Here is a 55528-nt window from a genome sequence, read left to right as displayed (position 1 = left end):
ACTTTCACAACGAAATTATCCATGTTTCAGATTAAGCGCTAATGATAGTGCATTCTGACAGAGTGAATCATGGGGGAAGATCACATCAGGTTGTAATTCATGCAGCGAAATGCCGTTGATCGCCTGAATTTTGGTCGGACGGGCAAACACCGTTACGCCGCGCATGATGAGGGAATCGCTCACCCGGTTGTGTTCATCCAGCGCAACGGCAACCACCACCCGCGGCTTAAAGCGCCCCCCGGAACGCCCGACGCCGACGCGTCCCTTCTGACACAACGCATCAAAGGCGCGGTTAAACTGGTAGATCTGCCAGCCGCCAAACGCCATCTGGCAGATCCAGGCGAGGGCGGCGACGGTGATGAGTGCGGTTACCATATCGGCTCCTTGTTATATTCCCTCTCCCGGTGGGAGAGGGAGAGGGTGAGGGCATCACCCTGCTCGATCAGAACATCACCTGCCCACCGGTGACGTTAATCGACTGTCCGGTGCAGTACGAGGCTTTCGGGCTGGCGTAAAACAGCAGCATGTTCAGCACGTCCTGATAGTCGCACCCGCGCTTGAGCGGCACTTTGTCGATGTAGTACTGTTCCACTTCTTCAGCTTTGATGCCAAGTTTGGCGGCGTACTGCGGCAGCAGGGACTGGAACATCGGGGATTTCAGCAGGTTACCCAGCATCAGCGCGTGAACGGTAATGCCGTATTCGGCCAGATCCAGCGCCAGAGACTGCGTCAGCCCGACGCCGCCAAACTTCGCCGCGCTGTAGCCGGAGTTGTGCTTGCTGCCCACTTTCCCCGATTTTGAGTTGATCTGAATGATGCGACCCTGAATACCGTCGCGGATCATCAGACGGGAAAATTCGCGGGCGCAGAGGAAATAGCCCACCAGATTCACCTGCAACGAGCGGTCAAAATCCCCCAGCTCGAAATCGCTGATAAACGCCGCTTTCGCAATCCCCGCGCTGTAGACCAGCAGGTCGATACGCCCAAATATCTCGTCCACGCCGCGGGCCAGCGCCATCACGCTCTGCTCGCTGGTGGCGTCGGCACCAAATCCGTACGCCATCCCTTCGCCAAACTCGGTGTTGATGGCGTCCGCTACGCGGGCGGCTTTCTCACTCTGAATATCCACGACCGCCACGCGGTAGCCCTCTGCGGCAAGCCCATGGCAGAGGAACTCGCCTAAGGTTTGTCCCCCACCAATGACAACGGCAACCTGACTCATGTGTCTCTCCTTTATTACGAAATAAATTTTAACGTGCAGCCTGGGGTGACAGCCTGCGGAACCGGGCCCACTACGTGAACCGTACCGGGATACTCCGCCTGCGGCTGGCCGTCGAAACGTAGGGTGATATGCCCCAGCTCGCGCAGGTTTTGCTCGGCGACGTCGCCGACGGCGGTCACGGCATAGCGCGCCTCGCCCAGCTGTAGCTGGCTCCCTGCCTTTAGCTCGCCGTTCAGCTCGCCGTGGCAGTGGATAAAGCAAAACTCTTCGATATCTGCCGGGGCGCCTTCGCGGAAGGTGATCAGCATCTGGTCGCTCAGCGCATCCGCCGCGCTCTGGCCGATGCGGGTAATGGTTGTCTGGTAAATCACAGTCATGGCAGGCACCTCTTATTGATAAATAAAGCCGGAAACAAACCAGGCAATCAGCACCGTCGGCGCGCCCGTCAGGAAGCGGCTGACCAGCACGGACGGCACGCCCACGCGCACGGTCTCCTGGCGTGCTTCCGCCAGCGACAGCCCCACGGGGATAAAGTCGCACGCTGCCTGGGCGTTAATGGCAAACAGGGCGGGCAGGGCGAGGTGCGGAGGAATATTCCCCAGACCAATCTGCACGCCAATCAGCACGCCGATAACCTGAGCAATCACCGCGCCCGGGCCGAGGAACGGCGACAGCAGCGGGAAGGAGCAGATCAGCGCCAGCGTCACCAGGCCGAGCGGGTGGCTGGCAAGCGGGGCGAGGCCGTGGGCAATCCAGTCGCCCAGGCCTGAGGCCATGATGATGCCGATCAGCGCCGAGACGAATGCCATAAACGGCAGAATGGTCTTCAGCACCGTGTCGATGGTGTCGCGCCCGGACTGGAACAGCACCGCCACGGCGGACCCCATCCCCATCCCGACCTTCGCCAGCAGGCCATCGCTCTGCTCGGTGATTTTTTTGCTGGTGTCGTACTCGCGCGGGGCCGCTTTTTGCGGCGCAGATGTGCCATTCACCAGCGTGATGTTGTCTTCCTTCACGCCTGACACATAAATATCTTCAACGATGTACTGCGCCAGCGGGCCGGATTTCCCGGTGGAGTGAATATTTACCGTCGGAATGCGGCGCTTCGGATAGATGCCGCAGCGCAGCGTGCCGCCGCAGTCGATCACCACCACGCCGATTTCCGCTTCCGGCGGTTCGCCTTCCTTGAAGCCGTCGACCGCTTCCCAGCCGGTCAGCTCGCGCAACTTGTCGACGATCGCCGGGCGCGTGCCCGCGGTGATGTACACAATCTTTTTGCCTTCGGTGGCGTCGAACTCCAGCGGGCCGCCCCAGCCGCCCGTGCCTTTCTCAATGCGGATCCGGTTCATGCTGTGGCTCCTGAAAGATGGACTTTCTGTTCAAGCTGGATGCCCATTTTTTTCTCGAAAATGGCGGTGGTGAGGTCAGTCACCCAGCCGCGGAAGAAGTTGGTCACCAGACCGACCAGCAGGTAGCTCACCGCCAGCGGGCCGAGCGGCAGGCCAAGCGTGGTCAGGCCGCTGGCGATCCCGAGATAGACAAACAGTTCGCCGGGGTTGATGTGCGGGAACAGGCCGTTCATGGAATGGCAGCTGTAGGAGGCGGCGGCGTAATAGCTCGGCTTGTACTTCTCTGGCATAAAGCGGCCGAGGCTTAAGGTCATCGGATTGCAGAACACAAAGGTGCCGATGAAGGGCAGTATCAGGTAGCGGGACAGCGGGTTTCCGGCGCAGCGCTGGGCGAAGCGCTCAATGCGCTGCTGGCCGATAAAGTTAATCAGCGCGTTCATGATCACCAGCAGGCTGATCAGCAGGGGCAGGATCCCGGTCACCATGCCAGTAAACACTTCTCCGCCTTTCTGAAACAGCCCGATGAACCACTCGGCGCCATGGGTGATGGTTTCTATCATTCTTCTCTCCTGTAGGGCGTTTGTTTTTGTCTATCTGCGGCTAATAATAATCACTTTGAAAGGTTTTAAAGTGTTAATTAGATCTCACAATGAAAGAAAAATGTATTATTTTGAAAGTTTATTGGTGAGGTGAATAATTTTTGGTGGAAAAAGGCACGGATTTGCGTTGGGGAGGTGCGTACCGCTTCCTTGAGGAGTTGGGGATGCTTTACCATACTGGGTTCTTACCGAACTCGTTAAATGGATGCCACATGTTCAAGCGTCGTTATGCAGCGCTGTTGCCTGCGCTTATTCTCCTGTCCGCCTGTAGTAGCAAACCCAAGACCGAAGCCGTTCAGCCAACGGCGGGCGCGCCTTCCGGAGGATTCCTGCTGGAGCCGCAGCACAATATGATGCAGATGGGCGGCGACTTCGCGAATAACCCTGCGGCCGAACAGTTCATCGATAAAATGGTGAGCAAGCACGGTTTTGATCGCCAGCAGCTTCATGCCATTTTGTCTCAGGCGAAGCGTCTGGACTACGTGCTGCGCCTGATGGACAGGCAGGCGCCGACGGCCCAGGTGCCGACCGGGCCAAACGGGGCGTGGCTGCGTTATCGCAAACAGTTTATTACCCCGGACAACGTGCAAAATGGCGTGGTGTTCTGGAATCAGTATGAAGACGCCCTGAACCGCGCGTGGCAGGTCTATGGCGTGCCGCCGGAGATCATCGTCGGTATTATTGGGGTTGAGACCCGCTGGGGACGCATTATGGGTAAAACCCGCATCCTCGATGCGCTGGCGACGCTCTCCTTCAACTACCCGCGTCGCGCGGAGTATTTCTCTTCCGAGCTGGAAACCTTCCTGCTGATGGCGCGAGACGAACAGGACGATCCGTTAGATCTGAAAGGGTCGTTCGCCGGTGCGATGGGCTACGGCCAGTTTATGCCGTCCTCCTATAAGCAGTACGCGGTAGATTTTAACGGGGATGGTCACATCAACCTGTGGGATCCCGAAGACGCTATTGGCAGCGTGGCCAACTACTTCAAAGCGCATGGCTGGACGCCGGGCGGCCAGGTGGCGGTACAGGCGAACGGCGAAGCGTTTGGTCTGGAAAACGGATTTAAAACCAAATACAGCGTGGCGCAGCTGGCTGCGGCAGGCTTAACGCCGTCTCAGCCGCTGGGCAATGTTGACCAGGTGAGCCTGCTGCGCCTGGATGTCGGAACCGGTTATCAGTACTGGTTCGGGCTGCCGAACTTCTACACCATTACCCGCTACAACCACAGCACGCACTATGCGATGGCGGTGTGGCAGCTGGGGCTGGCGGTGTCTCAGGCGCGTGTGCCAGCAGCGTCACCGTTTAGCCAGTAAGTCCCCTTATGCCTCCCTCTCCCTGTGGGAGAGGGCTGGGGTGAGGGCACCCGCCCGCACCTGTTTCCCGCAGAAACATTTCGCCACACTCCCATTTTACTCCCGCCGTTTACATCTCAATCGCCTTTCATTATTGTTATGTTATAACATTATTGAATTGAGATATCCATGTCCCTGTTTTCTCTCTCATCCTCGCTTCGGCTGCTGCTGGCGCTGGTGCTCATTCTGTTTCTCGGCCTGGCCGTGCGCTGGGCGGTGGCGTTGCCATGATCGTGATGAACGACCTGGTGGCGGGTTACGATCGCCAGCCCGTTACGCGCGCGCTGTCCGGCGTGATTGAACGCGGGAGCATGACCGCCATCGTCGGGGCCAACGGCTGCGGCAAATCCACGCTGCTGAAAACGCTCGCTGGCTTTATTCCGCCCGTCAGCGGTACGTTTCGCTGGCAGGGGAGACGTCCGGTGGTGGGCTGGCTGGCGCAGCGTCACGCGCTGGAGGCGCAATTTCCTCTGACCGTGCAGGACGTGGTGAGCATGGGCTGCTGGCCAGCAATCTCTCTGTTTGCCGGTTTTCGTCGGGATGCCCGCATGCGCATTGCCGGCGCGCTGGAGCGCGTGGGGCTGGAGTCCATGGCGTTCTCCACTATTGATGAACTTTCCGGCGGGCAATTCCAGCGCATGCTGTTTGCCCGCGTTTTAGTGCAGCAGGCACCGCTGGTGATGCTGGACGAACCCTTCACTGGCGTCGATGAAGCGACCTGCAACGTGCTGATGGATCTGATGCTGGAGATGTATATGCAGGGGCAGACTCTGCTGGCGGTACTGCACGACAGCGAACGCGTCTCGCGCCACTTCCCACAAACGTTGCGGCTGGACGCTGATACGCCGCACTGGAAAACCGAGCGGGTGAGGGTGGCATGATCTGGCATCTCTTCTTCCAGCCGTTTATTGAGTACGGCTTTATGCGGCGCGCGCTGGTGGTTTGCCTGGCGCTCTCCGTCAGCACCACTGCGCTGGGTGTATTCCTTCAGCTGCGTCGGATGAGCCTGATGGGGGACGCCCTTTCTCACGCCATTTTGCCGGGTGTCGCGGTGGGCTATCTGCTCAGCGGAATGTCGCTGCTGGCAATGACTGTCGGCGGGTTTATTGCCGGTATCGCCGTTGCGCTGGTGGCCGGGCTGGTCAGCCGCCGTACACCTCTTAAAGAAGATGCCAGCTTCGCGGGGTTTTACCTGGGTTCCCTGGCGCTGGGCGTCACGCTGGTGTCGCTGCGCGGTTCAAATGTCGATCTGCTTCATCTTCTGTTTGGCTCCATTCTCGCCGTGGATAGCGTGTCAGCCCTGTTCGTGACGGGGGTCTGCATGTTCACGCTCCTCACGCTGGCGATTTTTTATCGTGGGCTGGTCAGTGAAGCGTTCGATACTGCGTGGTTGCAGGTGAACGCGCGCTGGCTGCCCGGGATGTTACACGGTCTGTTTCTGGCGCTGCTGGTTCTCAACCTGGTGGCCGGTTTTCAGGTACTCGGCACGTTGATGGCCGTCGGGCTGATGATGTTACCCGCCGTGGCGGCACGCTGCTGGGTGCGCACACTGCCAGGGTTACTTTTGATGGCGGGTATCAGCGGTATTTTTTGCGCGTGGCTGGGCTTAAGTCTTTCCTGGGCAGTGAGTCTGCCCGCCGGGCCCTCCATTGTGCTGACCGCCAGCGCATTGTTCTTTATTTCAGTTTTATTTGGCACGCGCAGCAGGCTGGCGGATAGCCTGCGGGCGCTTTTTTAACGCAAGGGGAAACGATGAAACGTACAGGGTTAGCCGTGGCGCTCGCGCTCGGCATGATGACGCACGACGTAATGGCGAAATCGCTTAATGTGGTGACCAGCTTTTCCATCCTGGGAGACATTACGCAGCAGGTTGGCGGCGATCGTGTGAAGGTGACGACGCTGGTGGGGCCAGACGGTGATCCCCATACTTTCGAACCCTCGCCCAAAGACAGCGCGGCGCTGAGTAAAGCTGACGTGGTGGTGGTCAATGGGCTGGGGCTGGAGGGTTGGCTCGACCGTCTGGTGAAAGCCTCCGGATTCAAAGGCCAGCTGGTGGTTGCTTCGGACGGCGTGAAAACGCACACGCTGGAAGAGGACGGTAAAACCGTGACCGATCCGCACGCGTGGAACAGCGCGGCGAACGGCGCGCTGTATGCGCAAAATATTCTCTCAGGGCTGGTGAAGGCCGATTCTGAAGATACGGCGGCGCTTGAAGCTACCGGTAAACCCTATATTGCGCAGCTCTCTCAGCTGGACGGTTGGGCTAAAAAGCGTTTCAGCGACATTCCACAGGCGAAGCGCAAAGTGCTGACCAGCCACGACGCCTTCGGCTATTTCAGCCGCGCCTACGGCGTGATGTTTATGGCGCCGCAGGGGCTGTCGTCTGAGAGTGAAGCCAGCGCGGCGCAGGTAGCGGAGATCATCAACCAGATTAAAGCTGACGGCGTGAAAACCTGGTTCATGGAAAACCAGCTTGACCCGCGCCTGGTGAAGCAGATTGCGACCGCCACGGGCGCCCAGCCGGGCGGTGAACTTTACCCGGAAGCGCTGTCCGCGAAGGGCGGCGTGGCGGACACCTACGTCAAGGCGTTTCGCCACAATGTGGACACCCTCGCTAACAGCATGAAATAAGCGTCTCTCTGGCCGGTGCGCCCGCATCGGCTTTTTTCTGAAGCCCCCTCGTAAAACCCGACGCGCATCCCCATATTTGATGAGAAAGTGCTATCTTGTGCTGCATGTTTTTCTAAGGCCTGGAGCGAGAATGACTGACCATGAATTGATGCAGCTAAGCGAAGTGGTGGGGCTGGCGCTGAAACAGCGCGGCGCGACTCTCACGACCGCAGAATCCTGCACCGGCGGCTGGGTGGCGAAAGCAATTACCGATATTGCTGGCAGTTCCGCCTGGTTTGAACGCGGCTTTGTGACCTACAGTAACGAGGCTAAAGCGCAGATGATTGGCGTGCGTGAAGCCACGCTTGAGCAGCATGGCGCGGTCAGCGAACCGGTGGTGATCGAGATGGCGATTGGCGCGCTGAAAGAGGCGCGCGCAGATTACGCTATCTCCATCAGCGGTATCGCGGGGCCGGACGGCGGCAGCGACGTGAAGCCTGTCGGCACCGTCTGGTTTGGCTTTGCCACCTCAAAAGGTGAAGGGATCACCCGCCGGGAATGCTTCAGCGGCGATCGCGAAAGCGTGCGTCGTCAGGCAACGGAATACGCGTTAAAAACGCTCTGGCAACAATTTCTACAAAACACTTGATACTGTATGACTATACAGTATAATTGCCTCAACAGAACAGAAGTCCATGGTGAAGCGCAGTTGCTTCTCCCGGCATGACAGGAGTAATAATGGCTATCGACGAAAACAAACAGAAAGCGTTGGCGGCAGCACTGGGCCAGATCGAAAAGCAATTCGGTAAAGGCTCCATCATGCGCCTGGGTGAAGACCGTTCCATGGATGTGGAAACTATCTCCACTGGTTCGCTTTCTCTTGATATCGCACTGGGCGCTGGCGGTTTGCCGATGGGCCGTATCGTAGAAATCTACGGTCCGGAATCCTCGGGTAAAACCACCCTGACGTTGCAGGTTGTTGCGGCGGCACAGCGCGAAGGTAAAACCTGTGCGTTTATCGATGCCGAGCACGCGCTGGACCCGGTCTATGCCCGTAAACTGGGCGTTGATATCGACAACCTGCTGTGCTCCCAGCCGGACACCGGCGAGCAGGCACTGGAAATTTGTGACGCGCTGGCGCGCTCAGGTGCGGTTGATGTGATCATCGTCGACTCCGTTGCGGCGCTGACGCCAAAAGCGGAAATTGAAGGTGAAATCGGTGACTCTCACATGGGCCTCGCGGCACGTATGATGAGCCAGGCGATGCGTAAGCTGGCGGGTAACCTGAAGCAGTCCAATACGCTGCTGATCTTCATCAACCAGATCCGTATGAAAATTGGTGTAATGTTCGGTAACCCGGAAACTACCACCGGCGGTAACGCTCTGAAATTCTACGCTTCTGTCCGTCTGGATATCCGCCGTATCGGCGCGGTGAAAGAGGGGGATAACGTAGTCGGTAGCGAAACCCGCGTGAAGGTTGTGAAGAACAAAATCGCAGCACCGTTCAAACAGGCTGAGTTCCAGATCCTCTACGGCGAAGGTATCAACTTCCTCGGCGAGCTGGTTGACCTGGGCGTGAAAGAGAAGCTGATTGAAAAAGCGGGCGCATGGTACAGCTACAACGGTGACAAGATTGGTCAGGGTAAAGCGAATGCTATCTCCTGGCTGAAAGAGAACCCGGCGGCGGCGAAAGAGATTGAGAAGAAGGTGCGTGAACTCCTGCTGAACAACCAGGACTCTAAACCTGATTTCGTGGTCGACGGCGCGGATGCTGAAGAAACCAACGAAGACTTTTAATCCTCTCGGATAAAAATGAAGGGCTGCTGATGCGGCCCTTTTTGCATTTCTGAATCGACAGGTTTTTTATGAGTGAACCGACATCACGCCGACCAGCCTACTCACGCTTGCTGGATCGGGCCGTGCGTATTCTTGCCGTGCGTGACCATAGCGAACAGGAGCTGCGGCGGAAACTGTCAGCGCCCGTCATGAGCAAAAACGGTCCGGAAGACATTGATGCCACCGCGGAAGATTATGACCGCGTGGTTGCCTGGTGCTACGAGCATCACTATCTGGATGACGGCCGTTTTGCCGCTCGCTTTCTTGCCAGTCGTGGTCGTAAAGGCTATGGGCCAGCGCGTATCCGCCAGGAGCTGAACCAGAAAGGCGTTGCCCGTGAATCGATTGAAAAAGCCATGCGCGAAAGTGAAATTGACTGGTGCGAACTGGCGCGTGAGCAGGCGGTACGAAAGTACGGTGAGCCGCTGCCGCGTGAATTTTCAGAAAAAGTTAAAATCCAGCGCTTTTTGCTCTACCGCGGCTTCCTGATGGAAGATATTCAGGATATCTGGCGTAATTTTACCGATTGAACGCATGCGGGATTTTACTTCCCACTAAAGAAAACTTATCTTATTCCCACTTTTTCCAGTAGCTGGTCCGTCCAACTGTTTACAGATACAGATCTGCTGCGACATTTCGTTAGCTTGATTTCAGGATAATTATGAGCAAGAGCACCGCTGAGATCCGTCAGGCGTTTCTCGATTTTTTCCATAGTAAGGGACACCAGGTTGTTGCCAGCAGCTCCCTGGTACCGAACAATGACCCGACTCTGCTGTTTACCAACGCCGGGATGAACCAGTTCAAGGATGTGTTCCTTGGTCTCGACAAGCGTAATTATTCCCGCGCCACAACCTCACAGCGTTGCGTGCGTGCGGGCGGTAAACACAACGATCTGGAAAACGTCGGTTACACCGCGCGCCACCACACCTTCTTCGAAATGCTGGGTAACTTCAGCTTCGGCGACTACTTCAAACACGACGCCATTCAATACGCGTGGGAACTGCTGACCGGTGAAAACTGGTTCAATCTGCCGAAAGAGCGTCTGTGGGTGACCGTGTATGAGACCGATGACGAAGCGTTCGACATCTGGGAAAAAGAAGTGGGTATCCCTCGCGAACGTATCATCCGTATCGGTGACAACAAAGGCGCGCCTTACGCGTCTGATAACTTCTGGCAGATGGGCGACACCGGCCCTTGCGGTCCGTGCACCGAGATCTTCTACGATCATGGCGACCACATCTGGGGCGGCCCTCCGGGAAGCGCGGAAGAAGATGGCGATCGCTATATTGAGATCTGGAACATCGTCTTCATGCAGTTCAACCGTCAGGCCGACGGCACCATGGAGCCGCTGCCAAAACCGTCCGTAGATACCGGTATGGGCCTTGAGCGTATCGCGGCCGTTCTGCAACACGTTAACTCCAACTATGAGATTGACCTGTTCAGCACCCTGATCAAAGCCGTTGCTGAGGTAACGGGCGCAACCGATCTGAGCAACAAATCACTGCGCGTTATCGCAGACCATATTCGTTCCTGTGCGTTCCTGATTGCTGACGGCGTTATCCCGTCAAATGAAAACCGTGGCTATGTGCTGCGTCGTATCATTCGTCGTGCGATCCGCCATGGCAACATGCTGGGCGCGAAGGACACCTTCTTCTATAAACTCGTTGGGCCACTGATTGGCGTGATGGGCTCTGCCGGCGACGAGCTGAAACGCCAGCAGGCGCAGGTTGAACAGGTTCTGAAAACCGAAGAAGAGCAGTTTGCCCGTACGCTGGAGCGCGGTCTGGCGCTGCTGGACGACGAGCTGGCGAAACTCAAGGGCGACACGCTGGATGGCGAAACCGCTTTCCGCCTGTACGACACCTACGGCTTCCCGGTTGACCTGACGGCGGACGTTTGCCGCGAGCGCAACATCAAAGTTGACGAAGCAGGCTTTGAAGCCGCAATGGAAGAGCAGCGTCGTCGTGCGCGTGAATCCAGCGGTTTTGGCGCAGACTACAACGCGATGATCCGCGTTGATAGCGCGTCTGAATTTAAAGGCTACGAAGAGCTGGCCCTGACCAGCAACGTAACCGCGCTGTTTGTTGACGGTAAAGCCGTAGACAGCATTAGCGCGGGTCAGGACGCGGTTGTTATCCTGGATAAAACGCCGTTCTATGCGGAATCGGGCGGTCAGGTTGGCGATAAAGGCGAACTGAAAGGCAATGGCTTCAGCTTCAGCGTAAGCGATACCCAGAAATACGGTCAGGCGATTGGTCACCAGGGCAAACTGGTTTCCGGTTCTCTGAAAGTGGGCGAGGGCGTTCAGGCCAACGTTGACGAAGCTCGCCGCGCGCGCATTCGTCTGAACCACTCGGCAACCCACCTGATGCACGCAGCCCTGCGCGAAGTGCTGGGTACGCACGTTGCACAGAAAGGTTCTCTGGTTAATGACAAAGTGCTGCGTTTCGACTTCTCACATTTTGAAGCGATGAAGCCATCTGAAATTCGTGCGGTGGAAGACCTGGTGAATGCCCAGATCCGCCGTAACCTGCCAATCGAAACCCACATCATGGATCTCGAGGCAGCGAAGAAGAAAGGTGCGATGGCGCTGTTTGGCGAGAAATATGACGACCGCGTTCGCGTGCTGAGCATGGGCGACTTCTCTACCGAACTGTGTGGCGGTACTCACGCATCCCGCACCGGTGACATCGGCTTGTTCCGCATCGTTTCCGAGTCGGGGACGGCGGCAGGCGTGCGTCGTATTGAGGCGGTGACCGGGGAAGGCGCAATTGCCAGCCTGCATGCGCAGAGCGACCAGCTACACGAGATCGCGCAGCTGCTGAAAGGCGATAGCCAGAACCTGGGCGAAAAAGTGCGTGTCGCGCTGGATCGTACCCGTCAGCTGGAAAAAGAACTCCAGCAGCTGAAAGAACAGGCTGCGGCGCAGGAGAGCGCAAACCTCTCCAGCAAAGCGGTAGACATTAAGGGCGTCAAACTGCTGGTCAGCGATCTGGCGGGCGTTGAGCCTAAGATGCTGCGTACCATGGTCGACGATCTGAAGAACCAGCTTGGTTCGACGGTTATCGTGCTGGCAACGGTCGCAGAGGGTAAGGTTTCTCTGATTGCGGGCGTCTCTAAGGATGTGACGGATCGTGTCAAAGCAGGGGAACTGATTGGCATGGTCGCCCAGCAGGTGGGTGGCAAAGGTGGCGGTCGTCCGGACATGGCGCAAGCCGGTGGTACGGATGCGGCGGCACTTCCCGCGGCATTAGCCAGCGTTGAAAGCTGGGTAAGCGCGAAACTGTAATAACTACAAAGCACAAGCAGACGCCATAGCGGTAACGTTATGGCGTCTTGCTCACTGCGCTATCGATAACGATAAAGTCAGGTTGAGTTTGTGTATATCGGCTAAACTTACGTTTAACAGAATGTGATGCCGTGACTGCTTACACTTTACGTGTTTGTCATCGCTTACTTTTTGGCGTTATATGATGGATAATGCCGGGATACAAGAGACCCGACTCTTTTAATCTTTCAAGGAGCAAAGAATGCTGATTCTGACTCGTCGAGTTGGTGAGACCCTCATGATTGGGGATGAGGTCACCGTGACAGTTTTAGGGGTAAAGGGTAACCAGGTACGTATTGGTGTTAACGCTCCTAAAGAAGTATCTGTCCACCGTGAAGAGATCTACCAGCGTATCCAGGCTGAAAAATCCCAGCAGTCCAGTTACTGATATTGTCGCGTCTCGCTGTCGGGCGAGACGCAACCCTCCTGTTATTTTTCCTGCATAAAGTTACCGTTCTATTTCAAACGCTTCGTTTTTGACCACTCTCATAACCTTATCTCATCCAAATGACGCGCTTCTCTCAACAGAATTCTGTGAAGATGCCTGCAAAATCCGCTTATAAAACACTCTCTTTGCGGCTTTTACATGCGAATTGCGTGCGAATTGTGCAAACGAAAAAAGCATGTGGAAAATTGTTTGACTTATAAGTCCCAGAAAGTAATATATGCGCCACGCAGCGACGAGAAGCTCTTAACGAGTTGCTCGAAGCACTCGAAAGAGGCGTTGTGTGGTGAGGTGGCCGAGAGGCTGAAGGCGCTCCCCTGCTAAGGGAGTATGCGGTCAAAAGCTGCATCCGGGGTTCGAATCCCCGCCTCACCGCCATTTTGCATCCGTAGCTCAGCTGGATAGAGTACTCGGCTACGAACCGAGCGGTCGGAGGTTCGAATCCTCCCGGATGCACCATCTATTACTTCATATTGCTTTCGAAGTGATATGAATATCGAGCAGTACAGTAGTAAATCCCGATGCATCCGTAGCTCAGCTGGATAGAGTACTCGGCTACGAACCGAGCGGTCGGAGGTTCGAATCCTCCCGGATGCACCATTTTTTACTTCATATTGCTTTTGAAGTGATATGAGTATCGAGAAGTACAGCAGTAAATCCCGATGCATCCGTAGCTCAGCTGGATAGAGTACTCGGCTACGAACCGAGCGGTCGGAGGTTCGAATCCTCCCGGATGCACCATATTTTACTTTGTGTTGCTTTTGAAGCGATACCGAGTATCAGCAGTAACAGTAGTAAATCCCGATGCATCCGTAGCTCAGCTGGATAGAGTACTCGGCTACGAACCGAGCGGTCGGAGGTTCGAATCCTCCCGGATGCACCATATTCTCCTGGATAACAGCGATGCTGTTGTTTTAAGGTCTGCGAGTTAATCGCAAGCACCAGGGAGGATAACGTTGCTTTAGCAACGGCCCGCAGGGCGAGGCGTAAGCCGAGTAATCCTCCCGGATGCACCATCTTCTCCCCCCTTTGTTTATTCCTTCGACGTTCCGTCAGCAATCACGCTCTCTGTCAGCGACAAAAATCCCCTTTTACGATAAAGTAATGCTTTGTTAATCGTTTAGCGAGAGCACGATGTACGCACAGTATGACGGTTTGATCTTCGACATGGACGGCACCCTCCTGGATACCGAACCCACGCATCGTCAGGCCTGGACCGAAGTCCTGGGCCGTTACGGTATGCGTTTCGATTTACAGGCGATGATTGCCCTCAACGGATCGCCCACCTGGCGTATCGCACAGGCCGTGATTGAGCTGAATCAGGCCGATCTCGACCCTCACCAGCTCGCGCGTGAAAAAACCGACGCGGTAAAAGCCATGCTGTTAGACACCGTGCAGCCTTTACCACTCATTGACGTCGTCAAGGAGTGGCACGGCCGTCGTCCTATGTCTGTCGGTACGGGCAGCGAGAGCGCGATTGCTGAAGCGCTACTCAATCACCTTGGCCTGCGCCACTATTTTTCTGCCGTCGTTGCCGCCGATCATGTTAAACATCATAAACCCGCACCGGATACCTTCCTGCTCTGTGCAGAATTAATGGGTGTTCCACCTGCAAAATGCGTGGTGTTTGAAGATGCTGATTTTGGTATTCAGGCCGCGCGTGATGCCGGAATGGCGGCGGTGGACGTTCGCTTACTGTGAGTGACGCGCTGTCACTCGCTTCATTATTCGCCAGCAGTTTTTTAAGCTCCACCCTCTTACCGGAGAATTCGGAAGTGGTGCTGGTGGCGATGCTGTTGTCCGGCGTAAGTCAGCCCTGGTTGCTGGTCTTAATAGCAACAATGGGTAATAGCCTTGGAGGGCTGACTAACGTTATTCTTGGACGTTTCTTTCCGCTACGCGAAAAATCTCGCTGGCAGGAAAAGGCAGTGGGCTGGCTAAAACGCTATGGCGCTGCCACGCTGTTATTAAGCTGGATGCCTGTAATAGGCGATTTACTGTGTCTGCTGGCGGGATGGATGCGCATCTCCTGGGGACCGGTGCTCTTTTTTTTGTGCCTTGGCAAGGCGTTACGCTATGTTTTACTGGCATGGGTAACACTACAGGGTATGACGTGGTGGCACTAATTGGTGGAATGAATTCGCGACCTTCAATCGTCAACCATTACAATTATGCTGAGTGACAATTTTTTGACAGGCGGGAGGTCAAATTGATCCCGGACGTATCACAGGCGCTGGCCTGGCTGGAAAATCACCCTCAGGCACTGAAGGGGATTCAGCGTGGGCTTGAGCGCGAAACGCTGCGCGTAAATGCGGATGGTAGCTTAGCGACTACGGGACACCCGAAGGCGTTAGGCTCGGCGCTGACACATAAATGGATCACAACCGATTTCGCCGAAGCGCTGCTGGAGTTCATCACGCCAGTAGACGGTGATATTGATCATATGCTGACGATCATGCGCGACGTGCATCGCTTCACCGCCCGCAACCTCGGCGACGAGCGTATGTGGCCGCTCAGCATGCCGTGCTATATCGAGCAGGGGCAGGATATCGAGCTGGCGCAGTACGGCACCTCGAATATTGGTCGGCTGAAAACGCTGTATCGCGAAGGACTGAAAAACCGCTACGGCGCATTGATGCAGACGATCTCTGGCGTGCACTACAACTTTTCTCTGCCGATGGCGTTCTGGCAGGCGAAGTGCGGTGAAACGGATAAAGAAGCGATCTCCGCGGGCTACTTCCGCCTGATCCGCAACTACTACCGTTTTGGCTGGGTTATTCCGTATCTGTTCGGCGCGTCCCCGGCTATCTGTTCATCGTTCCTGCAAGGGAAACCGACCACGCTACCGTTCGAGAAGACCGAATGTGGCATGTATTACCTGCCATACGCGACCTCCCTGCGCCTGAGCGACCTTGGCTATACCAATAAATCGCAAAGCAATCTCGGAATTACGTTTAACGATCTGCACGAATATGTGGCAGGCTTGAAGCGGGCGATAAAAACCCCGTCGGAAGAGTACGAAAAAATCGGCCTCGAAAAAGACGGCAAACGCCTGCAAATTAACACCAACGTGTTGCAGATTGAAAATGAACTGTATGCGCCGATTCGTCCGAAGCGCGTGACGCGCAGCGGTGAAACGCCGTCGGATGCGCTACAGCGCGGCGGGATCGAATACATTGAAGTGCGCTCGCTGGATATCAACCCGTTCTCACCGATTGGCGTTGACGAGCAGCAGGTTCGTTTCCTTGACCTGTTTATGGTCTGGTGCGTACTGGCGGATGCGCCGGAAATGAGTTCCGACGAACTGCTGTGTACCCGTGCCAACTGGAATCGCGTGATTCTGGAAGGGCGCAAGCCGGGCCTGACGTTAGGTATTGGCTGTGAAACGGCTCAGTTCCCACTGTCTAAGGTAGGGAAGGATCTGTTCCATGACCTGAAGCGCGTAGCCCAGACGCTGGATAGCGTGTACGGCGGCGAAGCTTACCAGAAGGTCTGCGACGAACTGGTTGAAAGCTTTGATAACCCGGAACTGACATTCTCAGCACGTATTCTGCGTTCTATGATTGAGCAGGGAATTGGTGGCACAGGGCGTTCACTCTCAGCGGAGTACCGTGAGATGCTGATGCAGGAGCCGTTAGAGATCCTGAGCGAAGCGGATTTTGTGGCAGAGCGCGATGCGTCCGTTGTGCGTCAGAAAGAGGTCGAAGCGGCGGATACGGAGTCGTTTGAGGCGTTTCTGGCGAAGCAGGCCTGAACCAAAAGAAAAAGGCCACATCGCTGTGGCCAAAATATACATCTCTGAATTCAGGGATGATGATAACAAATGCGCGTCTTTCATATACTCAGACGCGCATTCTGTAGAAGAGTTCAGTTTATTTTAAAAAAAATCACTATCGGAGGTGACGTATGCCGTTATTAGATAGCTTTACTGTCGACCATACCCGTATGGAAGCACCAGCAGTCCGCGTGGCGAAGACCATGAACACGCCGCACGGCGACACGATCACCGTTTTCGACCTGCGCTTCTGCGTGCCGAATAAAGAAGTGATGCCAGAGAAAGGCATTCACACGCTGGAACACCTGTTCGCCGGATTCATGCGCGACCACCTGAACGGCAACGGCGTGGAGATCATCGATATCTCTCCGATGGGCTGCCGAACCGGTTTCTACATGAGCCTGATTGGTCAGCCTGAAGAGAAACGCGTCGCGGATGCGTGGAAAGCGGCGATGGAAGACGTGCTGAAGGTGAAAGAGCAGAACCAGATCCCTGAGCTGAACGTTTACCAGTGCGGCACTTACCAGATGCACTCTCTGGAAGAAGCTCAGGAGATTGCCCGTCATATCATCGAACGTGATGTTCGTGTAAACAGCAACGACGAGCTGGCCCTGCCAAAAGAAAAACTTCAGGAACTGCACATTTAGTATCGTACCTGTGGATGCCCGGTGGCGCTTCGCTGACCGGGCCTACAATCCTGATGACGACAACCACCACCTTCTCCTTTACCCATCGCCCGCTTGTGCCGTTTTCGCATGATTATGCTCATGGCGACAGCGAGCCGTGGCATCAGCACGACTGCGCGCAGCTCCTGCACAGCCTCACCGGCGTCGTGCGGGTGGATACCGCATCCGGCTGCTGGGTGGTGCCGCCCGGTCGCGGCGTCTGGCTACCTGCGGGTACGCAGCACGCCCTGCGCATCACCGGCAACGTTGCCGCCCGCACGCTGTTTATCGACCCGCTGGCGCGCGCCGATCTCCCGGCGACCTGCCAGATCGTGCAGATCTCGCCCCTGCTGCGCGAGCTGATCCTGACCTCCCTCACGCTTCCTGAATCTTACGCACCCGGAAGCCGCGATGAACGTGTTTATGAGCTGATCCTCGATGAAATTCGTCTCATGCCGGTGCTGCCGTTTCACCTGCCCGAGCCGGAAAGCGAAGCGCTGCGCCATCTCTGCCAGCAGATTCGAATGGCCCCGGGAGAAAGCTGGAGCAGCGCCCAGGCCGCAGGTATTGTGGGGATGAGCGAACGCACGCTGAACCGTCATTTTCAGCAGCAGACAGGCCTGAGCTACGGCGAATGGGTGAGAAGGGCGCGACTGCTGGAAGCCTTAGTGCGGCTGGCGCAGGGCCAGCCGGTATTACGCGTGGCGCTGGATCTGGGGTATGGCAGCCACAGCGCCTTTACGGCAATGTTTCGCCGGGTAATGGGTCTCTCACCCAGCGATTACTTCAGGAACGACTGACCGCGTTAAAAAGCGCCTGAATCGACGCGCGTGCCACGTCGCTGTCGATGCCCACGCCCCAGCGGCTGGTCCCATCCTGGAACAGGCAGCGGATATAGGCCACCGAGCGGCTGTCGCTGCGTTCGCCTAACGTATGTTCGTGATAATCCTTGATCACAAACGACGCGTTGATCCAGCGGCTTAAGCCGTGAGCGGCGGCGGAGAGCAAACCGTTTCCCTGGCCTTCCAGCTGGCGGGTGCCCCCATGCGTGGCGACGCTTGCCGTCAGCCGCAGCTGGCCGTCCTGCTGGCTGTCGCTGCGGTACGATTGCAGCGCTAATGGCGGGCTCGCCACCAGGCCGTAACGGGCGCGGAACAGCTGCCAGAGCGCATTCTGCGTCATCTCTTTTCCATGGTTATCCGTTTCCTGCTGCACGTGCTGGCTAAAATCCTGTTGCAGGGCGCGAGGCAATTTCAGGCCGTGGTTTTGCTCAATAAGCCAGGCGCTTCCGCTTTTTCCTGACTGGCTGTTCACGCGGATCACCGCTTCATAGGTACAGCCAATATCCTGCGGGTCGACGGGCAGATAGGGCATCTCCCAACGTTCGCCAGGCTTACGGGCATCGAAACCTTTCTTGATGGCATCCTGGTGCGAGCCGGAGAAGGCGGTGTAAGCCAGACGACCCGCCCACGGATGGCGCGGATGGACGGGCAGCTGGTTGCAGGTTTCTACCGTTTCAACCACCCGATTCATATCGCTGAAATCCAGATTCGGGCTAATGCCCTGGCTGTAGAGGTTCATCGCCAGCGTCACCAGGCAGACGTTGCCCGTGCGCTCACCGTTGCCAAACAGGCAGCCCTCCACGCGGTCAGCCCCGGCCATGACGGCCAGCTCCGCGCTGGCGACGCCCGTTCCGCGATCGTTATGCGGATGTACGCTGATACAGACGTCACTGCGGCGGCTGAAGTGGCGGCAGAAATACTCGATCTGGTCAGCATAGACGTTCGGCGTGCTCACTTCGACGGTAGCGGGCAGGTTGACGATCATCGGACGCGCCGCGCACGGCTGCCAGATCTCCGCCACGGCTTCACAAATCTCCAGCGCAAACTCCGGTTCGGTAAAGCAGAAGGTTTCCGGGGAGTATTCGTACTGCCAGCGGGTGTCAGGGTTCTCTTCACACAGCTGACGAATCAGGCGCGTCGCGCGCGTCGCCAGCTCGACGATTTGCGCTTTCTCCATGCCGAATACCAGACGGCGGAACAGCGGGGCGGTAGCGTTATACAGGTGAACGGTGGCCTGCTTCGCGCCGCGCAGGGAGTCGAAAGTGCGATGGATAAGATCGTCCCGCGCCTGCGTTAACACCTGAATGGTGACGTCATCCGGGATGCGGTTCTCCTCAATCAGCTGACGTACAAAATTAAAGTCCGTCTGCGAGGCGGACGGGAAGGCGACTTCTATTTCTTTAAACCCGCAGGTCAGCAGCAGATCCCAGAATTGCAGCTTGCGCGCGCTGTCCATCGGCTCGGCCAGCGCCTGGTTACCGTCGCGTAAGTCGGTCGAGAGCCAACGCGGGGCGCAGGTGATAATCTGCTCCGGCCAGCGGCGGTCGGGCAACGAAAGGGTGGGGTAAGGCTGGTATTTGTCGGCGGGTGTGTTCAGCATGGTGCGCTCCTGTTGTCTTTTCACTATCGTGAATCGATTTCAGGCGCGCTGCTTTATCGGAACTGACAATCGCTGTCGCGTTTTGGACAACCGTAGAAGTTGCCCGGTGGCGCTGCGCTTACCGGGCCTACGATCGTAGGCCGGGTAAGGCGTCCTGTAATGAGGGCTAATGCGCCCCACCGCCCCCGCTACCGGCCCCAAACGGTGGTTTGGCAAACCACACCAGCCCCAGCAGGACGATAAAGATCCCCGCCGATATCCAGAAAATCTCGTTTGCCGAGATAATCAGCCCCTGGTTGGTGATCTGCTGGGCAAGCCAGCCGGACGCCTGCTGCTCCGTCATCCCCATCCCCTCAAGCTGGCTATACATCTGCTGAGCGTTAGGGTTGAACGGGTTCACCGCTTCGGTGAGTTGAGCATGGTGCATCGATTCCCGGTTGGTCCACAGCGTGGTGGTGATCGATGTCCCGATGGAGCCCGCCAGCGTACGGGTGAAGTTCGACAGGCTCGATGCCGCCGCCATCCGCTCAGGCGGCAAGCCGGAAAGCGTAATGGTGGTCAGCGGCATGAAGAAGCACGCTACGGCGAAGCCCTGAATAAACTGTGGCCACGCGGAGGCGCCAAAGTCCATTCCCGGTTCAAACGTATACGCGCGCCAGTAGAAGCACACGGCGTACATGATGAAGCTGAACGTCACCAGCCTGCGCATGTCGAGCTTATGGGCGAAACGGCCAATAATCGGCGACAGCAGAACCGGAATTAACCCCACCGGCGCGGAGGCCAGCCCCGCCCAGGTTGCGGTATAGCCGTACACCTCCTGCAACAGCTGCGGCAGCAGAACAATCGCGCCGAAGTAGAGCATATAGGCGAGGCTGATACACAGGCAGCCGATGGTGAAGTTTCGCGATTTAAACAACGAGAGGTCGACTATCGGGTTATCGTCCGTCAGCTCCCAGACAATCAGGAAGCTGATGGCCACCACAGCGACCACCGTCAGCACGATGATTTCCGTAGAGGCGAACCAGTCCAGCTCTTTGCCGCGGTCGAGCATGATTTGCAGGCTGCCGATGCCGACAACCAGCAGTGCCAGCCCGATGCCGTCGATCCGCCGCTGTTCAGTCCGCGTTTCGCGACCACGCAAAGACTGTAGCGTCATCAGTACCACCAGCGCACCGATGGGTACGTTGATGAAGAAGATCCAGCCCCAGTGATAGTTATCGCTGATATAGCCGCCGAGGATTGGCCCGCAAATTGGGGCGACAATCACCGTCATCGACCACAGCGCGAGCGCGATGGAGCGTTTGGCGGGCGGATAGTTGTTCAGCAGCAAACTCTGCGACAGCGGAATCAACGGCCCGGCGACAATCCCCTGGATGACGCGGAAGAAAATCAGCATCGTCAGGCTACTGGACATGCCGCAGGCCCAGGAGGCCAGCACGAACAGGATCGTCGACCAAAGGAACAGCTTCACTTCACCGACGCGCTTCGCCAGCCAGCCGGTGATGGGAATGGAAATGGCGTTCGCCACCCCGAACGAGGTAATGACCCAGGTCCCCTGGCTCAGCGATGAGCCAAGGTTCCCGGCGATCGTAGGGATCGCCACGTTTGCGATGGTGGAGTCCAGCACCTGCATGAATGTCGCCAGCGACAGCGCAATGGTCATAATGACCAGTTGCGCCCCCTCCAGCGGTTTTTGCGGCTTTTGCTGTTGCATAACGCTCACCTTCGGCTTAACCGGCGTTTGCCTTCACGATGTCATCGATCAGCTTATTGACCGGATCGAGGCTAATTTCACGGGCGTTACTTTCATAAGCTGGCGTACTGCGCACCTGGCTTGCGAGGATCTGACCGTCGCGGTTGGCGGTATCGACCGTCACCAGCGTGGAAAGGCCAATTCGCAGCGGATGGTCTGCCAGCTGCTTAGGATCCAGTTCGATACGCACAGGCAAGCGCTGTACCACTTTGATCCAGTTGCCGGTGGCGTTCTGTGCAGGCAGCAGGCTAAACGCGCTGCCGGTCCCCATGTCCAGACCGACCACTTTCCCGGTGTACTTGATGTCATCGCCGTAAATATCGCTGACCACAGTTGCGGTTTGGCCGATACGCATATGCGCCAGCTGGGTCTCTTTGAAGTTCGCATCGACCCACAGATTGTTCGCCGGAACGACCGCCATCAGCGGCGTGGTGGTGCTAATCTGCGCCCCTGGCTGTACGGAACGACGGGAAACGTAGCCGGTCATCGGGCTGACGATTTTGGTACGTTGCAGGGCAAGCCACGCGTTACGCACTTCGGTCGCCGCCTGTTTCACCGCCGGCTGGTTTTCCAGAGAAGTACCCAGCACCATCGCCTGATTAGCGTTGTACTGTTGGATCGCCACGTCCAGCTGCGCCTGTGCGCTGGCCACCGCATCGCGGGCGTGCTGCAACTCTTCACGGCCAATCAGGTTGGCGGTGCCGAGAGGAACACGACGATTGAGGTCGCTCTGCGCCTGAGCCAGCGCCGTTTTCTGCACGTCGATATTGGCCTGAAGCTGCTTGCTGTTGATCATCAGCTGGCGGGTCTGGCGAACGCTGGAGGCCAGCGCCGTCTGTGCTTTTTCAAAAGCCTGTTGGGCGTCGGTAGGATCGAGCGTGACCAGCACATCGCCTTTTTTCACAAAGTCGGTGTTATCAGCCCAGACTTTCGTCACGCTGCCTGACACCTGGGCCATGATTTGAACCTGATTCCCTGCCACGTATGCATCGTCTGTCTCTTCAACATGACGCAAGACTAAAAACCAATAGATCCCATATGCCACGGCAATAATAATAAAGAGCAAGGTCAGCAGAATAAGGGCGCTCTTACGTTTGCCCTTTTTGTTGACCGGTTGCTGCGGGGGGGTGTTCTCCGCATTTGCGCTCATTGTTGTTCTCCACGATCTTTTTATTTTCACATCGGCTGAGCCGACCTGTTGTCAGAAAGGCCAGCAGTTTCACGTGCTGGCCTGTCAGTTTTTCTTTTTAGCAATCTGGAATGTTGAGCGGATCGTCGCGTTAGCGCAGCGCCTCAAGGATGACGCCATCTTCATCCATCTGGTCCAGACGGGTGAGCAGCTTGCGAGTAATATGCTCAAGCTGGTCGCGCTCGGCGGTGCTGAGGGCAGACCAGAGCTGGTGCAGGCAGTTGTGCTGCGGTGGCAGCACTTCGCGCAAGAATTCGTGACCTTTCTCGGTCAGTTGCAGATGCAGGCAGCGGCGATCGTTATCGCTTTCACGGCGTTCAATCCAGCCGCGCTTTTCCAGTTCATCCGCGATACGGGTTGCATTGGTACGGGATGACCCCAGCGCACAGCTCAGTTCCGATGGCTGAATGCTGTGATTTTCCTGAGACTCCAGCGTAATCAACGCCATAAACAACGTCTCGTTAATCCCTTGCGCTTTCAGCATCTTGTTACGATTTTCCAGCAGCTTACCCTGCATGTGCATGCACAGGCGGGTCAGCAGAATTTCCTGATACGGGAAGTCCTCATGACGACTGGCGCGGAACTTAAGCATTTGTTCAATGGGCGTAAACGAACTATCCATTTTGGGCATAACCTCATTAATTACAGCCGATATAGTAACGACAGTGACAAATAATGTAAATGAATTATTTGTGCGGTTATATCCGCCAAACGTATGTCACCATCAGAAAGCGCCGGGTAAATCCGTGACCCGGTGAGCACAGAGAGTGTGGGGTGTGTACCCGCGAAAGAGGGGATGTGAGGACAGGGGTCTGAACTATTCATGCCGGTAGTAAATATGTCACCCACAGTAAAATTTCTGGGATAAATGATTGCTGTTACCTTAACAGATGCAGGCCCCCTTTACACCCCAGGGGACCCAAAGCAATGTAAAACTTAGTGAATTGCTTCCTGACGGTGATAGCCGCGCCACCATACCAGCAAATTTATCGCCGCGACGATGGCGCCGATGGCGCACACTCCCGTCCAGCCCGCATGCTGCCAGGCGGAGGCTGAGATGAGCGAGCCCGCCGCGCCGCCGATAAAGTAGCTGGTCATGTACCCGGCCGTCAGACGGTTACGGGCGTCCGGCTTCACGCGGTAAATCACGGTCTGGTTGGTGATGTGTACGCCCTGCACGGTGAGGTCTAGCACCAGAATACCGACAATCAGCGCCAGCACGGAGACGTGTCCGTACCAGATGGCCGCCCAGGAGAGCAGGAGTAAAACCAGCCCTGCGGAGGTGGTCATATGAGATTTACCTTTATCGGCCAGCCCACCCGCCGGGCGCGCGCCCAGTGCGCCAGCCGCGCCTGCCAGCCCGAACAGGCCAATCACGCCTTCTGAGTAGTTAAACGGTGGCGCGGCGAGCAGAAACGCCATCGACGTCCATAAGATGCTGAAGTTGGCGAAGGTGAGACACCCCAGAATGGCGCGCGTGCGCAGGAGTTTATCCCGGGTGAAAAGGCTGAAAACGGAGGCGAGGAGCTGCGGATAGTTCAGGTGATTTTCCTGCTTCACCTTTGGCAGGCCGCGCCACAGGGCCAGCGCCATGATAAGCATCAGCACGCTCGCCACCCAGTAAACGGTGCGCCAGCCGCCGAGGCTCGCCAGCAGCCCGGCAACGGTTCGCGCCAGCAGGATGCCCAGCAGCAGGCCGCTCATGATAGTACCGACCACTTTGCCGCGTTTTTCCGGGGAAGCCAGCGTCGCGGCGAGGGGAACCAGAATTTGCGCCACCACCGAGAACAGCCCCGTCAGCGCGGTGCCGATAATCATCATCGTTAACGACTGGCTGCTGGCGGTGATCAACATTCCGCCCGCCGCCAGCAGCGTCATGGAGACGATAAGCATCCGGCGCTCAAACATATCGCCTAATGGCACCAGGAACAGCAGCCCGGCCGCATAGCCGAGCTGTGCTGCGGTGACAATAAAGCCGGCGGAGCTGGCTGAAAGATCGAAGGCGCGTGCGATGGTGTCGAGCAGTGGTTGTGCGTAATAGTTGCTGGCGACGGCCAGACCCGTTGCCACGGACATTAAAAGGATGAGTGCGGGGCTAAGCCCTTGAGTTGTTTTTGTCATTAGTTTCAGGAATCGTGAGTTAAGTGATTATTTTTCCGGAAACATAATAACCAATGATGGTGAATGTTGGGGAATTGTTATGTGTGTGTTTGTGCGGTTAAGCCCCTCACCCTAACCCTCTCCCCAGAAGGGAGAGGGAACGCTAACACCCTCTCCCTTCGGGAGAGGGCTGGGGTGAGGGGAAAGTACTTTACTTCTGCGCCTCAAGCGCCTCTTTCACCCAGCCATCGAACTGCTGCTGGTGGGCTTTGATCCAGCCATCCACGTGGCCTTTGATATCTGCTTCGGATGATTTACCCGCGTGCATCATCGCGTTCTGGGCGTTAATGTCAGCCAGCGGCAGTTTCATCACCGAGAACAGCTTCGCCGCCGCAGGGTTTTTCTCGGCCCAGGCTTTGTTCGCCACGATATGCATGGTATTCACCGGGAAGCCATAGTTCATGCCATTTGGCAGTTTGGTGTCGATATCTTTCTGCTCGCCCGGCAGGGAAGAGAAGGGCACCTGCAACCACACCACGTCTTTGCCCGGCTTCAGCACGTCGCTCACCCAGTACGGCGTCCAGGTGTAGTAGATCACTGGCTTGCCTTCTTTAAAGCGGGCGATGGTGTCGGCCATCATCGCAGAGTAATTGCCGTGGCTCACGTCGACGGTCTTCGCCAAATCGAAGGCTTTGTTCTGGTGGTTAATCACCGCTTCACAGCCCCAGCCCGGCGAGCAGCCCATCATGTCGGCTTTACCGTCACCGTTGGTATCAAAGAGTTTGGCGATCTTCGGATCTTTCAGCTGTTCAATATTGGTGATGTGATACTTATCGGCGGTTTTCTTGTCGATCAAATATCCCTGCGCAGCGCCGGTCACAAAGGTGCCTTCACGGTAGAATTTCTTGTCACCGCCTGCGGCGGCATACATATCGTCGTGCAGCGGCTGCCAGTTCACGGCGGTAAAGGTGGCATCGCCGGAGGCAATGGAGGTATAGCCCACGTTGTAATCCACTTCGCTGGCGGTATTCACCGTATAGCCCAGTTTCTCCAGCGCACGGCTGACAATCTGGGTCTGGAAGGACTCTTCCGAAATGGTGCTCTGCACCGGCTGCACGGTAATGCCTTTGCCCGGCAGGTCAGCGGCAACTGCGCTGGTGGAGACAAGGGTCGCAAACGCTGTGGCAAAAAGTACGTTATGTCGCATCGTTGTTCCTTATTTTGTGAATGGGCGGGTGAGTAACCCGACAGGGCCGGTGGTGTACCAGCGACGGTTGCCGCGACTGCGTGAATCACGACCGACAGCCTGGGTCAGGCGGTCAAGAATGATGGCGAGGATCACAATCCCGACGCCGCCGACGGTCGCCAGCCCCATATCGAGACGGCCAATGCCGCGCAGTACCATCTGACCTAACCCGCCAACGGCAATCATTGAGGCGATCACCACCATCGACAGCGCCAGCATCAGCGTCTGGTTAACACCTGCCATAATGGTCGGCATCGCCAGCGGAAGCTGAACCTTAAACAGCATCTGACGCGGGCTGGCGCCGAACGAGCGCGATGCCTCTATCAGATCCGCAGGCACCTGGTTAATGCCCAGAATGGTCAGACGAATAATTGGCGGAAGGGCGAAGATAATGGTCACGACCACCCCCGGTACGTTACCGATGCCGAACAGCATCACGATAGGCACCAGGTAAACGAACGCTGGCGTGGTCTGCATCGCATCCAGCAGCGGGCGGATAATTTTCGCGGCCCGGGGGCTGCGCGCCAGCCAGATCCCCATCGGCAGGCCGATCACCACGCAGAACAGCAGGGCGGTCAGCACCAGCGCCAGGGTGATCATCGCCTGAGACCACGCGCCAATCGCGCCGATGGCAATCAGGGAGATCAGCGTGGCGATCCCCATACCCGCGCTGCCGAACTGCCATGCGATCAGCGAGAACAGGATAATCGCCACCGGCGCGGGCATGCCCAGCATCAGCTGCTGGAAGCCGTTCAGGATGTAATCCACCGGGATGCGGATCCCCTGGAACACCGGACGGAAGTGGGTAACGACCCAGTCGATCCCCTCCGTTACCCAGCTATCCAGCGGGATCAGCGTCTTGTGGAACGGATCCATAATATTGAAATGCTCTGGGGCAGGCGCCGGTGCGCTGTTGAGCCAGTCTGCCGCGCCGCCGCCATCGGCAGGCGCAGGCGTCGAACCCCACGCATCGGCAGATTGCGCCGCGCTGTCCGCTGCTTCAGTGGTGCCCCATGGGTTTGATTGATCAGCCATTGTTTGTCCCCTCGCGATCTAAAGCCTGTAGCAGCATCCGTTTTGAGATGATGCCAACGTACTGTTGTTCTTCACCGACGACCGGCACGGCGCACGGCGCCTGACCCACGTGAGAGAGCAACTCGCTGAGCGGCGTTTCGGCGTCCACGGCAAGCGGAGCGTCAATCAACGCTGCATCGATTCCCTGGTTTTCGCTCAGGGCGGTTTTCAGGGAGTCGATGGAGACCACGCCGACAAATTTATTGCCGCGTTCAACCAGATAACCGTATTCACGGTCTTCGTCCTGCAACAGCTTCAGCGCGGAGCGCGGACCAAAACCTGGCGTTTTTCGAATAATGCCGTTTGGTGTTCGACGGGCAATATCTTTCGCACTGAATACGTGGCTAATATCCACGCCGCGGAAGAAGGTGCGCACATAATCATTCGCCGGATTATTGAGAATTTCATCCGGTGTGCCGACCTGCACCACTTCACCATTTTGCATAATGGCGATACGGTCACCAATACGCATGGCTTCATCCAAATCGTGAGAAATAAAAACAATGGTGCGCTGATGTTTGGCCTGTAATTTTACCAGCTCATCCTGCATCTCGGTGCGAATTAAGGGATCGAGCGCCGAGAAGGCTTCGTCCATTAATAAAATATCCGGATTAATCGCTAATGCGCGCGCTAATCCCACACGCTGACGCATACCGCCGGAGAGTTCATCCGGATACGCATGAGCATAATTTTCCAGCCCGACCTGACGCAGTGCATCAAGGGCTTTTTCCTGACGTTCCTGAGCGGGGATACCGGCTAACTCCATGCCAAAGGCGGTATTATCGAGTACCGTCATGTGCGGCATCAGTGCAAATGACTGAAACACCATCGCAATTTTCTTTCTGCGCACCTCGCGGAGTTCCGCGTCTGATATTCTGGCGATATCAACGCCGTCAATCAGCACCTGTCCGCGGGTGGGTTCAATCAGGCGATTGAGAAGGCGAACCATAGTGGATTTACCCGAACCGGATAATCCCATGATGACAAAAATCTCGCCTTCTTCAATGGCCAGACTGGCGTCTTTAACGCCAAGCGATAGCCCGGTTTTTTCCAGAATTTGCTCTTTCGAAAGGCCTTTCTCAATATATTTGAAAGCACGCTGCGGGTGCTCGCCAAATACTTTATAAAGATTTTTCACTTCTAATTTAATTGCCATGCAATAGAGAGTGTCCTGTTATTTGTTTATGTCGATATGATTACCATGGTAAATAGTTAACTGGCATTACCCTAACATACTCAGAATCTGAGACAACCCTGGGCCAGCCGAAGGCCAGAATTTTGCCGCAAGCGAAACGGCTGAATTTCCCATGAATAAAGGGCTGAGGGCGGTTTGAATTTTTCTCAATTTTTTGCTGCTGCATGGGGAAATTTCGCCTGAATCGGTGTGTTTCAGGCGAATATGACGGGGAAATTACAGTGTAGTACCTGGTGGAATATTTGGCTGGAAATAATGAAATGCAGAGTTAATTAATGAACGTTAATTCATTCATTAAAAATCCCAGTCCTCGTCTTGCGTCTCCACCGCTTTACCCATCACGTACGACGAGCCGGACCCGGAAAAGAAGTCGTGGTTTTCATCGGCGTTGGGCGACAGCGCCGCGAGGATCGCCGGGTTCACTTCCGCCATTTCCGGTGGGAATAACGCTTCGTAGCCCAGGTTCATCAGCGCCTTGTTGGCGTTGTAGCAGAGGAAGGCTTTTACGTCCTCTTCCCAGCCCGTTCCGGCGTACAGCTCCTCGGTATAACTCAGCTCGTTGTCATACAGATCCATCAGTAAATCGAGGGCAAAACCTTTGAGTTCCTCGCGTTTTTCCGGGATGACTTTCTCCAGTCCTTTCTGGTACTTATAGCCGATGTAATACCCGTGTACCGCTTCATCGCGGATGATGAGGCGAATCAAATCGGCGGTGTTGGTGAGCTTGCCCCGGCTCGACCAGTACATAGGCAGCCAGAAGCCGGAATAGAAGAGGAAAGATTCCAGGAATACGCTGGCGATCTTCTTCTTCAGCGGCTCGTCGGCCCGGTAATATTCCAGCACCAGATCTGCCTTGCGCTGCAATGACGCGCTCTCTTCACTCCAGGCGTAGGCGGCGTCCACGTCCCTGGTCTGGCACAGAGTGGAGAAAATCGAGCTGTAAGAGCGGGCATGCACCGCCTCCATAAAGCTGATATTCGACATTACCGCCTCCTCGTGCGGGGTCAGCGCATCACTCATCAGCGCGGGCGCACCCACGGTATTCTGAATGGTGTCCAGCAGCGTCAGGCCGGTGAAGACGCGGATTGTCAGCTGCTGCTCGGCATGGCTCAGAGTTTGCCAGGCCGGAATATCGTTGGAGAGCGGCACCTTTTCCGGCAGCCAGAAGTTGCTGGTCAGGCGGTTCCATACCTCCAGGTCTTTATCATCCTGAATTTTGTTCCAGTTAACGGCGCTTACGCGTGACAGTTTCATCCTTTCTCCTTACAGCGCGCAGGATACGCAGCCTTCAATTTCGGTGCCTTCCAGCGCGAGCTGGCGCAGGCGAATGTAGTACAGCGTTTTGATGCCTTTCTTCCAGGCGTAGATCTGCGCTTTGTTGATATCCCGCGTGGTGGCGGTGTCCGGGAAGAAGAGCGTCAGCGACAGCCCCTGATCCACATGTTTAGTCGCCTCGGCGTAGGTATCAATGATCTTTTCCGGGCCAATTTCATAGGCGTCCTGGTACAGAGCCAGATTCTCATTGGTCATAAACGGGGCAGGGTAGTAGACGCGCCCGGTTTTGCCTTCCTTACGGATTTCAATCTTCGACACGATGGGGTGGATGCTCGACGTGGCGTGATTGATATAGGAAATGGAGCCGGTTGGCGGCACCGCCTGAAGGTTCTGGTTATAAATGCCGTAGCGCATCACCTCTTCACGCAGCTGTTGCCACATCTCACGCGTCGGCAGGGTGATGCCAGCGCGGGCAAACAGCGCGCGTACTTTTTCGGTTTTCGGCTGCCAGTCGCCTTCCAGATACTGGCTGAAATACTCTCCGCTGGCGTAGCGGGACTGCTCAAAGCCTGCGAACCGCTGGTGGCGTTCGCGCGCCAGCATCATCGAGGTATGCACCGCATGCCAGGTGACGGTGTAGAAATAAAGGTTGGTGAAATCCAGCCCTTCGGGGCTGCCGTAGGCGATGCCCTCCCGCGCCAGATAGCCGTGCAGGTTCATCTGCCCAAGGCCGATGGCATGCGACGCGGCGTTGCCCGCTTCAATAGACGGTACGCTGCGGATGTGGCTCATGTCTGATACCGCCGTCAGTCCGCGAATGGCGGTCTCTACCGTGCGGCCAAAATCGGGAGAGTCCATGGTGTGGGCAATATTCAGCGACCCGAGGTTACAGGAGATATCCTTGCCCACGTCCGCGTAGTCGAGGTTCTCGTCGTAGCTGGACGCGCTGTTGACCTGCAAAATCTCCGAGCACAGATTGCTCATGTTGATGCGCCCGCCAATCGGGTTGGCGCGGTTCACCGTATCCTCGTACATGATGTACGGATAACCGGATTCAAACTGAATTTCAGCCAGCGTCTGGAAGAAATCCCGGGCGTTGATGGTTTTTTTACGAATGCGATCGTCGGCCACCAGCTCGTCGTACAGCTCGCTTATCGCCACGTCGCCAAAGGCTTTGCCGTAAATCCGCTCAACATCATACGGTGAGAAGAGCGCCATGTCGGCATTCTCTTTAGCCAGCTTAAACGTGATATCCGGGATCACCACGCCGAGCGACAGGGTTTTAATGCGGATCTTTTCATCGGCGTTTTCACGTTTGGTATCCAGAAAACGCAGAATGTCCGGGTGGTGCGCGTGCAGATAAACCGCACCCGCGCCCTGACGCGCGCCAAGCTGGTTGGCGTACGAAAAGGCATCTTCCAGCATCTTCATCACCGGGATGACGCCGGAGGACTGATTTTCGATGCGCTTAATCGGCGCGCCCGCTTCCCGCAGGTTCGAAAGCAGAAATGCCACACCGCCGCCGCGTTTCGAAAGCTGTAGCGCCGAATTTACCGCACGGCCAATCGACTCCATATTGTCTTCAATACGCAGCAGGAAGCAGGAGACCAGCTCGCCGCGCTGGGCTTTCCCGCAGTTAAGGAACGTTGGCGTGGCGGGCTGGAAGCGGCCGGAGAGGATCTCCTCCGTGAGACTTTCGGCCAGCACTTCATCGCCCTGCGCCAGCGTCAGCGCCACCATCACCACCCGATCTTCAAAGCTTTCTAAATAGCGTTTGCCGTCAAAGGTTTTCAGGGTGTAGCTGGTGTAATACTTCCACGCGCCGAGAAACGTCTGGAAGCGAAAACCGCAGGCGTGCGCCCGTTCAAACAATGCCACCACGAAGGCGCGGTCGTAGCGGGTCAGGACACGCTCTTCGTAATAACCCTCTTTTACCAGCCAGTCGAGACGTTCCTGCTGGCTGCCAAAAACGATGCTGTTCGGGCGCACATGAGCGGCAAAAAAGGCGTCCACCGCCTCACGATCTTTATCAAACTGAATGCGCCCCTCCCGGTCATAGAGGTTTAGCATGGCGTTTAATGCGTGGTAATCCTGCGTTGCCTGAATCACGCGCTCTGCGGTTGTCGTTGCCAAAATTCGTTCACTCCTTTACGCACGTTCTCTACGTCCTGCTGTGTCCCCATCAGTTCAAAACGATAGAGATACGGCACGCCGCATTTTTGAGAGATGACATCCCCGGCGCGGGCAAAGGCCTCGCCGAAGTTGCGATTGCCTGCGGCGATCACGCCGCGAATCAGCTGCCGGTTATGGGGATCGTTCAGAAAGCGGATCACCTGACGAGGCACAGCCCCTGCGGTGCCGCCACCGCCATAGCTGGGCACCACCAGAATGTAGGGTTCGTCTACCTGAATACGCTCCCGCTCGTTCAGCGGAATGCGTATCGCGGGCAGCCCGAGACGCTCCATAAACCGAAGCGTGTTTTCCGAGCTGCTGGAAAAGTAGACCAGCGTGCTCATGCACTGACGCCCTGAGCGGCAAGGCGGTTGATCATGTCCGGACGGAAGCCAGACCAGCTGGTGTCGCCGGCAACCACAACCGGAAGCTGACGGAAACCCTGCGCCCGCAGGGTGTCTGCCGCGTCGGGCACCTGATCAATATTGACCATCTCAAATGCCACGCCGCGGCTCTCCATCGCCCGTTTCGTGGCGTGGCACTGAACACAATCGTTACGAGTGTAAATAATAATGCTCATGATTCGCATTTCCATTTAGAATGAGAGGACGGCGCGAGTAAACGCGTCATATTGTGTGTGTCTTACTAAAGGAAATACTAGATGTAGTTTATATAAGTTTCAACCACACAAGATATGGGAAATTCAGATTAATAAGGCCCCGATGATGAGCCTGGCGGGGCAGGGCGGGCTGTACGGTTTTTTCAGGTTGTCAGGCAAAGAAAAGCCCCGGCGCCTGAGGCTACCGGGGCTAAGAACGCGCGCTTACTTACGCAGACTAAGCAGGGCGCCGACAAAAATCCCGACCGCCGCGACCGTTCCCAGCGTACAAAGCGGTTTTTCACGTACGAAGGTGGTGGCGCAGCTGGCCATGTCGCAGGCCGCCTGAGTGGTACGTGAGCGGCCGTTCATCCTTGCCCGCGTTTCACGCAGCAGAGACTGAGCCTTACGTTTCGCGGCATCTGCTTCGTCCTTCGCGTCAGAGCCCCAGGATTTCAATACGGCTTCCAGCGTGTCCGCTAATTGGCTGACATCGTTACGAATATCCTGTGTGTCGTCATTAATATCGTTTCGGTTCGGTCTGTTAAACATACGATCCTCCATAATTTGTGTTCCCGTTTAGTTTAGTCCAGAAATGTAATATCTGAAGCGAGTCACGGCTTATCGGGCAGTTTATGGAATATTCTGAAAGCCCTGCTAATGCTGAATACTGTAAGGTTGCCGGGCAGGAATGATAATGAGGAAAAGATATGTATTTACGACCCGATGAGGTGGCGCGCGTTCTTGAAAAAGAAGGGTTCACCATGGATGAGGTAACATCAAAAGCGTACGGATATCGCCGTGGTGAGAATTATGTTTACGTCAACCGTGAAGCAAGAATGGGGCGTACTGCTCTCATTATTCACCCGACACTCAAAGACAGAAGCCTGTCATTTGCTGAGCCCGCCTCGGATATTAAAACCTGCGATCATTATCAGCAATTTCCGCTCTATTTAGGCGGCGAGACGCATGAACATTATGGTATTCCGCACGGTTTCAGCTCGCGTATGGCGCTGGAGCGATTCCTGAAAGGGCTGTTTGGCGACGTACAATAACTCTGCGACTGGCATGAGCCAGTCGCCTTACCTTACGCTTTTGCCTGGCTATAAGGGCTGACTTTGAACAGGCGGCGGCAGTAGTCAAGAAAGTAACCGTACACCGCACCCATCAGCATGGATACCACGATATTTGAACTTACCGCAGCGGCGATTTGATGCCAGTCTGCGCCCACCGTCAGCAAAATAAACACATACACCGGGGACTGGAACGTCACGTAAGCCAGCACGTCCGCCAGGTTTTTTACCCAACCCGCCGGGCTAATACGCCGGGCTAAACGCATCACTGCATCGCGGTACAGGCCGTACGGCCAGGCGATCATGATATTCACCGGAATGGCCACCAGGCGCGACGAGAGAGATTGCTCAAAGGACATTCCCGACAGGAAAATTTCAATCAGCATATTCACGACGGAACAGTAAACGACCATCGCGAACGTATCCGCTACCGCATGGCGCAGGCGAGACTGCGGTGAGAACATGTCTGAACTCCTCGAACAGGACAAAAAAGTGGCGTTTTACCTGCGGCCTTTAGTGCTTTAGGTTGGTTTGTTTTGAGTGTATAGCGTATCTCTCTGGCTTTTAACTAACAAGTAGTGATTAATTTTTATTTACTGGCGCTTTAGCCATAAAATTCTCTAAAATTGTGCGTTTTTTGCGCGCTTCGTTATTTTCTCTCCTCGCGCCTATTTTAGTGAAATATATCAATGAATTAGATTATCTATGCGCGTGTGAAACCTTTGTTGTGTGGGATTTTGGAGGCGGTTTTTTGAACGGTTTAAAACAGGGTTTTTTGGCCTGGGGAAGGGCGGTATATTACGCTTTAAAACAGACATATATTTCAGGGTTATATTAACGGGATATTCTAAAACATTTACAATAATGTCAAAACGTCACGGTGGGTAGATATCAGAACCAAAATCAATTATTCTGTTGCCTGATTTATGTTATACACAAGAAGAAAGGTTTTTCATTATTATGGCTTTAACGTTACAGAATCTTAATAATATTCGTACCCTCCGGGCGCTGGCACGTGAATTATCCATGGATGTTCTGGAAGAAGTGCTGGAAAAATTCCGGATTGTCACTGAAGAAAAACGCAGCGAGCAGGCTGAATTAGAGCGTCAACGCGCTGAACAGCAGGATAAAATTAATGCTCTGCTGGAACTGATGAAAGCTGACGGTATTTCTCCGAGCGATCTGTTAGGCAGTGACCTGGCGCAGGCGGGTCAGCCGACGAAAAAACGTAAAGCGCGTGCGGCGAAATATCGTTTTATTGACGCGAACGGTGAAGAAAAAACCTGGACCGGTCAGGGACGTACGCCAAAGCCAATTGCGACCGCACTGGCAAACGGTAAATCGCTGGACGATTTCCTGATCTGATGATTATTCGGGCGGTGTATTCCGCCCGATTATTGACTTAGCAGACGCCAAAGTCACCTTCTTCGGAGTACAGAACTACGTCCGCCGCTTTCAGGTGATATTTCTCGCCCTGCTCATCGCTGGCCTGCACGGCCACAATGTTTTCACCATTCACTTCGAGCACTTTCAGTTTCGGACCGCCCTGACGCGGTTGGACATAATCACCGACAGAAAACATAGCACCTCCTCATCATTGTCATGATCTTCACCATAGCCCACGTCCGGGACGGGGTACAGCCTAATCTTTCAGATACTCCTTATCAGGTACGTCGGTTCCACGGCATCACTTTCAGAAGTCGCGCCATACCGCAAAAACCTGTCACTCCGGCGAACAGCAGCCCGACGCCCACAAAACCGCTCAGCAGGAAAAAACCGCTGGAGACGCTGTAACCCAACACCACGCCGCAGAGGATCAGCAGCCCGGCAGCGATCTGCACCTGACGCATCAGCGGAAGCGGCTGCGATCGATCTTCAACGGTCAGCAGCCCGGCCTGTTTCCAGCCCTGAATGCCTCCCTCAACCACACAGGCGTTCGCAGGGGATGCTGCCTGCGCCAGACGAGCAGCATTGTTTGAGGTTCGTGCGCCGGACTGACAGTGGAAAATCACCGTTTCTCCCGGCGCCGCGTTAAGCCCGCCGGGTAACGAATCCAGCGGAATGGAGTGCGCCGCCGGAATATGCTCGCGGGCATACTCGTCGGGGTCGCGAATATCGATAAGTTTGGCGCCTTCAGCAATAAGCGCGTTTGCCTGCTGCGGCGAAATAAGAGGAAGAGACATTATGTTTCCTTACGGTCAATTTCAGAACAGTAGAGCATTTAAGGCCGGGTTTAAGCCAGTGTAAAGAGGGTAAAGGCAGGTAAAAGCGCGAGAGACGAATGGCAGTTACCCGTAAACTGGCTACGCTTAGAGAAGTGTCTTTTATAATTTTCAATTGGTTAGCTTGCACGGAGTTATTTATGGGTTTTTGGCGCGTTGTTTTTACGATTATTCTCCCGCCGCTGGGCGTGCTGCTTGGCAAGGGGCTGGGCTGGGCGTTTATTCTGAATATCCTTCTGACCATCCTGGGCTACTTCCCCGGTCTTATCCACGCATTTTGGGTTCAGACGAAGAGCTAGGTACGCCACAGTAAGTCACTGTAGATCCGGGTCAGCACGCCTTCGGGGCCAAATTGCTGTTTTATCCAGCGCGTGACCTGACCGGTCGCCGCATGCTGCGTGGCGAGCAGCATGCGCGAATCCTGGCGCGGATTATTGATTCGCCGCGTTACCAGCAGCCCATCCTCCACCGCCTCACGCGTCATGTATTCCGGTAAAAATCCAATACCTTCCCCCAGGATCTGACACTGGCATTTCGTGTTGAAGTCCGGCACCAGAATCGCCTCCTGACCGTGAAGCAGCCAGCCCACCTTCTTATTGATGGTATGCGCGGTATCCTCGACCATGATATTGGGATACAGACGCAGCTGACTTTCGGAGATGGGCTCCGGGGCGAACGCCAGCGGATGCGTGGGCGCGATGGCAAATACCCAACGGATCGCTCCTATCTCGGTATAATCAATGCCGCCGCCGTCCAGCAGCGTATCCGGCGCGCCAATGGCGATATTGGCCTGATTATTAATGATGGAATCCCAGACGCCGTTATACACCTCGGTTGTCACCGTGATCTGGCAGGTGGGAAACTGTTTTTTCAGCACCTGGAGCAAACGCGCGGTATGGCGTGGCGTATACAAAAGCTGATTTATGCAGATGCGCACCCGCGTCTCAATGCCCTGAGAAATGGTATCAATCCCGCGCTTGATGGCATGAAAGTCATTCAGCAGGTCGGTCGCTTTACGATAAAAATAAAAACCGGATTCGGTCAGCTCAATGCTGCGCGTGTTGCGTACAAACAGCACCACGTCCAGGCCGGTCTCCATGCGTTTGATGGTGTAACTGATGGCCGAGGTGGTTACGCCCAGCTCGGCAGCCGCTTTGCTAAAACTGCCAAAACGTGCCGCGGTGGTGAAGGCCAGCAAATTCTCTTCGGTAAAGATGGAATTCATATTATGGCTCCTGGTGACCATCAGTTTTGAACATATTTTAACACTGGCGTTACATCATAGTTGATGTTGGTCACAGTTCTGTATTTTTACGTAGGGCCGCGCTGTGTAAGGCTTTTTCAGCCATAAGGATAATGCAGCCTGAAGTGTGTAAAAGCGGTAAAACATAAGAAAAAGGTTGCACAGACGCACGTTTCTGCCGGACCGTTGAATTTAACTCAACAATGAATTGCGTGTCGATGAATGATTTTTAAGCGGATTCTTTTATGACCAGGCTGTTGCTATTCTCAGGCCATCAGAAGTGAAACATAGGGAGTCTGAATATGTCTGCAACTGCACTGGTTACAGAATTTCTGCTGGCGGCAGAAGAGGGCAATATCGACGCGCTAAAAGCCTGCCTGGAAAAAGGCGTGGATATTAACGTAACCAACCGCCAGAAAAGAACCGCCATTATTATTGCCAGCCTGAAAAAGCATTACGCCTGTGTGGAATTTTTAATTGCCGCCGGGGCGGATATTGATAAACAGGACCAGACCTGTTTTAACCCCTTCCTGATCAGCTGCCTGACCAATGATTTAACCCTGCTGCGCATTGTCCTTCCGGCGGATCCGGATCTCGACCGTCTGACGCGCTTTGGCGGCGTGGGCATTACCCCTGCCAGTGAAAAAGGGCACGTTGAAATCGTGCGTGAGCTGCTGGAAAAAACCGACATCAACGTCAACCACACCAATTTTGTCGGCTGGACGCCGTTGCTGGAGGCCATCGTATTAAACGACGGCGGCGCAAAGCAGCAGGAAATTGTGAAGCTGCTGCTGGATCACGGCGCGAACCCGCACATGACCGATAAATACGGCAAAACCCCGCTCGAACTGGCGCGGGAAAAAGGCTTCAACGCGATCGCAGACCTGCTGCTGGCGGCAGGCGCGTAGCGCATTCGGTCAGCCTTCCCCTGGCTGGCCGTTACTGAAAAAACGCATTGTTACCGACGTGCATTTAGCACGACGGCGGCCCCCTTTTATCTTAAACAGGTGAAAATAATGCCAACCAAAATCGTCATAAAAAAGAATACGTATTTCGATTCGGTTTCCTTAATGTCGGTTTCCACCAAAGCCAATAAATTGCCGGGCGTCGAGCAGGCGTTTGTGGCGATGGCGACGGAAATGAACAAAGGCGTATTAAAAAACCTCGGGCTATTAACGCCGGAATTAGCGGACGCGAAAAATGGCGACCTGATGATCGTGATTAAAGGCGACGCGGCAAATGATGAAACCCTGGCCGCCATTGAAGCGCTGTTCACGCGTAAAGAGCGCACGGGCTCCCATGAAGCACGCTACGCGTCGATTGCCAGCGCCAAAACCCATCGTCCGGACAGCAACCTGGCGGTGATTTCCGTCAACGGCACCTTCGCCGCCCGGGAAGCGCGTCAGGCGCTGGAAAACGATCTTAACGTGATGCTGTTCTCCGATAACGTATCGCTCGACGACGAGCTGGCGCTGAAGCAGCTGGCGCATGAAAAGGGTCTGCTGATGATGGGGCCAGACTGCGGCACCGCCATTATCAACGGCGCGGGGCTGTGCTTCGCCAACGCGGTGCGTCGCGGGCCGATTGGCATCGTTGGCGCCTCCGGTACCGGCAGCCAGGAGCTGAGCGTGCGCATTCATGAGTTCGGCGGCGGCGTGTCGCAGTTAATCGGCACCGGCGGACGCGATCTTAGCGAGAAGATCGGCGGCCTGATGATGCTCGACGCCATCGACATGCTGGAGGCGGACGACGCGACTCGGGTGATAGCGCTCATCTCCAAACCGCCAGCACCCGCGGTGGCTGAGAAGGTGCTGGCCCGGGCACGCGCCTGCCGCAAGCCTGTAGTTGTGTGCTTCCTGGGCCGCAACGAACCGCCTGCCGATGAAGACGGTTTGCAGTTTGCTCGTGGCACCAAAGAGGCGGCCCTGAAAGCGGTGCTGCTTACCGGCATTAAAAAAGACGACCTGGATTTACATCCGCTCAACTGGCCGCTGATCGAAGAGGTACGCACCCGCCTGACGTCGCAGCAGAAATACATTCGCGGCCTGTTCTGCGGCGGCACCCTGTGCGACGAAGCGATGTTTGCCGCGCTGGAGAAGTTTGACGATGTTTACAGCAACATCCAGCCGGACCCGGCCAGGCGTCTGAAAGATATCAGCGTTAGCCAGGCCCACACCTTCCTTGATTTCGGTGACGATGATTTCACCAACGGCAAGCCACACCCAATGATCGACCCGACCAACCGCATCAGCCGCCTGCTACAGGAGGCGCGCGATCCGCAGGTGGGCGTCATCGTGATGGACTTCGTGCTGGGCTTTGGCGCGCACGACGATCCGGTGGGGGTGATGATCGAGGCGATCAAAGAGGCACAGGCGATCGCGAACGCCGACAACCGTCCGCTGGAAATTCTCGGCTACGTGCTCGGCACCGATCAGGATCCGCAGTCGCTGGCGCAGCAGTGCCAGCTGCTGACCGACGCAGGCGTCATCTGGGCCAGCAGCAGCACCAACACCGGATTACTGGCACGCGAATTTGTCTGCAAAGGGGAGAAAGCATAATGACCACTTTATTCAACCAGCCGCTAAACGTCATTAACGTCGGCATTGCGATGTTCAGCGACGACCTCAAAAAGCAGCACGTTCCCGTGACCCAGCTCGACTGGACGCCGCCGGGGCAGGGCAATATGCAGGTTGTTAAAGCGCTCGACCAGCTGGCGGAAAAACCGCTGGCGGAGAAAATTGCCGCCGCGAACAAAATTGCCCTGGAGCGGATTATTCAGTCCCATCCGGTGCTGGTGGGCTATGACCAGGCCATCAACGTGGTGCCGGGCATGACCCGCACGACCATTCTGCACGCCGGTCCGCCAGTTACCTGGGAAAACATGTGCGGGGCGATGAAAGGCGCGGTTACCGGCGCGCTGGTGTTTGAAGGGCTGGCGACGGATCTGGAGGACGCCGCAAGGCTGGCGGCGTCAGGTGACATCACCTTCTCGCCGTGCCACGAGCACGACTGTGTGGGCTCTATGGCGGGCGTCACCTCCGCGTCGATGTTTATGCACATCGTTGAGAACAAAACTTACGGCAACCGCGCCTTCACCAACCTCAGCGAGCAGATGGCGAAGATCCTGCGCATGGGGGCCAACGACCAGAGCGTGATCGATCGTCTGAACTGGATGCGCGACGTGCTCGGCCCGATGCTGCGCGACGCCATGAACATTATCGGCGAAATCGACCTGCGCCTGATGCTGGCCCAGGCGCTGCATATGGGCGACGAGTGCCACAACCGCAACAACGCCGGCACCACGCTGCTTATTCAGGCGCTGACGCCGGGGCTGATCCAGGCGGGCTATTCGGTGACGCAGCAGCGTGAAGTGTTCGAGTTTGTCGCCAGCAGCGACTATTTCTCCGGTCCGACGTGGATGGCAATGTGTAAGGCCGCGCTGGATGCCGCCCACGGCATTGAGTACAGCACCGTCGTCACCACCATGGCGCGCAACGGCTACGAGTTCGGCCTGCGCGTTTCCGGCCTGCCGGGGCAGTGGTTCACCGGCCCGGCGCAGCAGGTGATCGGCCCGATGTTCGCGGGCTATAAGCCGGAAGACTCCGGGCTGGATATCGGCGACAGCGCCATCACCGAAACCTACGGCATCGGCGGCTTTGCGATGGCGACGGCCCCGGCAATCGTGGCACTGGTGGGCGGCACGGTGGAGGAAGCCATCGATTTTTCTCGCCAGATGCGCGAAATCACCCTCGGCGAAAACCCGAACGTCACCATTCCGCTGCTCTCCTTTATGGGGATCCCGACCGCCATCGACATCACGAAGGTCGCGGGCAGCGGCATTCTGCCGGTCATCAATACCGCCATTGCCCATAAGGACGCGGGCATCGGCATGATAGGGGCGGGCATCGTTCACCCGCCGTTTAGCTGTTTTGAAAAGGCGCTGTTGACCTTCCGCGATCGCTACTTTTTATAAGGCATGCATCCATGAAAAACATGAAACTGGAGTGGAAAAGAGGTGACTGGGCAGCTTATTTCGGGTTGATGACCAACAACCTGACCAATTTGCTGACCATGATGGGGTTGCTCATTTTTGTCGTCGGCATCCCGAAGGAGATTGTTTATGGACGCATCGCGCCAGCCTTCGGGCTGGCGGTGCTGGTGGCGAGTCTTTGCTATACGTGGTTTGGCCTGCAAATGGCGCGCGCTACCGGACGAACGGACGTCACCGCGTTGCCGTCCGGCCCGAGCGCGCCGTCGATTTTTACCGTGACCTTCCTGGTCTTAATGCCGGTTTACCAGCAAACCGGCGATGCGGATTTCGCGATTCAGATTGGCCTGGTGTGGTGCTTTGTGGAAGCGATGATCCTCGCGGGCGGTTCCTTCCTTGGGGAAACCATTCGCAAGATGATCCCGCGTACCGTGCTGCTGTCGTGCCTGTCCGGTCTTGGCCTGCTGCTGCTGGCGATGAACCCGATGTTGCAGGCGTTCGAAGCGCCGACCGTATCGTTTATCGTCCTGCTGCTGATCTTCATTAACTGGTTCGGTAAAAAGCCGATTTTCGCCCGTATCCCGACCGGCCTGCTGTTGTTAATTGCCGGTACTCTACTTGCGTGGATCTCCGGCCTGCAAAGCCCGGATGCCATTAAAGCGTCCATGTCATCCTTCGGCTTTAACCCGCCGGAAGTGCACGTGGACAGCTTTATGCAGGGGCTGCCGCACGCGCTGCCGTATCTGGCGTCCGCCGTACCGCTGGGGCTGGCGAACTACATCTTTGACCTGGAGAACATCGAAAGCGCCCACGCGGCAGGGGATGAATACCCGACCCGCAAGGTAATGCTGGCGAACGGTCTGGCCTCGATGCTCGGCTGCCTGATGGGCAATCCGTTCCCGGTCACGGTCTACGTCGGCCATCCTGGCTGGAAAGCGATGGGCGCCAGCATCGGCTACACCCTGGCGTCCGGCGTGACCATGTTCATCGTGCCGCTGTTCGGGCTGGGGGCCTTTATGCTCGCCATCATACCGATGACCGCCATCGTGCCGATTCTGGTGTTTATCGGCGTCGTCACCGCCAACCAGGTGGTGAGGGAAACCCCGAAAGTGGAGGTGCCCGTTATCTTCATCTGCCTGTTCCCGTGGATCGCCAACTGGGCGCTGACCATGATGAACAGCGTGATGAGCGCCGCGGGGACCAGCGCGGCGAAAATCGGCACCGACGTGTTGCACAGCAAGGGTATCTACTACGAAGGCCTGATGCATCTCGGCAACGGCGCGCCGCTCGCCAGCATGCTCTGGGGCTGTATCGCCATCTTCGCCATCCTCAACAAACCGCTGCGCGGGGCCGTCGCCGCCGCAGGAGGCGCGCTGCTGGCGCTGTTTGGCGTGATCCACGCCCCGGTGGTGGGCTTTGCCGAGGGCAGTTCCCTGATGTTTGTCACGGCCTACCTGATGATGGGCGGGATGTTTGTGGTGAAGCATGTGCTGGATACCTCTGTTAATCCCCCTCTCCCTGTGGGAGAGGGCCGGGGTGAGGGCACCAGAACGCACCTTCTAAAGGAAACAAAATGAAAGAGCTTATGGTCGTCGCCATCGGCGGCAACAGCATTATCAAAGACAACGCCAGCCAGTCGATTGAGCATCAGGCGCAGGCGGTCAAAGCGGTGGCTGAGTCGGTGCTCGAAATGCTGGCCTCGGACTATGACATCGTGCTCACCCATGGCAATGGCCCGCAGGTGGGGCTGGATCTGCGCCGCGCCGAAATCGCCCACGAGCGGGAAGGGCTGCCGCTGACCCCGCTGGCAAACTGCGTGGCGGATACCCAGGGCGGCATCGGCTACCTGATCCAGCAGGCGCTCAACAACCGCCTGGCGGCGCGTGGCGAGCAAAAGGCGGTCACGGTCGTCACCCAAGTGGAGGTGGATAAAAACGATCCCGGCTTTACGCACCCGACAAAACCGATCGGCGCGTTCTTCAGCGAGGCGCAGCGCGACGAGCTACAGCTCGCGCACCCGGACTGGCATTTTGTCGAGGATTCAGGCCGGGGCTATCGCCGCGTGGTGGCCTCGCCCCAGCCGCTGCGCATCGTCGAGGCGGATGCGATTAAGGCGCTAACGCAGAAAGGTTTTGTGGTCATCGGCGCGGGCGGTGGAGGCATTCCCGTGGTGCGCAGTGAACAGGGCGATTACCAGAGCGTGGATGCGGTTATCGATAAAGATCTCTCCACCGCGCTGCTGGCGCGCGAGATCCGCGCCGACGTGCTGGTGATCACCACCGGCGTGGAGAAAGTGTGCGTGAACTTCGGCAAGCCGAACCAGCAGGCGCTGGATATCGTCAACGTGGCGCAGATGACGCGCTACATGGATGAGGGCCACTTCCCGGCGGGCAGCATGTTGCCAAAAATCGTCGCTTCGCTGGAATTTTTACGCCATGGCGGCAGGCGCGTAATCATCACCTCGCCGGACTGCCTGCCCGCAGCGCTGCGCGGTGAAACGGGTACCCATATTATTAATGAAGGAAGATAAGATGAGTGAGAATAAAAGCCGCCGCGAGTTTATCAGCCAGAGCGGCAAAATGGTTACTGCCTGCGCGCTGTTTGGCGCCACGGGTTCTGTCGCGTATGCTGCCGATTCTGTAAAGGCAACCTGCGAGACGGGTAAACCGATGAACATCACCGCAAAACATTACTATCTCGACAACGTGCTGCTGGAAGCCGGGTTTAACTACGACGGCAGCGTGGCGACAAGCACCCGCACCGAGCTGAAAACGCTGGAGATCAAAGACGGGAAAATCGTCGCCCTGCGCGATAACGGCAGCCACGCCGACGCGACCCTGCCGCACTACGACGCGGGTAAAAAGCTGATGCTTCCGGCGATGCGCGACATGCACATTCACCTGGATAAAACCTTCTACGGCGGCCCGTGGCGCTCCCTGAACCGTCCGGCGGGCACCACCATTCAGGACATGATCCGCCTGGAGCAGAAGCTGCTGCCGGAGTTACAGCCCTACACGCAAGAACGCGCCGAAAAGCTGATCGACCTGATCCAGTCCAAAGGGTCCACCATCGCCCGCAGCCACTGCAACATAGAGCCGGTTTCCGGCCTGAAAAACCTGGAAAATTTGCAGGCGGTACTGGCGCGCCGGGGCGCAGGCTTTGACTGCGAAATCGTTGCCTTCCCGCAGCACGGCCTGCTGCTGTCGAATTCTGAAAAGCTGATGCGCGAGGCGATGCAGGCGGGGGCGCATTATGTGGGCGGGCTGGACCCAACCAGCGTCGACGGCGCGATGGAGAAATCCCTCGACACTATGTTCCAGATTGCGCTGGATTACGACAAAGGGGTGGATATTCACCTGCATGAAACCAGCCCGGCGGGCGTGGCGGCGGTGAATTACATGGTGGAAACCGTGGAGAAAACGCCGGCGCTGAAGGGGAAGCTGACCATCAGCCACGCCTTCGCGCTGGCCACGCTTAACGAACAGCAGGTGGATGAGATCGCCACCCGCATGGCGGCACAACAGGTAACCATCGCCTCGACCGTGCCGATTGGCACCCTGCACATGCCGCTGAAGCAGTTACGTGATAAAGGCGTGTTTGTCATGACCGGAACCGACAGCGTGATCGACCACTGGTCGCCGTACGGTCTGGGGGACATGCTGGAGAAAGCCAACCTCTACGCCCAGCTCTATATTCGCCCGAACGAGCAGACGCTTTCGCGGGCGCTGGGCATCGCCACCGGCGACGTGCTGCCGCTGAACGACAAAGGTGAGCGCGTGTGGCCTAAAGCGCAGGACGACGCCAGCTTTGTGCTGGTTGACGCCTCCTGTTCCGCCGAGGCGGTGGCGCGCATTTCTCCGCGCACCGCGACGTTCCACAAGGGGAATCTGGTCTGGGGCACGGTCGCCTGACGCCACGTTGGGGTATCGCTACAGGTGATACCCCGACAATCGCAACTCACGGTCAATCCACTCGACGAACTGCTGGATCTTCCACGCGCGTTCGTTCATGTGCGGCATCACCAGATGGTGCGCGTTGATGGCGATACCCATTTCATCAGGCAGCACCTGCACCAGCGAGCCATCCTTCAGGTGATCGGTAGCCATCATTTTGCTCTCCAGAATAAACCCAAGCCCCATGCGCGCCGCTTCAAAGCTCATGTAGGAGCGGTCGAAGCTGAGGCTGAAATTAAGCCAGGGCCTGTCGATATTGTGCCAGGCGAACCATTTCTCCCAGTTCACCAGAGTGCTGGTGGACGAGATAAGCGACTGTTGCAGCAGATCGGCGGGCGTGCTGATGGGATGCTCTTCTGCATAGTCCGGCGAGGCCAATACCACCAGCGTGTCGTTTTTAATGGTCATCACCCGGTAGGCGTCCCAGTCCGGAATACCGTGACGGATATCAATGTCGATATTATCTCTGGCGAACTGTAGGTTCTCATAGGAGCAGGTGAGATTGATGGTGATATCAGGATATTCGGCGCGGAATCTGCCCAGACGGCGCAACAGCCAGGACAGCCCGAAGGTGGGGGAAGAGTGCACGCGAAGCACAGCATTGTCTTTTTCTTTCACGATTTGATCGGTGGCGCGCCCGATGGCGCTCATCGCCGCCGAGACCTCCCGCAGATATTGTTCTCCCGTCGGGGTGAGTTGAACCCCTTTGCCGCTGCGGATAAATAATTTCTTGCCCAGCCACGATTCCAGCGACGCGATCTGGTGGCTTACCGCCGAAGGCGTGACGTTGAGCTGTTCCGCCGCCTGATGGATGCTCAGGGCGTTAGCAACGGCGATAAACGCCTGCAAATTTCTGAGCGAGGGCAGCGATAACGTCTGGCGATCCTGCGCGGACATGGCCTACTCCTTACACGATAATTGATAAAAAACATAACATTGAGACTGCGAGCGGGCAATCTTATCCCGATGTTATTTTTTTGAGCTGTATCGCGAATCAAATTTATCTCAGCAATAAATGAGCTTTATTGAATGGCGTTTCATGGGTGAGCCGATATATTGACGTTGAACGCAATAATAAAACGACTCACGGTGTTCGAATAATGAGGTAAGTTATGTCTCGTATAGAACAAGCTGTCCCCTACATAAAGACTAAAAAAACCAATTACCGTTTCGTTGTGCTGGCATTAATTTTTATTGTTTATGCCATTAACTATGCTGACCGAACAAATATTGGTGCAGTACTGCCGTTTATCATTGACGAATTTCATATCAATAATTTCGAAGCCGGTGCCATCGCCAGCATGTTTTTTTTGGGATACGCCCTGAGCCAAATTCCTGCGGGCTTTTTTATTGCCAAAAAGGGAATTCGCGGCATGGTGGCACTGTCGATATTCGGCTTCTCTGCCTTTACCTGGCTGATGGGCACCGCAACCTCGGTTCTGGGCCTGAAGTGTATCCGCCTGGGGCTGGGGTTAACAGAGGGGCCGTGCCCGGTCGGGCTGGCCTCCACCATCAATAACTGGTTTCCGCCAAAGGAGAAGGCCACGGCCACGGGCGTCTACATCGCCGCCACCATGTTCGCGCCCATCCTCGTGCCGCCGCTGGCAGTGTGGATCGCCATGACCTGGGGCTGGCGCTGGGTCTTCTTCTCCTTTGCGATCCCAGGCCTGGTCATTGCCGTCCTGTGGTATCTGCTGGTACGCACCAGGCCGTCCGAGAGCGCATTCGTCTCGAAAGCGGAGCTGGAGACCATTACCGCCGGTCAGGAGACCCCGGACGCCAGACGGGAAAATATCGTGATTTCACCAGGCTTTGCACGCCTCGATCGGCTGATCCGCGTGCGGGAATTAGCCCCGGTAAGCACGGTAAAAGGGCTGTTTACCTCGAAGAATATTCTCGGCGACTGCCTGGCCTATTTTATGATGGTCAGCGTGCTGTACGGACTGTTGACGTGGATCCCGCTCTATCTGGTGAAAGAGAAAGGCTTTACGTTTATGAGCATGGGGCTGGTCGCCAGCATGCCGTGCATCGGTGGATTTATCGGTGCGATTTTTGGCGGCTACGTCTCCGACAAACTGCTCGGCCGCCGACGTAAACCGACCATGATGTTTACCGCCATCAGCACCGTTTTAATGATGGTTATTATGCTGAATATTCCGCAAAGCACCGTCGCGGTTTGCGTCGGGTTATTTTTTGTCGGCCTCTGTCTGAATATCGGCTGGCCCGCTTTTACGGCTTATGGAATGGCTGTTGCGGACAGTAAAACCTATCCGATTGCCGCGTCCATTATCAATAGCGGCGGTAATCTCGGCGGATTTGTTTCCCCGATGCTGGCAGGTTATCTGCTGGATAAAACAGGTAGTTTTAATTCCGTGTTTATTTATTTCGGTATTTGCGCAGCCATTGGCTTAATAATGATTATGCTGCTGGAAGAGCCGAAATAAAACATTAAATCTCTCTTGTCCTAATGGAGTAAATGTATGCTACTGAAAAATAAAGTCGCCGTTATTACCGGCGCGGCTTCCGTACGCGGTTTGGGTTTCGCTACGGCGAAATTATATGCTGAACAGGGTGCGAAAGTGGTGATTATCGATTTAAACGCTGAAGCCAGCCGGGCTGCCGCCGCGAGCCTTGGCGACGAACATCTGGGCCTTGCGGCGAACGTCAGCAATGAATTACAGGTTAATGCCGCCATTGAGCAGGTGCTGGGGAAATACGGGCGCATCGATATTCTGGTGAATAACGCCGGCATAACTCAGCCGATCAAGCTGATGGATATCAAACGCGAAAATTACGATGCGGTGCTTGACGTCAGCCTGCGCGGCACGCTGCTAATGTCCCAGGCGGTTATTCCCACTATGCGCGCGCAAAAGTCGGGCAGCATCGTCTGCATTTCATCGGTATCGGCCCAGCGCGGCGGCGGCATCTTTGGCGGTCCACACTACAGCGCTGCAAAAGCGGGTGTGCTGGGGCTGGCAAAAGCCATGGCGCGTGAGCTGGGGCCCGACAATGTGCGCGTAAACTGCATCACGCCGGGTCTTATCCAGACGGACATTACCGCAGGCAAGCTGAGCGATGAGATGAAAACGTCCATTCTGGCGGGCATTCCGCTTAACCGCCTCGGAGACGCGCAGGATATTGCCCGCGCCGCGCTGTTCCTCGGCAGCGACCTCTCTTCTTACTCCACCGGTATCACGCTCGACGTGAACGGCGGGATGCTGATCCATTAAGGAGATACGACGATGACGGATACCACAGTTCAACAGGTTGCCGCCGCGGCCTGGCGCATTCGCCGCTACGCGCTGCGCATGGGCGAAGTGCAGGGGCAGGGCTACATCGGGCAGGCGCTGGGCTATGCCGATGTGCTGGCCACCGCGTTTGCCCACGGGATGAACCTTAAGCCGGGCGAGCCGGAGTGGGAGGGGCGTGACCGTTTTTTGCTCTCTCACGGCCACTACGCCATTGCCTGTTACGCCGCCCTGATTGAAGCGGGGATCGTTCCTGAAGAGGAGCTGGAGACCTACGGCGCGGACGACAGCCGCCTGCCGATGTCCGGCATGGCAACCTACACGCCGGGCATGGAGATCTCCGGCGGTTCGCTGGGGCAGGGCTTAAGCATTGGCGTTGGCATGGCGCTGGGGCTGAAGCGCAAGCAGAGCGCGGCATGGGTCGTTAACTCCATGTCGGACGGCGAGCTGGACGAAGGGTCAACCTGGGAAGCTGCGATGTCGGCGGCACATCACGGCCTGTCGAACCTGATCGTGCTGGTGGACATTAACCGCCAGCAGGCGGATGGCAACTCGCACGCGATCCTCGGCTTTGAGCCGCTGGAAGATAAATGGACCTCCTTCGGCTGGTACGTGCAGCGCGTCAACGGCAACGATGTCCCTTCACTGGTAACGGCGTTTGATAACGCCAAACGCTACCCGGAAAACCAGCCGCGCGTCATTTTGTGCGACACGCTGATGGGCAAGGGCGTGCCGTTCCTCGAAAAGCGTGACAAGAACCATTTTATTCGCGTGGATGCTGACGAGTGGCAAAAGGCACTCGCTGTGCTGGATGCCAACAAACCTGAAGGAGTGCTGTAATGAGCCAGACCACGGAGAAAAAACCGCGTTTAACCACGTCGGCGATGATTGCCTCTATCGCGGAAGAGGGCCAGGAGACGCGAGCCGCACCGTTCGGCCACGCGCTGGTGAAGCTGGCGGAACAGCGACCGGAGGTCGTAGGCATGACTGCGGATCTGTCGAAGTACACCGATCTGCATATTTTCGCTCAGGCCTACCCGGAACGCTTCTTTCAGATGGGCATGGCCGAGCAGTTGTTAATGGGGGCCGCGGGCGGCATGGCGAAAGAGGGTTTTATTCCTTTCGCCACCACCTATGCCGTCTTCGCCACCCGCCGCGCCTACGATTTTATCCATCAGGTGATTGCTGAAGAGCACCTGAACGTGAAGATCTGCGCGGCGCTGCCGGGGCTAACCACCGGTTACGGGCCGAGCCACCAGGCGACGGAAGATATTGCGATTATGCGCGGTATTCCGGGCATGACGATTATCGATCCCTGTGACGCAATCGACACCGAACAGGCGGTGCCGGCGATGGCAGCGCACGATGGCCCTGTCTATATGCGCCTGCTGCGCGGCAAGGTGCCGGTGGTGCTGGACCAGTACAACTACCAGTTTAAGATTGGCAAAGCTGCGCTGCTGGAAGAGGGGAACGATGTCCTGATCGTCGCCTCAGGCCTGATGACCATGCGTGCGCTGGAGGCGGCGAAGCAGCTGCGTAAGGATAACGTCAGCGTGGCGGTGCTGCACTCGCCCACCATTAAGCCGCTGGACGAAGAGACGATCCTGGCGCAGGCTGCGAAGCCGGGACGGCTGGTCATCGTGGCGGAAAACCACAGCAGCGTAGGCGGGTTGTGCGAAGCCGTCGCGTCGCTGTTGATGCGCAACCGCGTGAACGTGGATTTCGATACCGTCGCGCTGCCGGACGCGTTCCTTGATGCGGGCGCGTTGCCCACCCTCCATGACCGCTACGGGATCTCAACCACAGCCATGGTGGAGAAAATCCGGCGCAGGCTGTGATTTATAAGACGGATACGTTGTCAACGGGCGAGGGGTGCTTTACCCTCGCCACTGTTGCGATAAAGGAGTCCGTTATGGCGCAAAACATCTACGACAACCCGGCATTTTTTGAAGGCTATGCCCAGCTTCCGCGCTCGGTTCAGGGCCTGAACGGCGCGCCGGAGTGGCCCGCGCTCAAGGCAATGCTGCCAGATTTAACCGGTAAAGCGGTTGTCGATCTCGGCTGCGGCTACGGATGGTTCTGTCGCGCAGCGCGCGAGCTGGGCGCGTCTGACGTCACGGGTGTTGATATTTCAGAAAAAATGCTCGCCCGCGCGGCTGAACTGACTGATGACAATCGGATTCACTATCAGCGTAGCGATCTGGAATCTCTGGCGCTGAAAGCGAATAGCCTCGATCTGGTCTACAGCTCGCTGGCGCTACACTACCTGCCGGAGCTGGACACGCTATTCGCCAGGGTTCAGCGCGCGCTAAAACCCGGTGGCAGCCTGGTCTTCTCGATGGAGCACCCGATTTATACCTGCGCCACCCGTCAGGGCTGGCTCACCGACGACAACGGTGAGCGGTTCTGGGGCGTGAACCATTATCAGGACGAAAGCCAGCGCGTCAGCAACTGGCTGGCGGACGGGGTGATTAAATACCACCGCACGCTGGGCACCACGCTTAACGCACTGATTAAAGCGGGGTTAACGATAAGCGAAGTCAATGAGTGGGGACCAACGCAGACGCAGGTTGACGCCTGGCCCGCGCTGGCCGAAGAGGCGGAACGCCCGATGCTGGTGCTGATCGCCGCCCGTAAGGCTTAATAGCCGACTTTATATACCCGCCCGCTCTGTACCCCTTCCACGCTGCGGCGGTAGGCCTGCGCAACGGTCGCAGCGGGAACGCTTTCAAAGCCCGGGAAGAAGCCATCATATGCTTCGACGGATTCCGTCAGCACCGTCGGGCTGATCAGGTTAATGCGGATCCCGCGCGGCAGTTCACAGGCCGCGGCGCGCACAAACCCTTCCAGCGCCGCATTCACCGTGGTGGCATTGACGCCCTGAGCAATCGGCTCGTGAGCCACAATGCCGCTTATCAGCGTAATCGAACCACCTTCGTTCAGGTAGTGCTGGCCGGTCAGCGCCAGACGAATCTGCCCCAGCAGCTTATCCTGTAAGCCCCGGTTGAACTCGCCGTCGGTCATGGTTGCGAGCGGGCCGAAGTGTACCCCACCGCTGGCGGAGACAATCGCATCCACCGGGCCGATCTTTTCGAACAGCGCCTGTACGCTCGCCTGCGAGGTGATATCCACCTGATGGTCGCCCTGCGTGCGACCCACGCTGATCACCTCGTGACGACGGCTTAGCTCATCTGTCACAGCACGACCGACCGTACCGCTGGCACCAATAATGACGATTTTCATAGCAGACTCCTTATGTTGTGAGCCTTCATTCTTTAATAAATAAAAATTCAGATAAACTGGGTTGATGTTAGAAGATTGCTAACCAGAGGTTCGGAATATGGATAAGCTTCGCGGCATGGAGACGTTCATCACGGTGGTGGAAAGCGGCAGCTTTACCGGCGCGGCGGCCCGGCTGGAGATGTCGGCGGTGATGGTCGGGAAGTATATTACGCAGCTGGAATCGCAGCTCGGTACGCGGCTGCTGGAGCGCAACACCCGTCGCCAGAGCCTGACCGACGCCGGACGCGTTTATTTCGAAGAGGCCAGGCGCGTGCTGGAGCAGGTCTCGATTGCTGAAAACGCGGTTGAGCGCCTGCGAGCCACACCCGCCGGCACCCTGCGCGTGACAGCGCCCACCTCGTTTGGCGGCTGCGTTATCGCGCCTCTGACGGCCACGTTTTTGCAGCGTTACCCGGAAGTGCGCATCGAACTGGATCTCACCAACCGAATGGTTGATCTGGTCGAGGAAGGGGTCGATCTGGCCATTCGTATCGGTGAGATCCGTAATGAGGACCTGGTGGCGAAATATCTGTGTCCCTACAACATGACGATCTGCGCCGCGCCGGATTATCTGGCGCGTCACGGTACGCCGCAAACGCCAGCCGATCTGGTGGATCACCTGTGCCTGTCGCACACGGTATGGACGGCGCGTAACGAGTGGCGGCTGCCGGGTGTGGAAGGCGAAGTGCGCTGGAAGCGTGATGCCGTCTTACGATGCAATGACGGCTACGGCTTACGCATGGCGGCGCGAGCCGGGGCGGGACTTCTGCTGCAACCGGAAGTGCTGGTGGCGGAAGAGCTGGCGAGCGGCAGGCTGGTTCGGGTTCTGGAAGCGTTTACGCCCGCGCCGAGGCCGGTGCATTTACTGTGGCGCCAGGATTTGCGGCCGCTGCCTAAGCTAACGGAATTTATTGCCCATATTCTGCTAAGATTGGGCACAATATAAAAAAAGAAGGTAAGTAAAGAATGTCTGCAAACAAACTCGCCAGCAGCGCGCAGGGCCTGCAATCCTCTGCCATCCGTGAATTATTAAAACATAGCAAAATGGCAGGCGTGATTTCGCTGGGTGGCGGTATTCCAAATCCGGACCTGTTCGATCATGAAGGTTTAAAAATCGCCGCTGATGCCGTGCTGTCTCAGCATTTTGGCGAAGCATTCCAGTACGGTCTGACGGAAGGCGTCCCGGGGCTGCGCGAAGAGATCCAACGCATCTCTGAAGGTCGCGGCATCGCCTGTAAAGCCGATGATGTGGTCATTACTTCCGGCTCGCAACAGTCGCTTGACGTGCTGGCGCGGGCGTTAATCAACCCGGGCGATACGGTCGTCGTGGAGCGGCCTACCTACCTCGCCGCGTTGCAGGTCTTTGGCCTGGCGCAGGCGAAATTTGAATCCGTCGGTACCGACGGCGACGGCATGAAAGTGGATGAACTAGAAGCGCTGGTGGCAACTAAAACCATCAAAGCGGTTTATATCGTGCCAACCTTTGGTAACCCGGGCGGCGTGACGCTCTCCGAAGCGCGTCGTAAACAGCTGGTGGAATTATCGAAGCGCTATGACTTCGTGATTATCGAAGACGACCCGTACAGCGAGATCAACTACACCGACGAAGCGTTCCGCCCGCTGATTGCTCATGCCAAAGATATCGGCAATGAGGATAACGTGGTGTACACCTCCACCTTCTCTAAAATCCTCGCGCCGGGCACCCGCGTGGGCTGGGTGCTGGTGCCGGAGTGGCTAAAGCGCGCGGTAGTGAACCTCAAGCAAACCACCGATCTGCACACCAGCACGCTGTCGCAGCTGATGACGTACGAATATCTGAAAACCGGTCGTCTGGCGAATCAGATTAAAATGATCCGCGAAGCCTACCGCCAGAAATACCAGACCTTTGCCAGTGAACTGGAAGCGGAGCTGGGCGATGTGATGTCGTTCCACAAGCCAAAGGGCGGCATGTTCCTGTGGGCGAAAATGAATAACGGCATCAATACGACGAAATGGCTGGAAAAAACGTTGAGCAACGGCGTCGTGTTTGTGCCGGGTGAGTTCTTCTACTGCAACGAGCCGGACCACACCACGCTGCGCATGTCTTTCGTTACCCCAACGGATGAGCAGCTTAAAGAAGCGGTTCGACGCCTGAGAATTTCCCTGTAACCGGATGCGCATAATGGCAGATGCCGTTATGCGCCGTTCCCGTGTCGGGTAAGCGTATTGCGTGGCGCGGGCGGATCAGGCGACGTCCGGCTTGCCGGATTTTCGCTTCGCCATGACTTCCGCAACGGTTTTTATCCGGCTTAACTCCTCCTGCGTGCGGGAGTTAGATTGCGCTTCCCAGATATCAACGTTTAGCTGTAAGTTCAGCCAAAATTCAATAGTGGTATTAAAGGCTTTTGCCAGTTTGATCGCCATATCGGCAGTAAGTTTGCGATTGTTATTGACCAACGCGCTTACGGTATTGCGGTGTACATTTAGCATCTCTGCCAGATCGTTGATTTTCAGATTGAGCGGTTCAAGATACTCATACTGCAACACCTCGCCCGGCATGGTGGGTTTGCGGAGTGCCTGTTGAAGTGTCATAGGTGATGCCTCACTTGTGTTGCGTGTACTTGTGTGGAGAGAGATAGAGATCGTCTGCTTTTCCCTCTGACCAGCGAAATACAAGCCTGTATTGTCTGTTTACCCGGATAGAGGAGTATCCCTTCAACGGAGGACTCAATGCTTCATACATATTGCCCGGTGGCGATCGTAAATCCAGGTGCGACATGGCCGCATTGATGATGTCGAGCTTTCTTGCAAGCGCTGTTTCCAGATTCAAAGGAATAACATTGCTCGATCTCCCGTAGAGAAAAAAATCCTCAAGCCATTGATCCCGAAAATGATTAATCATAATGCTGGTAAGCTCCAGTCCTTGAAGCTGAGTGGATAGTAATGCACTCCTGCACTGTGCGCAAGTGCGTTTTGTCTGCGAGTAATATTACCCTGGTCATGGCTGAAGGGAAGTGTGATGCATGACTAAAGGTTAATTCTTCGAGGCGGATTCCACGTCTTGCGTGCGGATTAATGCCCGGCGGCGCTGCGCTTGCGCGGGCCTGCGAGAATGTAGGCCGGGTAAGGCGCAGCCGCCACCCGGCGTTTGACTACCGCTCCCTCAGCGCCTCCTTCGCCCGGTTAAACGGTTTGATCATATAATCCAGCACCGTTTTCTCTCCGGTCTTAATATCCACCGTCGCTATCATCCCCGGCACGATCGAGAAGTGCCTGCCCGCCTTATTCACCAGATAATCCTGGCTGGTACGGATAAATACCCGGTAATAGAACACCTCCGGCTTCGCTTCGTCCTGAATGGTGTCCGGCGAAATGGTCTCCACCACCCCGTGCAGCCCACCGTAAATCGCGTAATCGTAGGCAGTGATTTTCACCAGCGCCTCCTGATTAGGGTGGATAAAGGCGATATCCCGCGGCGAGAGGCGAGTTTCAATCAGCAGATGATCGTCCACCGGCACAATTTCCATTAGCTCGCCGTTGGGCGGGATCACGCCGCCGATGGTGGTGACTTTGATGTTTTTCACGATCCCGCGCACCGGAGACTTCACCGTCAGGCGGGTAACGGAATCCTCGCGGCCTTTCAGGATCGCTGACACCATATCCACCTCGGCGTTGGCCTTCGACAGCGCTTCACGGGCCTGCACGTAATACTGGGAACGTACGTCGGTGAGCTTCAGCTCCAGGTCGCTTTTCTGCCGTTGCAGGCGCAGCACTTCCACGTGGCTGGCGGCCCCGGTTTTCACCAGCCGCTGGGTGATCGCCAGTTCTTTGTTCGCGAGATCTAACGCGGCGCGCAACTCCCGCTGGGTATCCTCCAGCTGGGCGCGGCGCGAGTTGTAGAGCCGCGTTTCAGCGGCGGTCAGGTCGGTCCATTTCGCCAGGGACGGCGGGAATTTGAGCGGCAGATCGTTCACCTCGGCATACAGACGCGCGCTGGAGGCCAGCGACGCGCGGTAACGCGCCGCGCTTTCGCCGACGTTAGATTCCGAGCGGGTAGGATCCAGCCGCGCCAGCACCTGTCCGGCCTGCACCTGATCCCCTTCGTGCACGTTCAGCTCGGTGAGGATCCCCCCATCCAGCGACTGCAACACCTGCTCGCGTGAGCTGGGGATCACTTTTCCGGTGCCGGTTGAGACTTCGTCCAGCACGCCGAACCACGCCCAGACGCCGAGCACCACAAACATCACCAGGGAGAAGAAAACAATGCGCCGGGCGCCGGTATAACCGCTTTCGGAGTCGAGCGCGTTATCCAGAT

General features: G+C 56.5%; 57 protein-coding genes and 5 tRNA genes (1 of these 62 only partly in view). 35 read left to right on the top strand and 27 right to left on the bottom strand.

The window, feature by feature from the left end:
* Positions 1 to 15: 15 nt before the first annotated feature.
* The 5 genes from gutM to srlA all read right to left on the bottom strand — a co-directional run bounded on the left by gutM (position 16) and on the right by srlA (position 3131).
* Complete coding sequence (gutM, locus tag BFV63_RS17225) at positions 16 to 375, bottom strand: transcriptional regulator GutM (protein ID WP_023323656.1); 360 nt, start codon at positions 373 to 375, stop codon at positions 16 to 18.
* Between the two features lie 67 nt (positions 376 to 442).
* Complete coding sequence (gene srlD / locus BFV63_RS17220; RefSeq protein ID WP_003862162.1) at positions 443 to 1222, bottom strand: sorbitol-6-phosphate dehydrogenase; 780 nt, start codon at positions 1220 to 1222, stop codon at positions 443 to 445.
* A gap of 14 nt (positions 1223 to 1236) precedes the next feature.
* Positions 1237 to 1599, bottom strand: a complete 363-nt coding sequence (gene srlB, locus BFV63_RS17215) for a PTS glucitol/sorbitol transporter subunit IIA (protein WP_022651730.1) — start codon at positions 1597 to 1599, stop codon at positions 1237 to 1239.
* Between the two features lie 12 nt (positions 1600 to 1611).
* Complete coding sequence (srlE, locus tag BFV63_RS17210) at positions 1612 to 2571, bottom strand: PTS glucitol/sorbitol transporter subunit IIB (protein WP_022651729.1); 960 nt, start codon at positions 2569 to 2571, stop codon at positions 1612 to 1614.
* The gene (srlA, locus tag BFV63_RS17205; RefSeq protein WP_003862164.1) at positions 2568 to 3131 is read right to left on the bottom strand and encodes a PTS glucitol/sorbitol transporter subunit IIC; all 564 of its coding nucleotides are present in this window, start codon (positions 3129 to 3131) and stop codon (positions 2568 to 2570) included. The genes srlE and srlA overlap by 4 nt, the downstream gene beginning before the upstream one ends.
* A 251-nt stretch (positions 3132 to 3382) precedes the next feature.
* Here srlA and mltB point away from each other — a divergent pair, with 251 nt between their 5' ends.
* The 19 genes from mltB (at position 3383) to BFV63_RS17110 (ending at position 17981) form a co-directional block, all read left to right on the top strand.
* Complete coding sequence (gene mltB, locus BFV63_RS17200; protein ID WP_057979986.1) at positions 3383 to 4483, top strand: lytic murein transglycosylase B; 1101 nt, start codon at positions 3383 to 3385, stop codon at positions 4481 to 4483.
* 266 nt (positions 4484 to 4749) lie between these two features.
* Entirely contained in the window at positions 4750 to 5403 is a 654-nt protein-coding gene (locus tag BFV63_RS17195) for a metal ABC transporter ATP-binding protein (protein ID WP_023323655.1), read from the top strand.
* The gene (locus BFV63_RS17190; protein ID WP_023323654.1) at positions 5400 to 6260 is read left to right on the top strand and encodes a metal ABC transporter permease; all 861 of its coding nucleotides are present in this window, start codon (positions 5400 to 5402) and stop codon (positions 6258 to 6260) included. Before BFV63_RS17195 ends, BFV63_RS17190 begins: the two co-directional genes overlap by 4 nt.
* Positions 6261 to 6274: 14 nt before the next feature.
* Positions 6275 to 7153, top strand: coding sequence for a metal ABC transporter substrate-binding protein (locus BFV63_RS17185; protein WP_048241987.1), 879 nt, complete (start codon positions 6275 to 6277; stop codon positions 7151 to 7153).
* 130 nt (positions 7154 to 7283) lie between these two features.
* A complete protein-coding gene (pncC, locus tag BFV63_RS17180) occupies positions 7284 to 7781 on the top strand; it encodes a nicotinamide-nucleotide amidase (protein WP_003862172.1) in 498 nt (165 codons plus the stop codon).
* Positions 7782 to 7870: 89 nt separating this feature from the next.
* A complete protein-coding gene (recA, locus tag BFV63_RS17175; protein ID WP_015571667.1) occupies positions 7871 to 8929 on the top strand; it encodes a recombinase RecA in 1059 nt (352 codons plus the stop codon).
* A 68-nt stretch (positions 8930 to 8997) separates the two neighbouring features.
* The gene (gene recX / locus BFV63_RS17170) at positions 8998 to 9498 is read left to right on the top strand and encodes a recombination regulator RecX (protein ID WP_017382782.1); all 501 of its coding nucleotides are present in this window, start codon (positions 8998 to 9000) and stop codon (positions 9496 to 9498) included.
* Positions 9499 to 9629: 131 nt separating this feature from the next.
* Positions 9630 to 12257: an alanine--tRNA ligase gene (gene alaS / locus BFV63_RS17165; RefSeq protein ID WP_022651724.1), complete on the top strand. Its 2628-nt coding sequence runs from the start codon at positions 9630 to 9632 to the stop codon at positions 12255 to 12257.
* A gap of 241 nt (positions 12258 to 12498) precedes the next feature.
* Positions 12499 to 12684, top strand: a complete 186-nt coding sequence (gene csrA, locus BFV63_RS17160) for a carbon storage regulator CsrA (protein WP_000906486.1) — start codon at positions 12499 to 12501, stop codon at positions 12682 to 12684.
* A 342-nt stretch (positions 12685 to 13026) separates the two neighbouring features.
* A tRNA-Ser gene (locus BFV63_RS17155) sits at positions 13027 to 13119 on the top strand.
* A 4-nt stretch (positions 13120 to 13123) separates the two neighbouring features.
* Positions 13124 to 13200 (top strand) — tRNA-Arg (locus BFV63_RS17150).
* A 64-nt stretch (positions 13201 to 13264) separates the two neighbouring features.
* Positions 13265 to 13341 (top strand) — tRNA-Arg (locus BFV63_RS17145).
* A gap of 64 nt (positions 13342 to 13405) precedes the next feature.
* Positions 13406 to 13482: transfer RNA gene (locus tag BFV63_RS17140), tRNA-Arg, on the top strand.
* A 65-nt stretch (positions 13483 to 13547) separates the two neighbouring features.
* Positions 13548 to 13624 (top strand) — tRNA-Arg (locus BFV63_RS17135).
* A gap of 251 nt (positions 13625 to 13875) precedes the next feature.
* Positions 13876 to 14442: a fructose-1-phosphate/6-phosphogluconate phosphatase gene (gene yqaB, locus BFV63_RS17130; RefSeq protein WP_045335677.1), complete on the top strand. Its 567-nt coding sequence runs from the start codon at positions 13876 to 13878 to the stop codon at positions 14440 to 14442.
* Positions 14439 to 14867: a YqaA family protein gene (locus BFV63_RS17125; RefSeq protein ID WP_069597577.1), complete on the top strand. Its 429-nt coding sequence runs from the start codon at positions 14439 to 14441 to the stop codon at positions 14865 to 14867. The genes yqaB and BFV63_RS17125 overlap by 4 nt, the downstream gene beginning before the upstream one ends.
* An 83-nt stretch (positions 14868 to 14950) precedes the next feature.
* Positions 14951 to 16495, top strand: a complete 1545-nt coding sequence (gene gshA, locus BFV63_RS17120) for a glutamate--cysteine ligase (RefSeq protein ID WP_022649137.1) — start codon at positions 14951 to 14953, stop codon at positions 16493 to 16495.
* A 152-nt stretch (positions 16496 to 16647) separates the two neighbouring features.
* Positions 16648 to 17163 carry an S-ribosylhomocysteine lyase gene (gene luxS, locus BFV63_RS17115; RefSeq protein WP_003862180.1) on the top strand — a complete coding sequence of 172 codons (516 nt, stop codon included), beginning with the start codon at positions 16648 to 16650 and terminating at the stop codon, positions 17161 to 17163.
* 53 nt (positions 17164 to 17216) lie between these two features.
* Positions 17217 to 17981 carry an AraC family transcriptional regulator gene (locus BFV63_RS17110; protein ID WP_003862181.1) on the top strand — a complete coding sequence of 255 codons (765 nt, stop codon included), beginning with the start codon at positions 17217 to 17219 and terminating at the stop codon, positions 17979 to 17981.
* Here BFV63_RS17110 and leuA read toward each other — a convergent pair.
* The 13 genes from leuA to BFV63_RS17045 all read right to left on the bottom strand — a co-directional run bounded on the left by leuA (position 17968) and on the right by BFV63_RS17045 (position 32777).
* The gene (gene leuA / locus BFV63_RS17105; RefSeq protein WP_032610003.1) at positions 17968 to 19623 is read right to left on the bottom strand and encodes a 2-isopropylmalate synthase; all 1656 of its coding nucleotides are present in this window, start codon (positions 19621 to 19623) and stop codon (positions 17968 to 17970) included. The two genes, BFV63_RS17110 and leuA, sit on opposite strands and share 14 nt — an antisense overlap.
* Before the next feature lie 166 nt (positions 19624 to 19789).
* Positions 19790 to 21337: a multidrug efflux MFS transporter permease subunit EmrB gene (emrB, locus tag BFV63_RS17100; protein ID WP_006811709.1), complete on the bottom strand. Its 1548-nt coding sequence runs from the start codon at positions 21335 to 21337 to the stop codon at positions 19790 to 19792.
* 16 nt (positions 21338 to 21353) lie between these two features.
* Positions 21354 to 22526 carry a multidrug efflux MFS transporter periplasmic adaptor subunit EmrA gene (emrA, locus tag BFV63_RS17095; protein ID WP_022651722.1) on the bottom strand — a complete coding sequence of 391 codons (1173 nt, stop codon included), beginning with the start codon at positions 22524 to 22526 and terminating at the stop codon, positions 21354 to 21356.
* 130 nt (positions 22527 to 22656) lie between these two features.
* Positions 22657 to 23187, bottom strand: a complete 531-nt coding sequence (gene emrR / locus BFV63_RS17090) for a multidrug efflux transporter EmrAB transcriptional repressor EmrR (RefSeq protein WP_017694792.1) — start codon at positions 23185 to 23187, stop codon at positions 22657 to 22659.
* Positions 23188 to 23501: 314 nt separating this feature from the next.
* A complete protein-coding gene (locus tag BFV63_RS17085; RefSeq protein ID WP_022651721.1) occupies positions 23502 to 24686 on the bottom strand; it encodes an MFS transporter in 1185 nt (394 codons plus the stop codon).
* A 190-nt stretch (positions 24687 to 24876) separates the two neighbouring features.
* Positions 24877 to 25872: a glycine betaine/L-proline ABC transporter substrate-binding protein ProX gene (proX, locus tag BFV63_RS17080; RefSeq protein WP_017382774.1), complete on the bottom strand. Its 996-nt coding sequence runs from the start codon at positions 25870 to 25872 to the stop codon at positions 24877 to 24879.
* Positions 25873 to 25881: 9 nt separating this feature from the next.
* Positions 25882 to 26946, bottom strand: coding sequence for a glycine betaine/L-proline ABC transporter permease ProW (gene proW / locus BFV63_RS17075; RefSeq protein WP_015571659.1), 1065 nt, complete (start codon positions 26944 to 26946; stop codon positions 25882 to 25884).
* Positions 26939 to 28141: a glycine betaine/L-proline ABC transporter ATP-binding protein ProV gene (gene proV, locus BFV63_RS17070; protein WP_022651720.1), complete on the bottom strand. Its 1203-nt coding sequence runs from the start codon at positions 28139 to 28141 to the stop codon at positions 26939 to 26941. The genes proW and proV overlap by 8 nt, the downstream gene beginning before the upstream one ends.
* 333 nt (positions 28142 to 28474) lie before the next feature.
* Positions 28475 to 29434 (bottom strand): class 1b ribonucleoside-diphosphate reductase subunit beta, encoded by a 960-nt coding sequence (nrdF, locus tag BFV63_RS17065; protein ID WP_032660089.1) that lies wholly within the window; start codon positions 29432 to 29434, stop codon positions 28475 to 28477.
* A 9-nt stretch (positions 29435 to 29443) separates the two neighbouring features.
* Positions 29444 to 31588 (bottom strand): class 1b ribonucleoside-diphosphate reductase subunit alpha, encoded by a 2145-nt coding sequence (gene nrdE / locus BFV63_RS17060; RefSeq protein ID WP_048241985.1) that lies wholly within the window; start codon positions 31586 to 31588, stop codon positions 29444 to 29446.
* The gene (gene nrdI / locus BFV63_RS17055) at positions 31561 to 31971 is read right to left on the bottom strand and encodes a class Ib ribonucleoside-diphosphate reductase assembly flavoprotein NrdI (RefSeq protein WP_003862188.1); all 411 of its coding nucleotides are present in this window, start codon (positions 31969 to 31971) and stop codon (positions 31561 to 31563) included. The genes nrdE and nrdI overlap by 28 nt, the downstream gene beginning before the upstream one ends.
* Positions 31968 to 32207, bottom strand: a complete 240-nt coding sequence (nrdH, locus tag BFV63_RS17050) for a glutaredoxin-like protein NrdH (RefSeq protein WP_017382770.1) — start codon at positions 32205 to 32207, stop codon at positions 31968 to 31970. Before nrdH ends, nrdI begins: the two co-directional genes overlap by 4 nt.
* Positions 32208 to 32450: 243 nt before the next feature.
* On the bottom strand, positions 32451 to 32777 hold the full coding sequence (locus tag BFV63_RS17045; RefSeq protein ID WP_017382769.1) for an ElaB/YgaM/YqjD family protein: 327 nt from the start codon (positions 32775 to 32777) through the stop codon (positions 32451 to 32453).
* A 158-nt stretch (positions 32778 to 32935) separates the two neighbouring features.
* Between BFV63_RS17045 and BFV63_RS17040 the strand changes: the two genes are divergently transcribed.
* Positions 32936 to 33280, top strand: coding sequence for a DUF2002 family protein (locus BFV63_RS17040; RefSeq protein ID WP_006811693.1), 345 nt, complete (start codon positions 32936 to 32938; stop codon positions 33278 to 33280).
* A gap of 32 nt (positions 33281 to 33312) precedes the next feature.
* On the opposite strand, the gene alaE is transcribed toward BFV63_RS17040, so the two are convergent.
* Complete coding sequence (alaE, locus tag BFV63_RS17035; RefSeq protein WP_022651718.1) at positions 33313 to 33762, bottom strand: L-alanine exporter AlaE; 450 nt, start codon at positions 33760 to 33762, stop codon at positions 33313 to 33315.
* A 496-nt stretch (positions 33763 to 34258) separates the two neighbouring features.
* On the opposite strand from alaE, the gene stpA reads away from it, so the two are divergent.
* Positions 34259 to 34663, top strand: a complete 405-nt coding sequence (gene stpA / locus BFV63_RS17030; protein ID WP_022651717.1) for a DNA-binding protein StpA — start codon at positions 34259 to 34261, stop codon at positions 34661 to 34663.
* 37 nt (positions 34664 to 34700) lie between these two features.
* Here the strand turns inward: stpA and BFV63_RS17025 are convergent, their stop codons facing one another.
* Together BFV63_RS17025 and BFV63_RS17020 are read right to left on the bottom strand one after the other, a co-directional pair.
* Positions 34701 to 34880: a GDFGVC terminal motif YodC-like protein gene (locus tag BFV63_RS17025; RefSeq protein ID WP_003862199.1), complete on the bottom strand. Its 180-nt coding sequence runs from the start codon at positions 34878 to 34880 to the stop codon at positions 34701 to 34703.
* Between the two features lie 82 nt (positions 34881 to 34962).
* Positions 34963 to 35481 carry a rhodanese family protein gene (locus tag BFV63_RS17020; RefSeq protein WP_022651716.1) on the bottom strand — a complete coding sequence of 173 codons (519 nt, stop codon included), beginning with the start codon at positions 35479 to 35481 and terminating at the stop codon, positions 34963 to 34965.
* A gap of 179 nt (positions 35482 to 35660) precedes the next feature.
* Here BFV63_RS17020 and BFV63_RS17015 point away from each other — a divergent pair, with 179 nt between their 5' ends.
* Positions 35661 to 35819, top strand: coding sequence for a YqaE/Pmp3 family membrane protein (locus BFV63_RS17015; RefSeq protein WP_003862203.1), 159 nt, complete (start codon positions 35661 to 35663; stop codon positions 35817 to 35819).
* Here the strand turns inward: BFV63_RS17015 and BFV63_RS17010 are convergent.
* On the bottom strand, positions 35816 to 36745 hold the full coding sequence (locus tag BFV63_RS17010) for a LysR substrate-binding domain-containing protein (RefSeq protein WP_015571650.1): 930 nt from the start codon (positions 36743 to 36745) through the stop codon (positions 35816 to 35818). The genes BFV63_RS17015 and BFV63_RS17010 overlap by 4 nt on opposite strands.
* A gap of 320 nt (positions 36746 to 37065) precedes the next feature.
* Between BFV63_RS17010 and BFV63_RS17005 the strand changes: the two genes are divergently transcribed.
* The 6 genes from BFV63_RS17005 (at position 37066) to BFV63_RS16980 (ending at position 44662) form a co-directional block, all read left to right on the top strand.
* Positions 37066 to 37671: an ankyrin repeat domain-containing protein gene (locus tag BFV63_RS17005; RefSeq protein WP_022651715.1), complete on the top strand. Its 606-nt coding sequence runs from the start codon at positions 37066 to 37068 to the stop codon at positions 37669 to 37671.
* A 108-nt stretch (positions 37672 to 37779) separates the two neighbouring features.
* On the top strand, positions 37780 to 39321 hold the full coding sequence (fdrA, locus tag BFV63_RS17000; RefSeq protein ID WP_045331235.1) for an acyl-CoA synthetase FdrA: 1542 nt from the start codon (positions 37780 to 37782) through the stop codon (positions 39319 to 39321).
* Positions 39321 to 40736, top strand: coding sequence for a YlbE family protein (locus BFV63_RS16995; RefSeq protein ID WP_045346172.1), 1416 nt, complete (start codon positions 39321 to 39323; stop codon positions 40734 to 40736). Before fdrA ends, BFV63_RS16995 begins: the two co-directional genes overlap by 1 nt.
* An 11-nt stretch (positions 40737 to 40747) precedes the next feature.
* Complete coding sequence (locus BFV63_RS16990; RefSeq protein ID WP_045340134.1) at positions 40748 to 42328, top strand: hypothetical protein; 1581 nt, start codon at positions 40748 to 40750, stop codon at positions 42326 to 42328.
* A complete protein-coding gene (locus tag BFV63_RS16985; protein ID WP_048241984.1) occupies positions 42325 to 43281 on the top strand; it encodes a carbamate kinase family protein in 957 nt (318 codons plus the stop codon). The genes BFV63_RS16990 and BFV63_RS16985 overlap by 4 nt, the downstream gene beginning before the upstream one ends.
* A gap of 1 nt (position 43282) precedes the next feature.
* The gene (locus tag BFV63_RS16980; protein ID WP_023314699.1) at positions 43283 to 44662 is read left to right on the top strand and encodes an amidohydrolase family protein; all 1380 of its coding nucleotides are present in this window, start codon (positions 43283 to 43285) and stop codon (positions 44660 to 44662) included.
* Between the two features lie 18 nt (positions 44663 to 44680).
* On the opposite strand, the gene BFV63_RS16975 is transcribed toward BFV63_RS16980, so the two are convergent.
* Entirely contained in the window at positions 44681 to 45601 is a 921-nt protein-coding gene (locus BFV63_RS16975) for a LysR substrate-binding domain-containing protein (protein WP_003862214.1), read from the bottom strand.
* Between the two features lie 215 nt (positions 45602 to 45816).
* Between BFV63_RS16975 and BFV63_RS16970 the strand changes: the two genes are divergently transcribed.
* The 5 genes from BFV63_RS16970 (at position 45817) to BFV63_RS16950 (ending at position 50596) form a co-directional block, all read left to right on the top strand.
* Positions 45817 to 47148: an MFS transporter gene (locus tag BFV63_RS16970; RefSeq protein ID WP_023323645.1), complete on the top strand. Its 1332-nt coding sequence runs from the start codon at positions 45817 to 45819 to the stop codon at positions 47146 to 47148.
* A 36-nt stretch (positions 47149 to 47184) separates the two neighbouring features.
* The gene (locus tag BFV63_RS16965; RefSeq protein WP_003862216.1) at positions 47185 to 47934 is read left to right on the top strand and encodes an SDR family NAD(P)-dependent oxidoreductase; all 750 of its coding nucleotides are present in this window, start codon (positions 47185 to 47187) and stop codon (positions 47932 to 47934) included.
* A 12-nt stretch (positions 47935 to 47946) separates the two neighbouring features.
* Positions 47947 to 48792, top strand: a complete 846-nt coding sequence (locus BFV63_RS16960) for a transketolase (protein WP_022651707.1) — start codon at positions 47947 to 47949, stop codon at positions 48790 to 48792.
* Complete coding sequence (locus BFV63_RS16955; protein ID WP_022651706.1) at positions 48792 to 49790, top strand: transketolase family protein; 999 nt, start codon at positions 48792 to 48794, stop codon at positions 49788 to 49790. Before BFV63_RS16960 ends, BFV63_RS16955 begins: the two co-directional genes overlap by 1 nt.
* A 74-nt stretch (positions 49791 to 49864) precedes the next feature.
* Positions 49865 to 50596, top strand: coding sequence for a class I SAM-dependent methyltransferase (locus BFV63_RS16950; protein WP_023314697.1), 732 nt, complete (start codon positions 49865 to 49867; stop codon positions 50594 to 50596).
* Here BFV63_RS16950 and BFV63_RS16945 read toward each other — a convergent pair.
* A complete protein-coding gene (locus BFV63_RS16945) occupies positions 50593 to 51195 on the bottom strand; it encodes a short chain dehydrogenase (protein ID WP_023314696.1) in 603 nt (200 codons plus the stop codon). The two genes, BFV63_RS16950 and BFV63_RS16945, sit on opposite strands and share 4 nt — an antisense overlap.
* A gap of 97 nt (positions 51196 to 51292) precedes the next feature.
* On the opposite strand from BFV63_RS16945, the gene BFV63_RS16940 reads away from it, so the two are divergent.
* Positions 51293 to 52180 carry a LysR substrate-binding domain-containing protein gene (locus tag BFV63_RS16940; protein WP_048241982.1) on the top strand — a complete coding sequence of 296 codons (888 nt, stop codon included), beginning with the start codon at positions 51293 to 51295 and terminating at the stop codon, positions 52178 to 52180.
* 20 nt (positions 52181 to 52200) lie between these two features.
* On the top strand, positions 52201 to 53382 hold the full coding sequence (locus tag BFV63_RS16935; RefSeq protein WP_023314694.1) for an aminotransferase-like domain-containing protein: 1182 nt from the start codon (positions 52201 to 52203) through the stop codon (positions 53380 to 53382).
* A 75-nt stretch (positions 53383 to 53457) separates the two neighbouring features.
* On the opposite strand, the gene BFV63_RS16930 is transcribed toward BFV63_RS16935, so the two are convergent.
* The 3 genes from BFV63_RS16930 to BFV63_RS16920 all read right to left on the bottom strand — a co-directional run.
* The gene (locus BFV63_RS16930; RefSeq protein WP_048209500.1) at positions 53458 to 53805 is read right to left on the bottom strand and encodes a HigA family addiction module antitoxin; all 348 of its coding nucleotides are present in this window, start codon (positions 53803 to 53805) and stop codon (positions 53458 to 53460) included.
* 10 nt (positions 53806 to 53815) lie between these two features.
* Positions 53816 to 54115, bottom strand: a complete 300-nt coding sequence (locus tag BFV63_RS16925; protein ID WP_015571638.1) for a type II toxin-antitoxin system RelE/ParE family toxin — start codon at positions 54113 to 54115, stop codon at positions 53816 to 53818.
* A 250-nt stretch (positions 54116 to 54365) separates the two neighbouring features.
* Positions 54366 to 55528: the 3' portion of a beta-barrel domain-containing protein gene (locus tag BFV63_RS16920; protein WP_003862224.1), read on the bottom strand. It continues 37 nt past the right edge of the window; the window shows 1163 of its 1200 coding nt (coding positions 38-1200); its start codon lies beyond the right edge, outside the window; the stop codon is at positions 54366 to 54368.

Source organism: Enterobacter hormaechei subsp. xiangfangensis (genome assembly GCF_001729785.1).
GTDB classification, from domain to species: Bacteria; Pseudomonadota; Gammaproteobacteria; order Enterobacterales; family Enterobacteriaceae; genus Enterobacter; species Enterobacter hormaechei_C.
This window is presented reverse-complemented; position numbering and strand designations above follow the sequence as displayed.

Excerpts from the sequence above, each read along its gene's own strand:
- gutM (WP_023323656.1), bottom strand. The coding sequence starts at position 375 with ATGGTAACCGCACTCATCACCGTCGCCGCCCTCGCCTGGATCTGCCAG.
- srlD (WP_003862162.1), bottom strand. The coding sequence starts at position 1,222 with ATGAGTCAGGTTGCCGTTGTCATTGGTGGGGGACAAACCTTAGGCGAG.
- srlB (WP_022651730.1), bottom strand. The coding sequence starts at position 1,599 with ATGACTGTGATTTACCAGACAACCATTACCCGCATCGGCCAGAGCGCG.
- srlE (WP_022651729.1), bottom strand. The coding sequence starts at position 2,571 with ATGAACCGGATCCGCATTGAGAAAGGCACGGGCGGCTGGGGCGGCCCG.
- srlA (WP_003862164.1), bottom strand. The coding sequence starts at position 3,131 with ATGATAGAAACCATCACCCATGGCGCCGAGTGGTTCATCGGGCTGTTT.
- mltB (WP_057979986.1), top strand. The coding sequence starts at position 3,383 with ATGTTCAAGCGTCGTTATGCAGCGCTGTTGCCTGCGCTTATTCTCCTG.
- BFV63_RS17195 (WP_023323655.1), top strand. The coding sequence starts at position 4,750 with ATGATCGTGATGAACGACCTGGTGGCGGGTTACGATCGCCAGCCCGTT.
- BFV63_RS17190 (WP_023323654.1), top strand. The coding sequence starts at position 5,400 with ATGATCTGGCATCTCTTCTTCCAGCCGTTTATTGAGTACGGCTTTATG.
- BFV63_RS17185 (WP_048241987.1), top strand. The coding sequence starts at position 6,275 with ATGAAACGTACAGGGTTAGCCGTGGCGCTCGCGCTCGGCATGATGACG.
- pncC (WP_003862172.1), top strand. The coding sequence starts at position 7,284 with ATGACTGACCATGAATTGATGCAGCTAAGCGAAGTGGTGGGGCTGGCG.
- recA (WP_015571667.1), top strand. The coding sequence starts at position 7,871 with ATGGCTATCGACGAAAACAAACAGAAAGCGTTGGCGGCAGCACTGGGC.
- recX (WP_017382782.1), top strand. The coding sequence starts at position 8,998 with ATGAGTGAACCGACATCACGCCGACCAGCCTACTCACGCTTGCTGGAT.
- alaS (WP_022651724.1), top strand. The coding sequence starts at position 9,630 with ATGAGCAAGAGCACCGCTGAGATCCGTCAGGCGTTTCTCGATTTTTTC.
- csrA (WP_000906486.1), top strand. The coding sequence starts at position 12,499 with ATGCTGATTCTGACTCGTCGAGTTGGTGAGACCCTCATGATTGGGGAT.
- yqaB (WP_045335677.1), top strand. The coding sequence starts at position 13,876 with ATGTACGCACAGTATGACGGTTTGATCTTCGACATGGACGGCACCCTC.
- luxS (WP_003862180.1), top strand. The coding sequence starts at position 16,648 with ATGCCGTTATTAGATAGCTTTACTGTCGACCATACCCGTATGGAAGCA.
- BFV63_RS17110 (WP_003862181.1), top strand. The coding sequence starts at position 17,217 with ATGACGACAACCACCACCTTCTCCTTTACCCATCGCCCGCTTGTGCCG.
- leuA (WP_032610003.1), bottom strand. The coding sequence starts at position 19,623 with ATGCTGAACACACCCGCCGACAAATACCAGCCTTACCCCACCCTTTCG.
- emrB (WP_006811709.1), bottom strand. The coding sequence starts at position 21,337 with ATGCAACAGCAAAAGCCGCAAAAACCGCTGGAGGGGGCGCAACTGGTC.
- emrA (WP_022651722.1), bottom strand. The coding sequence starts at position 22,526 with ATGAGCGCAAATGCGGAGAACACCCCCCCGCAGCAACCGGTCAACAAA.
- emrR (WP_017694792.1), bottom strand. The coding sequence starts at position 23,187 with ATGGATAGTTCGTTTACGCCCATTGAACAAATGCTTAAGTTCCGCGCC.
- BFV63_RS17085 (WP_022651721.1), bottom strand. The coding sequence starts at position 24,686 with ATGACAAAAACAACTCAAGGGCTTAGCCCCGCACTCATCCTTTTAATG.
- proX (WP_017382774.1), bottom strand. The coding sequence starts at position 25,872 with ATGCGACATAACGTACTTTTTGCCACAGCGTTTGCGACCCTTGTCTCC.
- proW (WP_015571659.1), bottom strand. The coding sequence starts at position 26,946 with ATGGCTGATCAATCAAACCCATGGGGCACCACTGAAGCAGCGGACAGC.
- proV (WP_022651720.1), bottom strand. The coding sequence starts at position 28,141 with ATGGCAATTAAATTAGAAGTGAAAAATCTTTATAAAGTATTTGGCGAG.
- nrdF (WP_032660089.1), bottom strand. The coding sequence starts at position 29,434 with ATGAAACTGTCACGCGTAAGCGCCGTTAACTGGAACAAAATTCAGGAT.
- nrdI (WP_003862188.1), bottom strand. The coding sequence starts at position 31,971 with ATGAGCACGCTGGTCTACTTTTCCAGCAGCTCGGAAAACACGCTTCGG.
- nrdH (WP_017382770.1), bottom strand. The coding sequence starts at position 32,207 with ATGAGCATTATTATTTACACTCGTAACGATTGTGTTCAGTGCCACGCC.
- BFV63_RS17045 (WP_017382769.1), bottom strand. The coding sequence starts at position 32,777 with ATGTTTAACAGACCGAACCGAAACGATATTAATGACGACACACAGGAT.
- BFV63_RS17040 (WP_006811693.1), top strand. The coding sequence starts at position 32,936 with ATGTATTTACGACCCGATGAGGTGGCGCGCGTTCTTGAAAAAGAAGGG.
- alaE (WP_022651718.1), bottom strand. The coding sequence starts at position 33,762 with ATGTTCTCACCGCAGTCTCGCCTGCGCCATGCGGTAGCGGATACGTTC.
- stpA (WP_022651717.1), top strand. The coding sequence starts at position 34,259 with ATGGCTTTAACGTTACAGAATCTTAATAATATTCGTACCCTCCGGGCG.
- BFV63_RS17025 (WP_003862199.1), bottom strand. The coding sequence starts at position 34,880 with ATGTTTTCTGTCGGTGATTATGTCCAACCGCGTCAGGGCGGTCCGAAA.
- BFV63_RS17020 (WP_022651716.1), bottom strand. The coding sequence starts at position 35,481 with ATGTCTCTTCCTCTTATTTCGCCGCAGCAGGCAAACGCGCTTATTGCT.
- BFV63_RS17015 (WP_003862203.1), top strand. The coding sequence starts at position 35,661 with ATGGGTTTTTGGCGCGTTGTTTTTACGATTATTCTCCCGCCGCTGGGC.
- BFV63_RS17010 (WP_015571650.1), bottom strand. The coding sequence starts at position 36,745 with ATGAATTCCATCTTTACCGAAGAGAATTTGCTGGCCTTCACCACCGCG.
- BFV63_RS17005 (WP_022651715.1), top strand. The coding sequence starts at position 37,066 with ATGTCTGCAACTGCACTGGTTACAGAATTTCTGCTGGCGGCAGAAGAG.
- fdrA (WP_045331235.1), top strand. The coding sequence starts at position 37,780 with ATGCCAACCAAAATCGTCATAAAAAAGAATACGTATTTCGATTCGGTT.
- BFV63_RS16995 (WP_045346172.1), top strand. The coding sequence starts at position 39,321 with ATGACCACTTTATTCAACCAGCCGCTAAACGTCATTAACGTCGGCATT.
- BFV63_RS16990 (WP_045340134.1), top strand. The coding sequence starts at position 40,748 with ATGAAAAACATGAAACTGGAGTGGAAAAGAGGTGACTGGGCAGCTTAT.
- BFV63_RS16985 (WP_048241984.1), top strand. The coding sequence starts at position 42,325 with ATGAAAGAGCTTATGGTCGTCGCCATCGGCGGCAACAGCATTATCAAA.
- BFV63_RS16980 (WP_023314699.1), top strand. The coding sequence starts at position 43,283 with ATGAGTGAGAATAAAAGCCGCCGCGAGTTTATCAGCCAGAGCGGCAAA.
- BFV63_RS16975 (WP_003862214.1), bottom strand. The coding sequence starts at position 45,601 with ATGTCCGCGCAGGATCGCCAGACGTTATCGCTGCCCTCGCTCAGAAAT.
- BFV63_RS16970 (WP_023323645.1), top strand. The coding sequence starts at position 45,817 with ATGTCTCGTATAGAACAAGCTGTCCCCTACATAAAGACTAAAAAAACC.
- BFV63_RS16965 (WP_003862216.1), top strand. The coding sequence starts at position 47,185 with ATGCTACTGAAAAATAAAGTCGCCGTTATTACCGGCGCGGCTTCCGTA.
- BFV63_RS16960 (WP_022651707.1), top strand. The coding sequence starts at position 47,947 with ATGACGGATACCACAGTTCAACAGGTTGCCGCCGCGGCCTGGCGCATT.
- BFV63_RS16955 (WP_022651706.1), top strand. The coding sequence starts at position 48,792 with ATGAGCCAGACCACGGAGAAAAAACCGCGTTTAACCACGTCGGCGATG.
- BFV63_RS16950 (WP_023314697.1), top strand. The coding sequence starts at position 49,865 with ATGGCGCAAAACATCTACGACAACCCGGCATTTTTTGAAGGCTATGCC.
- BFV63_RS16945 (WP_023314696.1), bottom strand. The coding sequence starts at position 51,195 with ATGAAAATCGTCATTATTGGTGCCAGCGGTACGGTCGGTCGTGCTGTG.
- BFV63_RS16940 (WP_048241982.1), top strand. The coding sequence starts at position 51,293 with ATGGATAAGCTTCGCGGCATGGAGACGTTCATCACGGTGGTGGAAAGC.
- BFV63_RS16935 (WP_023314694.1), top strand. The coding sequence starts at position 52,201 with ATGTCTGCAAACAAACTCGCCAGCAGCGCGCAGGGCCTGCAATCCTCT.
- BFV63_RS16930 (WP_048209500.1), bottom strand. The coding sequence starts at position 53,805 with ATGACACTTCAACAGGCACTCCGCAAACCCACCATGCCGGGCGAGGTG.
- BFV63_RS16925 (WP_015571638.1), bottom strand. The coding sequence starts at position 54,115 with ATGATTAATCATTTTCGGGATCAATGGCTTGAGGATTTTTTTCTCTAC.